Here is a 56,919-nt window from a genome sequence, read left to right as displayed (position 1 = left end):
CGAGGTCGACGCGGTCGTGAACTTTGCGGCCGAGAGCCATGTCGACCGCTCGATCGACGGCCCGGCGCAGTTCGTCCAGACCAACGTGGTCGGCACCTTCAACCTGCTGGACTGCTCCCGTGCCCATTGGGCCAAGCGCAGCGGCGCGGCCAAGGATGCCTTTCGCTTCCTGCATGTCTCGACCGACGAGGTCTATGGCTCGCTCGGGCCGACGGGCCTCTTTACCGAGTCGACTCCGTACGCGCCCAACTCGCCCTATTCCGCGTCCAAGGCCGCGTCCGACCATCTGGTGCGCGCCTGGTTTCACACCTACGGCCTGCCGGTGTTGACGACCAACTGCTCGAACAACTACGGGCCTTACCAGTTCCCGGAGAAGTTGATCCCCTTGATGATCCTGAAGGCCCAGCGCGGCGAGTCCTTGCCCATCTACGGCGACGGCGGGAACGTGCGCGACTGGTTGTACGTCATCGATCACTGCCGGGCGATCCTGCGCGTTCTCGAGGCCGGCAGACCCGGCGAGGTCTACAACGTCGGCGGCAACAGCGAGAAGACCAATCTCGAGGTCGTCGATACGCTCTGCGCCCTGCTCGACGAGCGCCTGCCCGATTCGCCCTATCGGCCGCACGTGGATCTGAAGACCTTCGTCAAAGACCGTCCCGGACACGATCGGCGCTACGCGATCGATGCCGGCAAGCTTAAACGCGAGCTGGGTTGGGAGCCGGCGGAGACCTTTGAATCCGGAATGCGACGCACGGTCGACTGGTTCTTGGACAACCCGGATTGGTGTCGGCGCGTCACCGACGGAAGCTATCTCGGCGAGCGTCTCGGCGGCGCCGGTTGAGGGATCGGATCATGAATCGAAAAGGCATCATCCTGGCCGGGGGCTCCGGCACGCGTCTCTACCCGCTGACGCGGGCGATCAGCAAGCAACTGCTGCCGATCTACGATAAACCGATGATCTATTACCCGCTCTCGACCCTGATGTTGGCGGGGATTCGCGAGATTCTGATCATCTCCACGCCGCATGATCTGCCGATGTTCCGATCCCTGCTCGGGGACGGATCTCAATGGGGGCTGCATCTCGAGTATGCCGAGCAGCCCCATCCGGGCGGGCTCGCGCAAGCCTTCCTGATCGGCAAGGACTTCGTCGGGACATCGCCCTCCTGTCTGATCTTGGGAGACAACATCTTCTACGGTCACGGCTTGGTCGATCAGCTGCGGGCCGCGGGTGCGCGCGAGCGCGGCGCCACCGTCTTCGGTTACTACGTCTCGGATCCGGAGCGCTACGGCGTGGCCGAGTTCGATGCGAGTGGGCATGTCCTGAGTCTCGAAGAGAAACCGAGCACGCCCAAGTCCAACTGGGCGGTGACCGGTATCTATTTCTACGACAATCAGGTCTGCGGGCTCGCCGAGGGTCTGCGCCCGTCGCCGCGCGGCGAGCTGGAGATCACGGATCTCAACATCCGCTATCTCGAGCAAGGCGAGCTTCACGTGACCCGCATCGGCCGCGGAACGGCCTGGCTCGATACCGGCACGCACGAGTCGCTGATGCAGGCCGGGCAGTTCATCGAGACGATCGAGCGTCGCCAAGGTCTCAAGATCTGCTGTCCGGAAGAGGTGGCCTACTTCAACGGCTGGATCGACGACGATCAGCTCCGCGCGATGGGCGAGGAGCTGAAGAAGAGCGGCTACGGCGAGTATCTGCTGAGTCTGCTGAGGCGGGGTGACGTATGAAGGTTATCGAAACGGCGATCCCGGGTGTCCTGATCCTCGAGCCAAAGGTGTTCGGCGACGAGCGCGGTTTCTTCATGGAGACCTACCGGACCAATCGCTATGCCGAGCTGGGCATCCCCGCACCCTTTGTTCAAGACAATCTGTCCTACTCGCGCCGGGGTGTCCTGCGCGGCCTGCACGTCCAGCACCCGCATGCCCAAGGTAAGTTGGTGCAGGTGATGGACGGCGAGGTCTTCGATGTCGCGGTCGATATCCGTCGCGGCTCGCCGACCTTCGGGCGTTGGGTGGGTGCCACGCTGTCGGGAGAGAATCGGCGCCAGTTCTGGATCCCGCCGGGGTTTGCACACGGCTTTCTGGTCACCGGCGACTCGGCCCTCTTCATCTACAAGAACACGGACTATTACAGTCCCGAGACCGAGCTCAGTCTGCGTTGGGACGACCCCGAGATCGGCATCGACTGGCAGCTGGAGGGGATGCCCGAGCTCTCTGCAAAGGATGCTGCCGCGGCCTTTTTGAGCGAGATCCCACCCGAACGCCTTCCCGAATACGAGGCCAGCCTATGACCACCAAGCGTACGGCCACCGAACGGCCCCGTATCCTCCTGATCGGCGCCAACGGGCAAGTCGGTTGGGAGTTGCGGCGCACACTCGCGACACTCGGGGATGTGATCCCGGCCTCCCTCGAAGGGGAATACGGACCGACGATCGATCTGCTGGATCCGGCATCTTTGGCGAGGCTTGTCCAGGACACCGCTCCGGACGCTGTTGTCAACGCCGCCGCCTATACCGCCGTGGACAAGGCCGAGACGGACCGCGATATCGCGCGGCGGATCAATGCCGATGCGGTCGGCGAGCTGGGCGCCATGCTGGCCGGGCGCGGGACGCCGATCATCCATTACTCGACCGACTTCGTGTTCTCCGGCAACCTGGATCGGCCCTACCGGGAAGACGACGCACCGGGTCCGCTCAATGTCTATGGCGAGACCAAGCTCGCCGGCGAGCAGGCGTTGCTGAGCTCCGGCGCCCGTGCCCTGATCTTTCGCACCAGCTGGGTCTATGGCATCCGCGGTGCCAATTTCCTGCTGACGATGCTGCGTCTGCTCAAAGAGCGCGATGAGCTGCGGATCGTCGACGACCAGATCGGCTCGCCGACCTGGAGCCGCATGTTGGCCTCGGCGACGGCACTGGTGCTCTACAGGGTCTTGCGCGGCGACCTGGATCTGGAGAAGGTCGGCGGGCTCTATCATCTGACCGGCTCGGGTCAGGTCAGCTGGTACGGGTTCGCGAGCGCGATCCTGGAGGACGCCGGCCTGGACGCGAGTCTGATCCCGATTCCCTCGTCTGAATATCCGGCGCCGGCGCGCCGCCCGCTCTACTCGGTCCTGGACAACGGCCTCTTCCAAGAGACCTTCGGGCTGGCGATGCCCGACTGGCGGTTGTCGTTAAAGCAGTGTCTGGACGAGAAGGCTTAAACCGCGCCCGGAGTGATATGCGATGTTTTTGGATGGGATCGGCCCCGGCAGACGTCACGACCGTTGGAGTTGGCGCGGTTTAAAATTTTGAAAAATATAAAAATTTAAACCGCGTCTCGTTGAGATCGAGGATATCTCCGAAGCCAAAGGCAACATTAAGGCGATCTCCGGAAATCAACATCCCAATTGCGCAGAGGATCGTCCGGCAGTGCCGCCTACGGTCGTCGCGAAGCGGCGAACCCCCCGGGATAGACGACTTGCAGTCGTCCTCTTCAGCCGGCCCGACGGCCCGCAAGTTCGCAGTCAACGCGACGCGCTCGAGAACCGCGCTGGACGCGGTTTAGGTTTATGCCTCGGACCGCGCGGGATCACGTCCTCGACGCATTCCCGAACAAGAGCGGCAAGACGTCGTGATAGCGCGAGGCGAAGTGCACCTTTAAGCCCTTGCGAACGTGCTCGGGCACCTCTTCGAACTCGCCTCGGTTGTCTTCGGGAAGGATGATCTCGCGGATGCCGGCGCGCCGTGCCGCGATCAGCTTCTCGCGAATCCCGCCGACCGGGAAGACCTCGCCGGTCAAGGTGATCTCGCCGGTCATGGCGAGCCGCCGGATCGGTTGGTTGCGGGCGAGGGAGAGGAGGGCCGATGTCATGGTGATGCCGGCCGAGGGGCCGTCCTTGGGGGTGGCGCCCGCGGGGACGTGGATATGGATGAAGGCGTTCTCGAAGAAGGCCGGATCGGCACCAAGCTCGGCGGCGTGGCCGACCAGGTAGCCGTAGGCGATCTCGGCGGATTCCTTCATGACGTCGCCGAGCTGGCCGGTGAGCTTGAAGCCGCGTGTGAAGCTGTGGGTCCGGGCGGCCTCGATGGAGAGCGTGGCGCCGCCCATCGCGGTCCAGGCCAGACCGGTGACGACGCCGGGGCCGGAGAGCTTGCGCTCGTCGCGAAACACCGGGCTGCCGAGATAGCCCTTCAGGTCGTCCGCGCCGACGCTGATCGGTGTCTCTTCGCCCTCGAGCATCCGCACGGCGACCTTGCGCACGATCTTGCCGAGCTGCTTTTCCAATCGCCGCACCCCGGCGTCGCGGGCATAGGCATCGATCAGGGCGCGCAGTGTCTTGGTGTCGAGCGTCACCGCACGTTTGGCAAGCCCTGCCCGGGCGATCTGGCGCGGCAGCAGATATTTCTTCGCGATCTGGAGCTTCTCCTCGGCGATATAGCCGGAGAGCTGAATGACCTCCATGCGGTCGAGCAAGGGGCCGGGGATGCTGTCGGTCTGGTTTGCCGTGCAGACGAACAGAACCTTCGAGAGGTCGAAACGCAGATCCAGATAATGATCGAGAAAGTCGCTGTTCTGCTCCGGGTCGAGGACCTCGAGCAGGGCCGAGGCGGGGTCGCCATGGTATGAGGCGCCGACCTTGTCGATCTCGTCGAGCATGATGACGGGATTGGCCGTGCCGGCGTCTTTGATCGCCTGGAGGAACTTGCCGGGCATGGCGCCGATGTAGGTGCGACGGTGGCCCTTGATCTCGGCCTCGTCGCGGATGCCGCCGACCGAGAAGCGATAGAAGCGTCGGCCGAGCGCGTCGGCGATGGAGTGCCCGATCGAGGTCTTGCCCACACCGGGAGGGCCGACCAGCAGGATGATGGAGCCGGCGATCTCGCCCTTGTGGATACCGACGGCGAGGAACTCCAGGATACGTTTCTTCACATCCTCCAGGCCGTAATGGTCTCGATCCAACACGCGGCGCGCCCGCTTGAGATCCAGCTTGTCGGCCGAGTGCTTGCCCCAAGGCAGGATCGTGATCCAGTCCAGATAGTTGCGGGTCACGGCGTATTCCGGAGAACCGGTCTCCAGCATGCGCAGCTTGTCCATCTCCTCTTCGATCCGCTTGCTCGCCTGCTCGGTCAGAACGAGCTTTTCGATCCGCTCGTTGAAGCGGTCGATCTCCGCCGTGCGGTCGTCCTTGGCGATGCCGAGCTCCTTCTGGATCGCCTTGAGCTGCTCGCGCAAAAAGAACTCGCGCTGCTGCTTGTGCATCTTCTCCTCGACCGTGCGCCGGATCTTCTGCTGTGCGCGGGCGAGCTCGAGCTCGTTGTTGAGCAAGACCAGCACCTTCTCCATGCGCGGCAAGAGCGGGAGGATCTCCAGGACATCCTGCAGCTGCTCCTTGGTGGAGGTCGTGAGGCTGGCCGCGAAATCGGACAGATGCGACGGATCGTCGGGGCCGAAGCGGTCGAGGAACATCCGCAGCTCTTCGACATAGAGCGGGTTGAGCGGCAGCAGCTCTTTGATGGTGTTGATCACGGCCATGGCGTAGGCCTTGATCTCCTCGTTCGGCGGACCGGCCGGCTCGGGGAGATAGGTCACCTGCGCGTCGAAGGGGACTTCGCGGCTGACCCAGTTGGCGATGCTGAAGCGCTGCAGGCACTCCACCAGGACTTGGAGGTGGCCGTCTTGCTGATGGACGCGGTGGACCCGGCAGGCCGTGCCGACCGGATAGAAATCGGTCGTCTGCGCCTCTTCGGAGGTCTCGCTGCGCACCAGCACGACGCCCAGGATCTTGTGCTCGCTCTCCCCGACCACCTTGAGTGTCGAGGACCAGCTCTCCGCATCCATCATCAGCGGAACGGCTTGGCCGGGAAAGAAGGGACGCGAGGCGACCGGCAGGATGGGGATGCGGGTCGGGAGGACATCGTTGGCCCGCGCGAGCGTGATTTCGGAACCCTCGTCGCCCCTGATATCGCTCGAATCCTCTCCTAAATCCTCGCCTGAATCCTCGACCGCCATTGCGCTGTCCTCCTTCGTCAATACCCCAATCGGATCGGTCAATTTCAGGGTACGACCGGCGATTTGCAAGCGGCATTCGCCAAGCGCGCATAGCTCGCGACATCGAGGTTTTCGGCCCTCAGCGTCGGATCGATCCCGGTTGCGATCAGCAGCTGTGCATCGACCAGTTTGGAGAGACTGTTGCGCAGGGTCTTGCGACGCTGCCCGAAGGCCGCGGCGACGATACGGGCGTGCAGTGCCGGGTCGTCGACGGGGTAGGGAAGCGGTCGATGGGGCCGTAACCTGAGGAAAGCGGACTCGACCTTCGGGGCCGGGGTGAAGGCGCCAGCACCGATGCGAAAGAGGCAGTCCGTCGAGCACAGCGTCTGAACCATCACCGAGAGTCGCCCGTAGGTCTTGTCGCCCGGGTCCGCGACGATGCGCTCCACGACCTCCTTTTGAAGCATCAGGTGCATGTCCTCGATGCAGTCGGCCTGCTCCAGGAATCGGAACAAGAGCGGTGTGGAGATGTTGTAGGGGAGATTCCCGACGAGACGCAGGCTCTCGCCCTCGTGCACGAGTCCGCAGAGGTCGAAGTTCAGGGCATCGGCCTGGTGGATCCGAAGCTCTCCGAGCGGGCCGAGCCGATCGGCGAGCGGGCCGACCAGGTCGCGATCCAGCTCGACGACATCGAGCGAGCCGACGGCGGTCAGGAGTCCTTGTGTGATGGCGCCCTGCCCGGGACCGATCTCGACGACGCGCTCGCCGGGTGTGGCGGCAATCGCCCCGTGGATACGGTCGATCACCTGGCGGTCGTGAAGGAAGTTCTGGCCGAAACGCTTGCGTGCGCGGTGGTCCATTAAACTGCGTCCGGCCTGATATGGATTGGTTGCGCCTCGATTCGGCCTCCGATCAATCCACGGCCGTCGGAGCCGACGCAGTTTAAGAGAGTATTTTTTTTCATTTAAACCACGTCGGCTCTAAGATGGTTGATATATTCGAGGGGTATTTTGCGCCTGGGCGTCCGGCGCCCGGTGAGTTGAGGCGATCTCCGGAAAAGGATCTACCCGCAGAGCCGGAACCAAGTGGTCGAAGGCTATACTCGTTGTCGTTGTCGTTGTCGTTGTCGTTGTCGTTGTCGTTGTCGTTGTCGTGTTCGTCGTCGTCCGGAATCCGATTACGACAACGACAACGATTGGATTCGGGGCTTAAACCGCGCCAGCTCCAACAAACGACGCATACCGCACCGGGCGCGTTTTAGCAGTTGTGGCAGACCTCGTGGGCGAACTGCTCGAGTTTACGCGTATCGGCGGCGAAGAGTCGGATACCCTCGGCGAGTTTTTCGGAGGCCATGGCGTCTTCGTTGAGTTCCCAGCGGAAGCCGGGCTCGTCGAACCCGACCTTCGGGATCTCCATGTCGAGCGCCCCTTCGGGGTCGAGTTTGCGCGGAACATCGCCTTCGGTCGAAGCAAGCTCGCCGAGCAGGGCGGGCGAGATGGTGAGGTAGTCGCAGCCGGCCAGCTCCAGGATCTCGTCGAGATTGCGGAAGCTCGCGCCCATGACGACGGTGTCGTAGCCGTGGCGTTTGTAGTAGTTGTAGATGCGGGTGACGGACTGCACACCCGGATCCTCGTCGGCCGGGTAGCCGGAGACGTTGTCGGTGTTCTTGTACCAGTCGAGGATACGTCCGACGAAGGGCGAGATGAGTGTGACGCCCGCGTCGGCGCAGGCGACGGCTTGGGCGAAGCTGAACAAGAGGGTCAAATTGCAGTGCAGCCCTTGGCGCTGCAGGATCTCGGCGGCTCGGATGCCTTCCCAGGTCGAGGCGATCTTGAAGAGGACTCGGGTGCTCGGGTCGATGCCGACGGCTTGGTACAGCTCCACCAGTGCCGCGGCGCGCTTAAGCGTCGCCTCGGTGTTGAAGGAGAGCCGCGCATCGATCTCGGTCGAGACCCGTCCGGGAACAATCTTCAGGATCTCCGTGCCGAAGTTCACGGCGAGCTTGTCCATGGCTGCCCGGGCTTGGCCCATCGGGTCGCTGCCGCCCTCGCGGGTGCCGAAGAGAACGGCGTCCTCCACCAGTTCGCGGTACTGCGGCATCTGGGCCGCTTTGAAGATCAGGGACGGGTTGGTGGTGGCATCTTGGGGCTGATACTCGGCGATGGACTCGAAATCGCCGGTGTCGGCGACGACCGTGGTCATGGTCTTGAGTTGGTCGAGCTTGCTCATGGTTCCACACCTTCTTCAAGGTTGAGACGCGTCGGCGTCGATGGGTTGACCTTAACGGAATCCGATGACGATTTCGAATCCGTCCGGGCGCTCGATGCGCCTCCAGAAAAGGGCCTGTCGCGCAGCCGCGCAAGAACCGCGCCGGCAGGGTGACCCGTCGAGGGCGTTTCGCCGGTGTCGATTCCGCGGGTGTCCTCTGCGCTCTTGTCGTTCATACTCAAGACCTATCGGGCCAAGGGTACGAGGTGTTTCGAACATCCTATGAGCCATTCGACAACGGAGCTTCGGGTGCCCGACGGCACGCCGTTCCAACAGGTCTCGGATCTGCTGACGGGATTCTATCGTCCTATCCTCGCGCCATCGGAGACGACGACGCGTGTGTTTTACGACACCTTCGATTGGGCGATCTTTCACGACGGCGGTGCTCTGGAATGCCGTACGCAGCGCTCGACGCGACGTCTGATCCGAAGCGATCTGGACGGCGCGTCGCCGTCTCTGTCTCAGACCCTTGCCGGTGATCCCGGTTTCGCCTCCGATCTTCCGCTCGGACCGGTGCGCGAGCGCATCCTGGAGATTTGCGGGATCCGACGGCTGCTCCCGCTTGTCGAGGTCGAGAGTCATATCACCGTCTTTCGGCTCGTCAACGACGATGCCGAGACCCTGTTGCGCGTCGAGATCGAGGCGCTGAGCGCACGCAACGCGGGCGGTGCTGTCTGCGGGCCGCTCGCGTCGCGTATCCGCCTCGTCGCGGAGCACTACCACGAGCAGATCGCGCAGGAGGTGACCGATCTCCTGACCGAACGACTCGGGCTCGAGGCCGTCGAGACACCGATCCTGTTGGAGGCGCTCTCGGCGTGCGGTCGATCCCCCGGAGACTATTCGTCCAAGATCGAGGATCGCCTCGATCCCGATCAGAGATCGGACGCGGCGCTCAAGACGCTCCTGCGGAGCCTGTTCACGACCCTGATCGCAAATCTGGACGGTGCGCGGGAGCATCTGGACAGTGAGTTCCTGCATGATCTGCGCGTCGCCACGCGCCGCACGCGCTCGGTCCTGGGCCAGGCGAAGGGCGTGTTTCCGGCCGATCTCCTCGAGGCTTACAAGGTCAGGTTCGCTTGGTTGCAGCAGGTCACCGGGCCGGTCCGTGATTTGGATGTCTATCTCCTGGATTTCGACCGTTATCGCGAGGCACTGCCGGTCCGGCTGCGTCCGAGTCTCGACCCGGTCCATGCCTTCTTGTCGGCCCGCCTGAGCGAGGAGCAGGGCCGCCTTTCCGTTGCCTTGAGCTCCCCCGCCTTCGCCGATTTGATGCGGGAGTGGAGGGTCTTCCTCGAGGCTCCGATCGCCGAGCATCTGGCCGAGCCCAATGCCCTGCGTCCGATCAAGGCGCTCGCCGACGAGCGCATTCGGCGCATGGCGAAACGCGTGCGTCGCGAGGGTCTCGCCATTCGGCCGGACTCCCCCGCCACCGAGCTGCATGAGCTGCGCAAGAGCTGCAAGAAGCTCCGATACCTGATGGAGCTTTTCCAGAGTCTCTATCCGCGGGGCAAGATGACCCGATTGATCAAGCTGCTCAAGACCCTGCTTGATCATCTTGGTCTGATTCAGGACTTGGCGGTACAGGCCGAGCACCTGCTCGACTGGGCCAAGCAGATGCAGGCCGAGGCTAGGGCCGATACCGAGACGCTGCTCGCGATGGGCGCGCTCGTCGGTCAGCTCTTGGGGCGCCAGGAGCAGGCCCGCGAGGCATTCGCCGAGGTCTTCGATCGGTATCTGCACGACGACCACCAAGCGTTGTTCCGTGCCCTGTTCGAGCGCGGCTGAGACACGATCGGTAAGGGGAGTGCGTTGGTCGTATCGAGAACCCCCGCCGCAGGCGGGGTTCGGAGGAGGTCAAGAGAGGTGTCGATGAGATTGACTCTGCCGTCAGGCCTGAGGACGTCGCTCGTGTTGCTTGCCGCTGTTGCGACCGGCGCCGGCGCGGCCAACCCGGAGGAGGGGCTCTTCGATCTGGACGATCTTCGGGTGAAAATCACCGAAACCCTTCCCTATGTTGAGGTCGAGCACGCGGGGAAACCGGTCATCTTGATGCGCCACCAGGAGCCGGATCACACCATCGTTGCGCCCTACGAGCAGACCGCCCGCGACTGCCCTCCCTACTGCATCCAACCGATGCAGCTGGCGCCCGGCGTGGAGACCATCGGCGAGCTCGAGCTGATCGCCTATCTCGTGCGCGCATCCAAGGGCGAGCCGATCCTGGTGATCGATTCACGCATCGAGCCATGGGTGTCGCAGGGGATGATCCCGGGTGCAATCCATCTCCCCTACACGCGACTGGATCCGGCGCACGCGCAGCCCGAGGCGGTGGCCGAGTTGTTGGAGTTCGAACTCGGTGCGATTCGCTTGAATGCGCTCTGGAACTTCAGCGCCGCCAAGACCTTGGTCTTTTACTGCAACGGACCTTGGTGCGGGCAATCCCCGACCAATATCCGCGCCTTGCTGGCGCTCGGCTATCCCGCGGATCGGATCAAGTGGTATCGCGGCGGGATGCAGATGTGGGAGCAGCTCGGCTTCACGACCGTGAAGCCGTCGGCGGCGAACGCCGACGAATAAGCTGCGGCATTGGTAATCGATGCCCACACGTCTGCGAGGGTGCTCGGCAAGTTGAGCATCGAATCTAAACCGCGCCGGCTCCGACAGTCATCGGAGCCGGCGCGGCCAAGCCATTCCAACAAATGACGCATACCGCTCCGGGCGCGGTTTAGGGAATCCGAAGCGGCGTTTCTGTCTCGCGCGGCGATGCGCCCGGCAGCTGATCCGATGCGAGAGGCTCGCTCGGGTCGATCAGGCGCCGCACCCAATCCAGCATCGGCTCGATCGCCGCTTCGGCGGTCGGCGTCAGCACGTAATTGGAATAGTCGAAGGAGGTCCCGCACGCCGAGACCAGGAAGGTCTCGGGGACCTTGTCGTAGAGTGTCTCGCACCAGGCGAGCAGCTCGCGTGGATCCAGAAAATGCGCCATGGTCGACATGGCGCTGGCGTCGGGGGCGAGCGACCGGCAGCGCACCTCGCCCGGTGCGCCGTCGACCGCGGCGTCGAGAAAGACGACGCGGTCGTGCTCCACCAAATCGGCGACCAGTTCGGCTGTGAGGATGTGGCGCGAGATCACCTCCACGCCTTCCGGCATGCCCTCGGCCTGTAGCCGATCCGCGACCAGCGGCCCAATCGCGTCATCGCCGCGGATCGGGCTGCCGTAGCCGATGATCAAGATCTTCCTGCCTCCCATGCTTGTGCGATCCATTCAGCCGCGCCTGAGCGTGTCGACAACCCGGCCGGTCGCATCCTTCAGCTCGATGGCGAGCGGCATCTCCCCGAAGGCATGCGAGGCGCAGGACAGACAGGGGTCGAAGCAGCGGATAACCGCCTCGACGCGATTGAGCATCCCCTCCTGAAGATTGTTGCCGTCGACATAGGCATCGGCGACCTGACGGATGCTCTGGTTCATGGCGAGGTTGTTGTGTCCGGTCGCGATGATGAGGTTCACCCAGGTGATGAGCCCCTCGTCGTCGATGCGGTAGTGATGCATCAGGATCCCGCGAGGGGCTTCGGTCACCCCGATGCCTTCGTAGCGGTTGCTGCGGGCACGGGCACGCACGCGCGCGTCGAGGATGGTCGGATCCTTGAGAAGGCGCTCCATCATCTCGAGCGCGTAGATGATCTCGACGAGGCGTGCATAGTGATAGTGGAAGCTGCTCGCGATCGGGCCGGATTCCTGAAGCATGTGAAATTCAGCGAGTGCGACGTCGGCATAGGGCGTGCCGCAGGCATCGACGTTGTTCAGTCGCGCAAGGGGTCCGACCCGATAGATCCCCTTGGGATAGCCCTGCGGTTTGTAGTAGGGGAACTTCATGTAGCTGAAGTCCTCGACGGCCTCGCCGATCAGACGCTCGTACTCGTGCGGCGGCACCATGTCTTCGAGGATTCGGCCCTGGGCGTCTTTGAGTCGCAGGAACCCGTCGTAGTGCTCCAAGTGACCTTTGGGGCTGACCAGGCTCAGAAACATGGTCGGTTGATTGCCGAAGTGACTGGCCTCGTCCTTGAACTTCGGCACCAGGGTCTTGAAGAAGGCGTAGGTCCGCTTGGCGATGTCCAGTCCCTCGGGCATCAGCTTGAGCATCGCATCGCGCTTCTCCTGCGTCAGCGGCTCGCTGACCCCGCCCGGGACGACCCAGGTCGGGTGGATCTTTTTGCCGCCCAAGGTCTCGATGATGGTCTGGCCGATCTGACGCAGTCGGATGCCGTCTTTGGCCAGCGCCGGGTCTTGGCGCATGACGCCGAAGATGTTGCGCGAGACCGGATCCGAGTCCCAGCCGAGCAAGAGGTCCGGCGAGGAGAGATGAAAAAACGATAGGGCGTGCGACTGGGTGATCTGCGCGAGGTTGATGATGCGGCGAAGCTTCTCGCCGGTCGGCGGGATGCTGACCGAGAGCAGGTGATCGCAGGCCTTGTTGGATGCCAGGACATGACTGACCGGGCAGATCCCGCAGGTTCGCGCCGTCAGCGCGGGCATCTCGCGATAGGGTCGGCCCTCGCAGAATTTCTCGAAGCCGCGGAACTGGGTGAGATGGAACTTGGCGTCTTCGACCTCTCCGGTGTCCCCGAGCTGCAGGGTGATGCGGGCATGGCCCTCGATGCGGGTGACGGGTTCGATGATGACGGTGCGGCTCATGGATGCGGCCCCTGGCGGTTGGGATTCGGTGTGGCGTTCGAGTCTTCGCCTTCGTTGCTCAAGGCGCGCTCGGTAATCTCGTGGTAGAGATGGGTCATCCTGGCGATGATGTCATCGAGCTCCGGGTGCTGCGTCCACTTGGACTGCTTGTCCTTGGCATCGGCGAAGACCTCGGTCAGGAACTCGATATCGAAGCTGTCAAGCCCCGCGCCGCGCTCGACCTTGGACTTGATGTCGAGCAGGCGCGGCAGGCGCTGGGTGCGCAGGCGCTCGAGAAGCGCGACGATGACGCCCGCATCGGAATCCTGTGCCGATGGACTTGGGGCAAAAGGCTTGGTCACGGGTTCAGGCCCCGAAACGTGTCACGGAGCTGGGGTCCGGTGTGCGTCCCGCGATCAGCTCGCTCAACACGTACCAAATGGCGTCGGCGCTCGGCGGGCAGCCGGGCACAAAGACATCGACCCCCACGACACCGTGGATGGGTTTCACGACGGACAGCAAGGCAGGAACCCCTCGAGTCGGGGTCTGCGGTTGGACCGCGACGGTGTCGCGGTAGGCGTGATTGACGACGTCGGCGAGCTTGAAGTGGTTGCGCATGGCCGGGACGTTTCCGTTGACGGCGCAATCGCCCAGGCTGACCAGGATCTTGCAGTGCTTGCGAAACGCATGTGCCTTTTCCAGATCGTCTTCCGAGCTGATCGAGCCTTCCAGGATGCCCACGTCCACATGGTCGGGCAGGGTTTTGGTATCGACCAACGGGCTGTAGACGATGTCGACCTGCTGGACCAGCTCGATCAGGCGCTCGTCCATGTCCAGGAAGGACATATGACAGCCCGAGCAGCCGTCCAGCCAGGTGGTCGCGACCGTGATCTTGGGCGATGTGCTCATTGGGCATGTCTCCGGCGTGCGAGAATCGGCAGGAAGTGTTGATCTTTGACCATCTCGCCGACCGAAGTGCCCTGTTTGACCAGCGCGCCGGTCGGACAGACCTGCACACACTTGCCGCAACTCGTGCAGGTGTCGCTCTCGCCCCAGGGTTGTGCCATGTCGGTGATCACGCGGCACTCGGTGCCGCGGCCCATGACGTCCCAGGTATGTGCGCCCTCGATCTCGTCGCAGACACGCACGCATCGGGTGCAGAGGATGCAGCGGTCGTGATCGAGGCGAAACATCTCGTGCGAGCTGTCGACCGGATAGCTCGCTTGCCTGTAGGGCACACGGACATGGTCGACACCGCACTTCTGCGCCATGTACTGAAGCTCGCAATGCCCGTTGGAGACGCAGACCGAGCAGACATGGTTGCGCTCGGCAAACAGCAGCTCGACGATGGTGCGGCGATAGCGCTGGAGCTTCTCGGTGTTCGTCTGGATCTGCATGCCTTCGGTGACGCGGGTCGAGCAGGCGGCCAGCAGACGACCTTGGCCGGCCAGCTCGACGAGACAGAGCCGACAGGCGCCCCAGACCGAGAGTCCTTCGAGATAACAGAGACTCGGAATCGGGATTTGGTTCTCGCGACAGACCTCGATGATGGTCTCGTCTTCGCGGGCGGAGAGATCCCGACCGTCGATGGTGAGCGTGACGACGCGGACATTCGGTTGCTTGGCGGGTGGGGGCATATCGGCTCCGTCAACCTCGTTCGTGCAGTTTGAACCGCAAAGGCGCGCAGGAAACAACGCAAGGTCCGTCGCTGCAGATATTCGCTTCCGGCGGCATCTACACCGCGCCCGGCGCGGTATGCGTCGTTCGTTGGATTTGGCTCGGCCGCACCGGCTCCGATCAGTGTCGGAGCCGGTGCGGTTTAAGCGTCGCCGAGCTTTGCTTCGTACTCGTCGCGGAAATACCGCATGGTGCTCAACACCGGATTCGGCGCCGTCTGCCCCAGTCCGCAGAGACTGGTGGCCTGCACCACCTCGCAGAGCTCTTCCAAAAGGGCTAGCTCGGCCCGGCTGGCCTGCGATTTGGCGAGCCGGTCCAGGATGCTGTGCATCTGCTGCGTGCCGGTGCGGCACGGGACGCACTTTCCGCACGACTCGGTCATGCAGAACTCCATGAAATAGCGCGCGACATCGACCATGCTGGAGGTCTCGTCCATCACGATCATGCCGCCCGAACCCATCATGGTTCCGAGTGTCTTGAGACTGTCGTAATCCACGGCAATGTCGAGGTGCTGCGCCGGGATACAACCGCCCGAGGGTCCGCCGGTCTGCACCGCCTTGAATGCCTTGCCGCCCGGGATGCCGCCACCGATGACCTCGATGATGTCGCGCAGCGAGGTGCCCATCGGGACTTCGATGAGGCCGGTGTTGGTGATGGTCCCGGCGAGTGCGAAGACCTTCGTCCCTTTTGATCGCTCGGTGCCGATCGAGGCGAACCACTCGCCCCCCTCGCGCACGATCGGGGCGATGTTGGCGAAGGTCTCGACGTTGTTGATGAGCGTGGGGTAGCCCCAGAGTCCCGACTCGGCGGGGTAGGGTGGACGCGGGCGTGGTTGGCCCCGTAGACCCTCGATCGAGGCCATCAGTGCCGTTTCCTCGCCGCAGACGAAGGCCCCGGCGCCGAGCCGGATCTCGACCTCCAGGCTGAACTGGGTGTCGCCGATCTTGTTGCCCAGGAAGCCCGAGCGTTTGGCTTTGCGAATGGCGGTCTGGAGTCGCTCGACCGCGAGCGGGTACTCGGCGCGGACATAGACATAAGCCTTGTTCGCCCCGATCGCGTAGGCGGCGATGGCCATGCCCTCGATCACGCGATGCGGGTCCGACTCCAGGATCGCTCGATCCATAAAGGCACCCGGGTCGCCCTCGTCCGCGTTGCAGATGACGTACTTCTGGGTTGCGGGCATCTTGGCGACGGTCGACCATTTCAGGCCCGTCGGGTAGCCGCCGCCGCCGCGTCCGCGCAGACCGCTGTCGGTCACTTCGCGCAGCACGTCGGCCGGGGTCATCTCGCTCAAGGCCCGGATCAGCGCGGAGTAACCGCCGACGGCCACATAGCCCTTGAAGCTGTCCGGATCGATGATGCCGGCATTCTCCAGCACGATCTTCTGCTGGCGCGCGAAGAAGGGCTGATCCGTCGGGCAGCGCAGACGCTCCACGGGAGGGCCGTCGAGGCTTGCGATGATGTCGGCGGCGTCATCCGCGGTGACGTCGCGATAGATCGTCGACTCTTCGAGCGAGCCGTCCCTGTGAGCGATCGATACCAAGGGGCCGGCCGAGCAGAGCCCCATACATCCAACCCCTTTGACCTTGCACGCGGGTTGACTCTCCCCGAGACCGGCGACGAGTGCGTCCAAGACGGGCGCGGCGCCGGATGACTGGCAACTGGCGGCCATGCAGACGCGGACCTCGCGCTCGACGTTCGCGTCGATGGCGCGGTATTGCTCGGCCAGATCGGCCAGATCGTCGAGGTTCATCAGGTCAGCTCCTCGAGCTTGGCAATGAGTGATTCGCTGTCGAGTTTTCCCAGTACATCGCCGTCGATCACGATCGCCGGGGCCAGACCACAGGCGCCGACACAGCGTGCCGTCAGCAGCGAAAGCCGGTCGTCTTCGGTCGTTTCGCCGGGATTGATGTCGTAGCGCTCCTGCAGGCGCTCGACGAGTCCCCCGGCGCCTTTGATGTAGCAGGCGGTGCCGGTGCACACGACGCACGCATGACGTCCCTTCGGCTTGAGCGTGAAGAGATGATAAAAAGTGGCGACACCGAAGACCTTGCTCAACGGAAGGTCGAGCGATGCGGCAACAAACCGCAAGGAGCCCTCGTCGAGAAACCCGAAGGCGTCCTGCACGCTGTGCAGGGTCTCGATCAAGGCGTGGTCGGCATAGCCGTTGCGGCGCATGGTGGCGTTGACGAGCTTCCAACGCTTGTCGTCACTGGGCAGTGGCGGCTTTGCTTGCTGCAGACTCATCTCCCCTCCGATTCAATGGGTCATGGTTGCCGAGCGATCGCGTCGCCGACGGCGATGCGACCGCACGATGCCACAAGTCTATGACAGATGGATAGCGTGTCGACGTTCTTCTTTTCGCGCACTTTCGGTGCGCTCGGTCTCGCCGCGCTTCCTTTCGGTGCCGGCCCGCTCCCGGCTATACTCGCGACCCGACCAGACGGCCGCCAACGAGATTGATCCCATGGACAACGCGCCAGCTTCCCGTAAGCGAAGACGCGGCATCTATTTGCTGCCCAATCTTTTCACCACAGCGGCGCTCTTCGCTGGGTTTTACGCCGTCCTCGCGGCCACGCAGGGTCGCTTCGAGGCGGCTGCGCTCGCCATCTTTGCGGCCCAGTTGCTTGACGGGATCGACGGGCGCGTGGCTCGCATCACACAAACGCAAAGCGATTTCGGTGCCGAGTACGACAGCCTCTCGGACATGGTGGCCTTCGGGGTCGCTCCGGCGCTCGTTGCCTATCACTGGGCCTTGGGTGGACTCGGCAAGGTCGGCTGGCTTGCTGCCTTCGTGTTCACCGCAGCTGCGGCATTGCGCCTGGCGCGGTTCAACACGCAGGTCGGGATCGCCGACAAGCGTTACTTCCAAGGTCTCGCCAGTCCGGCGGCAGCGGCCATCATCGCGAGCGGGGTCTGGCTCGGCGCGGATACGGGGGTCGCCGGGGCCGATGTCGCCTGGCTCGCGGCCATCCTGACTGCAGGGGCCGGTCTGCTGATGGTGAGCAATTTTCGGTATCTCAGCTTCAAACAGCTCAATTTCCAGGGCCGCGTCCCCTTTCTCTTGGCCGTCGCCGTCATGCTTGGCTTTGCCGTGGTCTTTGTCAATCCGCCGCTGATGCTCTTCTTGATGGCGACGACCTACGCGGTTTCGGGTCCCGTGTGGACCTTGATGCGATTGCGCAAGAGTCGTCTGCGCCATCGGCGCGATTAACCCCGAGGTCGGTCCCGCGATCGATTCGGTGATTTGCGCCTGCGGGCAGACACCGGTTTGGATGGTCGCGGCCACGGCGGGCGGTCGCCTCCCTGATCCATGGCGTGCTCGCTGGTTGGTGTGCAAGGCGCTTGTTTGGCGCTGTATCGACGGGGCACTTTCCCCGGGTCCCGAAACTGCTAGGATGCGATGTTCGAGGCCAAACCATGGGTTTAAACCGCGTCCTGAGCGAAATGCGTGATTTTCATGTTGTGTTTAGCGTCTGAGACTTCCTTGATCTCAGCGACACGCGGTTTAAAATTTAAATTTTTAATACTTTAAACCGCGCCAGCTCCGACAGTCGTCGGAGCTGGCGCGGCCAAGCCAGTCCAACACATGACGCATACCGCACCGGGCGCGGTTTAAGCTCGGACGGACCGACCGCGAGCGGATGGACCCGGATGACTGCCCGCGCCTGTGACGGCGCTGCGTCGGGCAACACCAGATCTCTCTGTTCGAGGGCCGAAATGAACGAGGCGTCCGAGAAGAAGCCGGGCTTTCTGCGCCGTATCGGATCGTCGCTTTCCCGTCGATGGGTCGCTCGGGTGCCGGACGAGGTCTCCTGTTGCGAATTTGATTGCCGCAAGACGGAATGCGCCCAGGGCGATTGGGAGACATGTCCCATGCGCCTGGACTATGCCCGGCGTCTTCGCGACGGGCATTGCTCGGAGCGGGAGCAGTCATAGCGTCATGACATCGGGTCCACGCGAGATCATCACCCCATTTCGGCCCATCCCGTTGGAGGTTCCGGCGGGTCTGACGCCGAACGAGTTCTTCAACAGCGCCGAGAACCTTCGGGATTTGGTGCAGAACAACGGCCTGCTGCGCAACCAAGAAGATCTGCTGCTTTACCGTAAGGCGCTGGGGCATTCCACCGAGCTGGATTGCTCGATCATCTACGACACCTCCAAACGCATCCTCAATCCGCTCGGCCGTCCGGTGCGCCGCACCCAGGTCTCGCCGTCGGTGAAGCGCGTCTGGAACCGGATGAATCGGATCATCATCGAGGAGATGCTCGGACGCTATCCGGATCCGGGCGAGGCACTGGTGATGGCCGGCGAGGCAAGCCTGGATGCCACCTGGCCGCTGACCTCGCCGGGCGTGCCGAGCATCCGCATGCTGCACAACCACTTTATCGTCTTCCCCACCGAGCAGCTACGCGCTGCCCCGCCGGCCGATCCGAGCCACCCCAATCTGACCGACGGCGGCCAGCACAGCCTCTTTCAGGCCCACATGCGCGATGTCTACCGTCGCTTTTTCGACGAGGCGCTGGACCTGCGCATCCTGCGAACGGTGCATACGGACGAGTCGCGCCTCGCGCTCACCGGCTATCCGGAGGGTTTGCCCTGCTGGGAGATCCAAGGCGGGGTCGCGGCCCTCGGCGACACCGTCTTCTGGGCGGAGTACGACGAGATCCTGCGCGGGTTTCTCGACTTCTACCGCACCTTCTTCTCGCAGGTGTCGAGCCGCAATGCCGAGATCCTGTCGGACGTCTACTTTCCCGATCAGATCGAATCGGTCCTGCTCTTCGACAACGCCTTCATGCAGACCGCCAAGCGGGTTCGCGAGCGCTGCCTCGGCGACCCGGCCTACGCCAGCTCCATCCGCTGGGAGCCGGCCTTCAAGCAGCTTATCTTTCGGCATGACTCCGGCCGGCTGATGTTGACCATCAGTCAGAACTCGATCGGCAATGCCATCACGGAGCTGCTCGGTGTCGTGGTCAAGCGCGTTCCCGATCGTGACGCCTACGCGGCGTGCGAGCCGGCGCTCATCGAGCGTCTGCTCGAGATCAGGCGTCTGCTCGTCGCCGCCGATCTCGGCGACGCGATCGGCACCCCGCATTGGGGCGCGGACTAAACCGCGCCCGGGGCGGTATGCGATGTTTCTAAACCGCGCCAGGTGCGGTATGCGTCATGTGTTGGAATGGCTTGGCCGCGCCAGCTCCGACGCTGCTTCCGGCTGAGCGGATGTGCAAGGAAGGATCGTTTCGTTCGGAATCCGACAACGACAACGACAACGACAACGACAACGACAATGATCTCGAACGGTCTCCGAATCTCTGCACTGCTCCACTAGGGGATTGCCCGGTGCTTTCCGGGGCGATCGGTTGCTCGGGTCGGCACGCCCGGGTGGATGGCCCCGGTTGAGTCGGCATTGCGCGCTGCCCCGAGATTTCATCGCATCTTCACGGTTCGTCAATATCCCGGCAATCGCGCGCGGAGATGATATCCCGACGTTGATAGCTCGAGGCCGGCGATACGATGACCGACATCAAGCGCATGAATCCATTGAAGTATCGGAGTATTTTTATCTCCGATGTCCATTTGGGCTTTCGAGGGTGCCAAGCCTCTCTCGTGCTCGATTTCCTGCAATCGACCGAGTGCAAGCAGTTATACCTGGTCGGCGACATCGTCGACATCTGGGCGATGAAGAACGGTGTCTATTGGCCCGAGGCCCACAATCAGGTGGTCCGCGAGGTGCTCGACAAGGCCAAGCGAGGGACGGAGGTCATCTATACACCAGGGAATCACGACGAGCTGTTCCGTACGCATCTGGGCGCCGATTTCGGCAATGTGGCGGTGCGCGAAGAGGTGATTCACACGACAGCCGACGGTCGCCGTTTTCTGGTGATGCACGGGGATGCGTTCGACGCGGTGGTTCAGAACGGCAAGTGGCTCGCCGTGATCGGCTCGCGCGCCTATGACGGTTTGTTGATGCTCAACGGACTCGTCAGCCGGATTCGCCGTATGCTCGGCCTCGAGTACTGGTCGTTGGCCGGGTATCTCAAGCACAAGGTCAAGAATGCCGTGAGCTATATCGGCAACTTCGAGGCCGCGGTCGCGGGCGAGGCGGAGCGCCGTCGGGTCGACGGGATGATTTGCGGACATATCCACCACGCGGAGATGCGCGAGATCGCCGGGGTGGCCTACTGCAACTGCGGCGACTGGGTGGAGAGCTGCACCGCCCTCGTGGAGCACCACGACGGTCGGCTCGAGCTGTTGCGCTGGACCGACGCCTATCCGCAGAGCGCGGGCGTCGCGCAGGAGCGCTTGGCTCTGGCGCGGGTCGGCTAGCGGGGTGGTCGCCGGGTCATTCTGCGGCTGATCGAGCCGGTCATTCTTGCAGCGGGTCGAGAGCAACCGCTCGACCTTCAGCGCGCATCGATCTTCGATAGCGATTCCAATCGAACGCCGGCCCCGGGTCCGTCTTGCGACCCGGGGCGATCTCGGCGTGTCCCGCGATCCGATCCTCGGTGATTCCGGGGTAGCGACGGAGGATCTGCCGTGTGCACTGGACAAGGCGCGCGTATTGCGCGTCGGTGAAGGGGATATCGTCGGTCCCCTCGAGCTCGATCCCGATTGAAAAATCGTTGCAGCGCTCTCGTTCCGCGAATCGCGAGACGCCCGCGTGCCAGGCGCGTTGCTCGAAAGGGACATACTGCAGGAGTCGGCCGTTGCGCCGGATCAAGAGATGTGCAGAGACGCGCAGACCGGCGATCTCGCGGAAGTAGGGGTGTGCGGCGGGATCGAGCCGATCGAGAAAGAGATCGTCGATCCAGTCGCCCGAGAATTCGCCCGGCGGCAAGCTGATGTTGTGGATCACCAACAGATCGATCTGCGTGCCCGGCGGTCGGGCGTCCTGGCTCGGCGAGGGCCGGCGCTCCGCGCCTGCTAACCAGCCTTCTTCGTCGATATCCGCGTTGACATCGGCGAGTTCGCCAACGACCGCACGGGCGTTCGTACGCGCGTGCTCGACTGCATCGATCCGCGCGGGCGAGGATCGCGCCATCGCCGATGCGACCGCGCAGGGATCGATGGCGGCATCCTCGTCGGGGTTCATCAGGCGCAGCGCGGGCGGGCAGAGGGGGGCAGTCGGCCGAGAGCCCGCCGATCGAAGGTGACACCGTTCATTGCATTGCTTACCATCGCGGCAACATATTCCATCGGTTCCTCGAGGTTTGCCGGCCGCCCCGTACCTCGGGCCATGATGGTGACATGACCGGCAATCGGCGTCGAGATTCACGTGATCAAGTCCCCCCGAGTCCATCCAGCATCCGGTCCCGGCGGCGATGCGATGATCGTGCGCGGGCGATTCGTGGTCGACTGCGCGCGTCTGCTCGGCGAACGCCTGCCGTCACTCTGGGGCGCGATGTTCGGCAAGCTCGACGACGCCCTGCACGATCTTGCGGATAAATCGACCAACGATTCGAGCTACCGCGTCTATTTCGATGCTCGCGAGATCCTCGTCAAACAGCGCCGACGTCTTCAGAGCGATTTTTTGCGGCGCGTCGAGCAAGGGGCAGGCGATCTTGTCGGTCGGGATCGCGAGCCCGAGCGCGTGCGCGGCACGGGCAAGGAGCCGGGGTTCGGTGATCTGGCCTTGCTTGCGCAGTCCGAGCTCGAGGAGATTCTCGCCGCCGAAAACCTGGTGTCGAAGGCGGAATCGCGCTACCGCAGCGATCTGATGGAGCTGGATCGCCGATTTGCCGCCCTGATGGGCTGGGGCGAGATCGGGCTCGAGGAGAATCCCTTCGGTCCGTCCGCCCTGTGCCATGCCTTTCGCGACACCCTCACTGCGCTGCCCCCGTTCGAGCCGTCCGTCAAGCTTGTCGTCTACAAGCTCTTCGATCGTCATGTCATGGACCAGTTGGGCGACTTCTATCGCCGTTGTCTGAGCCATGTCGAGCCCGCGGCGTCCGAGATCGCCATCCCTGCTGCAAGGCCAAACCCCGCTCCGCCGTCCGTGTCGTCTTTCGGTACGCCGAGCACGCCGGAGATGCCAGAGCCGCCCCCGGACACCCTCTCGATCCCGTTCGATGCCTTGCGGACCTTGCTGGCACGCCAACGTTCGGACAGCGCTCCGCGTATCGAGGGCGCTCGGGTGGAGGTCGCGACGGGCGAGCTTCTGTCCTTGTTGGACAATCTGGATGTCGCTCCCGACCCGGCGATCGGCTATCCGGCGTCGGAGGCGTTCCTGCGTGCGCAACTCTCCGCGGCGCTTTGCCGCGAGGATCGTCCGAGACGTGTCTTGGCGGAGCGCGACGAGGATACACTCGATCTGGTTTTTCTCTTCTTCGAGCATCTGTTGGCCGGCGGCGCGATTCCCGACCCCATCAAGATCCTGATCGCGAGGATGCAGATCCCGGTCGCGAAGATGGCTCTGTTGGACATGGAGTTTTTCTCCGACGATGCGCACCCTGCGCGGGTGTTGATCAACAATATCGGCAGGGCCGCGATCGGTTGGAGCGATGCTGACGGGCGTAGCCCCGACAGCCTCTACGGGATGATCGATCGGGTGATCGAGCGCCTGGTGCTGGATTTCGACGGGGATCCCAAACTGTTTGCCCGAATGGATCGGTATTTCAGGGCCTTCCTCGCCCGCGAGGATGCCCGAGCCGCTGCCGCGGCCGGGGAGCCGCCCGCCGAGCCGCCCGCCGAGCCGCAAGGGTCGAAGTCGTTTGGCCTTTTCGGCCCGGCCGTGGCGATCTTCGACGCCGATCCCAACGGTGCAACCGCCGATCCCGCACGGGAGGCGGTCGCGGCTGCTCTTGCCGATCGCTTGGCGCCTTATGCACGGATCCCGAGCACGGTCGATGTCTTGCTGCGCGAGGGCTGGTCTTTGGTGCTGCTTGAGATCCATCGCTCACAGGGCTCGGATAGCCCGGACTGGCAAGCCGCGCTTGAGTTGATCGATCGAATGCTCTGGAGCGTGAGCGCGAAGCGTACCGCCGAGGAGCGTCGTCAGTTGCTCAATCGGATCCCGCGCTTGCTCGAGACCTTGCGGCGGGGGCTCTCCGAGGTCGGCTGCGATCCACGTCTGACGGCACGCTGGCTCGGGGAGCTGCAGACCCTGCATTTGGACGTGCTTCAGGGGTCCGCGCGCGGCGCCGTGCTTGGCGGCTCCGATGTCGAGTCAGGCGATTCGGTCTCGGCTCGGATCCCGGCTCCGATCCCGATTCCGTGCGGATGCGCGATCGGCGATTGGATCGATTGGGCGCGCGAGGATGTCGGGCGGGTCCGTCTCAAGTTGGTCGCTTGGAATCCCGCGCGCGAGGAGTTGTTGTTCTTCGACCGACAGGGGCGGTCCCCCACGCGTTTTTCCGCTCGGGGTCTGGCCGAGGCGATCGCGGCGGGACGGGTCACGATTCTGGGCAACGGCGAGACGCCGCTGGCGGATCATGCCTTGCGTGCGATGTTGACGAGTCTAAAAAAGGCCCCTTCCAATGGCTGAAACAACCCAAGAGATGAATCCCTTGCGCCCGGCGGTGCGTCCGGTGCGCCTTCCGGACCCGCGTCTCATCGAGGCCCAAGTCCGAGCGGCGCTCGAGGAGGATGTCGGTGCCGGCGACCTCACCGCGGCTTTGGTGCCGCGCGATCAGCGCGCCCGCGCCGAGCTGATCACGCGCGAGCCCGCGGTCATCTGTGGATGCGCCTGGTTCGAGACGGTGTTTAGGCTGCTTGATCCGGAGATCGCCGTCCGTTGGGAGGTCGCCGACGGCGATCGGATCCACCCGGGTCAGCGTCTGGCGCTGATCGAAGGTCCGTCGGCCGGTCTGCTGACCGGCGAGCGCACGGCCATGAATTACCTTCAGACCCTTTCAGGGACAGCGACCCGCGCGGCTGAGTTTGCCGCCGCGGTCGCCGGTCTCCCCGTCGCGGTGTTGGACACCCGCAAGACGTTGCCCGGTCTGCGCGTCCAACAGAAATATGCGGTCCTCTGCGGGGGCTGCCACAACCACCGCATGGGTCTGTTCGACGCGATCCTCATCAAGGAAAACCACATCCTCGCTGCGGGCTCGATCCCGGCCGCGCTCTCCGCCGCGGCCGAAGCGGCCGGTGCCGGCGTTGAGATTCAGATCGAGGTGGAGAGTCTCGACGAGCTGCGGACCGCCTTGGACGGCGGGGCGGAGTCGGTCCTTCTCGATAACTTCGCGCTCGGGGACTTGCGTTTGGCGGTCGCCATGAGCGCGGGGCGCGCCAGGCTGGAGGCATCGGGCGGTGTGGGTCTTGCGACCATTCGGGCCATCGCGGAAACCGGCGTCGACCGCATTTCGGTTGGCGCGCTGACGAAGGACGTGACCGCAGTCGATCTCTCGATGCGCTTCATGGGTTAAACCGCGTCCAGAGCGACATGCGTCGTTTTCGTTTTGCGTTTGGCTTCGGAGATGTCCTCGACCTCGGTGAGACGCGGTTTAAAATGATATATCTTTTAATATCTTAAACCGCGCTCGATCCAGCGCTCGTCAAGTCTGCCGGAGCTGATCCCATCCAAAGACATGGCATGTCGCGCCGGGCGCGGTTTAACCGAGCTCGCGCGTGCGCCGTTGTCCGAGTTGGTGCTCAAGCGCGCGTAATCGATCGCGCAGTCGCTCCAGCTCATCGAGCAGATCGAGCGCGAGTGCGGTGCCGGGGAGGTTGAGGTCGAGGTCGCGCTGCAGGCGCACGGCGCGACGTGCTCGACGTACCTCGAAGCCGTCGAACCGCCAATCGTCCGGGGCTTGACCCTCTGGGTGCAGGAGCCCTTCGGTCACCATCAGCCTCACCACGCGGCCGCTGGAGCCGCAGAGCTGGGTCAGTTCGGTGAGGGTGACCGTCAGCCCCTCGTCGAGCACGATCCCTTCAATGCGTGTCTCGGTCTGCGTCATGCGTCAGACTCCCATCTCGGCCCTTGGGTTGAAGTGTAGACGCTCGGCCATGTCGCGATAGGCTGCCTTGGCGGCATCCGTGGTTGCGGGCGGGGTAACGATCTCGAGCATGATCATCGCGTCCCCGGCCGGCTCGCCGGGCAGCCCCCGCCCCTTCAAGCGCAGGCGTTGCCCGGACTGAGATCCCGGCGGGACCTTAAGGTTCACTGTTCCGCCGAGTGTGGGGACCGAGACGGACGCACCGAGTGCCGCCTCCCAGGGTGCGATGGGCAGGCGTAGATGGATGTCCTTGCCGTCCGTTGTAAAGAAACGGTGCGGATTGATATCGATCTCCAAGTAGAGATCGCCGGCATGACCGCCGTTGATCCCCGGCCCGCCCTGGCCGGCCAAGCGGATCTGGCGACCTTGCGTGACACCGGGCGGGATGCGCACGTTCAGGGTGCGGGTGCGTGAGGTGACGCGCCCGTCCGGGCCGACCTCGGGGATGTCGAGGCGCAGCTGCCGTGTTGCCCCGCGATAGGCGTCCTCCAGGTCGATTGCGATCCGAGCGGTCTGATCTTGACCGCGCCGCCGGCGTTGCCCCTGTGCTCCGGGATGAAACTCGCGTCCGAAGATGCTGGAAAAAAAGTCGCTGAACTCGGCGGCCTCGTCGGCGCCGAAATGGAAGTCGTGATGAACACCGCCGGGCGGCGGGCGAAAATCCTGGCCGGCATGCCAGCTGCTGCCGAGCGCGTCGTAAGCGGCACGCTTCTCCGGGTCATGCAGGACCTCGTTGGCCTCGTTGATCTCTTTGAACCGGGCCTCGGCGTCGGGCTCTTTGCTGACGTCGGGGTGGAATTTGCGCGCAAGCTTTCGATAGGCCCGCTTGATTTCGGGTTGGGTGGCGTCCCGCGTCACGCCCAACGTCTTATAGTAGTCCTTGTATTCCATCGCAGCGCCTCGAAGGTTTGGCCGACACGAACTCGTGAACCTCGTGTTGTGAGGGGAGGTATGGGCTGGCGACGGTCATTGCACGGGTCGCGTTAGAGTGAATGGGTTTAGTCGGAGCGTCCGGGGGGCTGCGCGTCGAGCGCCTCCCCGGCGGGCTCCATGGGGGCCGAGGCCATCGCGGCGGCGACGTCGCGTCCAAGCACGGCCGCGTCGTCTTGTTCTTCGGGTGCGTGCGCCTGAACCGTTCGGCCCGATGCCCAGGCGCGCAGCGCTTGAAGCTGGCCGTGCATGACGACGGACAAGGGCTGAGTGTCGGCGATCTCGCGCAGGAGATCGGCCGTGGTCAGGCCATCCCCGGCGGTCTCGTCGGCGTAGAGCGCGGAGACGACGGCCTGTTCGATGCCGGCGCCGGTGAAGCCCTCGCTCGCCTCGGCGAGCCGAGCGAGGTCGAAGCGCTCGGGATCGAGCCCCCGCCTGCGCAGATGGATCGCAAAGATCTCGTGTCGCACGGGCGCACCGGGGAGATCCACGAAGAAGAGTTCGTCGATCCGCCCTTTGCGGATGAGTTCGGGCGAGAGTCGGGAGATGTCGTTCGCGGTCGCAGTGAGAAAGACGCGTGTGTTGCGCTCGGCCATCCAGGTCAGCAGGGTGCCGAGGATGCGCCGGCCGACCCCGTCGTCCTCCGCGCCGGTTGCGACGCCTTTTTCGATCTCGTCGATCCACAGAACACAAGGCGACATGACATCGGCCGTCGCCAATGCCTTGCGGAGGTTCTTTTCGGTTTCGCCGATATATTTGTCGTAGAGGGCACCGAAGTCCAGGCGCAGCAGCGGGACGCCGAAACGTCCGGCAACCGCCTTCGCGGCCAAGCTCTTGCCGCCGCCCTGAACGCCCAAGAGCAGAACCCCGCGCGGGTGATCCCGGGTGCGGGCGGGATCCAGAAAGGCACCGCGGCGGCGGTCGATCCATGCCTTGAGGTTGCCCAAACCGGCGACCTCGGCGAAGGATCGAGTGTCGTACTCGAAGCTGATGGCGCCATCGGGACTGAGCAGATCGTATTTGGCGCGCTTGACCGTCTCGACGTCTTCCCGGGTGATGGCGCCGTCGTGACGGATGGCGTTGCGGATCAGGCGGCGCGCGTCGGACTCGGTGACGCCGAGTAGATTGCGGGCGAGTTGCTCCACCGCGTCGCGACCGGTCCGGAAGCTGCGCCCGCCGGAGGAATCCTGCCAGCGCTTGGCCTCCTCGCGAATCAGGCCCATGATGCGCTGACGGTCAGGCAGGCGCAGGCCGAACCGCACGCTCAGATGGTGCAGCTCGGGCGGAACCTCGAGCGCATGACTGACCAAGACCAGGGTACGGGGTAGGTCCGCGTAGCCTTGTGCGATCTCCTTGAGCAGGCGCACGTGCAGCGGGTTGTCGAGATAGGGATGAAAGTCGAGCAGCAGATAGATGCCGCGTTGCTGTGTGGAGCGGATATTGCGCAGCGCCTCGGTCGGATCGGCCAGGCGACTTTGCGGCTCGGTATCGAGCTCGATGCGCCGCAGCCCCTCGGTGACCGACCATCGAAAGGCCGGCTCGGCGAGACGCACGGCAAGGCCGGCAAACAGCTCGACGACCCGCGGCTCCTCGATCGACTCGATGAGCACGATCGGGGTGTCCGAACGCAGTAGAATCTCCAGGTCGTGCAGGTCCGGCATCATCGCGTGCGTGGCCTCCTCGGGATCCGTGGGGCGTCGAGTCGTTCGGTTGCCGGCCGTTCGGGGCCGCAACCTCGAGGTCCGCGGTCCGATCACCGCCGACGGCAGCTTATACAGGAACCGATGCGGGTCACAAGATCCCGAATCGTCTTAAACCGCGCCCCGTGCGGTATGCCTCATGCGTTGGAATGGCTCGGCCGCGCCAGCTCCGCCGACTGTCGGAGCTGGCGCGGTTTAAAGCGGCTGCGATGCGTCGCGAGGTCGCCTCGAACTCGATCAGGGGGCAACGCTCCCGCGCGGATCGCCTACAATAGCCTCCCGAAGACGAAGTTCCTTCCTAATCAGACGGCCGCGCGACTCAGAGACCCTCCATGACCGCAAAAGACCACTTGATCATTTTCGACACGACCCTGCGCGACGGCGAGCAGAGTCCCGGCGCATCCATGACCCGCGACGAGAAGGTGCGCATCGCCAAGGCGTTGGAGCGGATGCGTGTCGACGTGATCGAGGCGGGCTTCCCGATTGCCAGTCCGGGCGATTTCGAGGCCGTCAAGGCGGTGGCCGAGACGGTCAAGGAAAGCCGTGTCTGCGGCCTGGCCCGTGCGCTCGACAAGGACATCGACCGGGCCGGCGAGGCTCTGGCCGGTGCCAACGCCGGACGGATCCATACCTTCATCGCCACCTCGCCCATCCACATGCAGCGCAAGCTGAACATGACCCCGGATCAGGTGCTCGCCCAAGCGGTGCATGCCGTCCAGCGGGCGCGGCGTTACACCGACGATGTGGAGTTCTCCCCCGAGGATGCCGGACGCTCCGAGATCGATTTTCTCTGTCGGGTCCTCGAAGCGGTCATCGATGCCGGCGCCGGCACCGTGAATATTCCGGATACCGTCGGGTACAACATTCCCGATCAGTTCGGAAGCCTGATCAGGACGTTGCGCGAGCGGATCCCGAATGCCGACAAGGTGGTCTTCTCGGTGCATTGTCACAACGACCTGGGGCTTGCGGTGGCCAACTCGCTTGCCGCGGTACGCAACGGCGCGCGCCAGGTGGAATGCACCATCAACGGTCTGGGCGAGCGCGCCGGCAACGCCGCGCTCGAGGAGATCGTGATGACGGTCCGGACCCGTCAGGATCTGTTTGACTGTCAAACCCGGCTCGATACGACCCAGATCATGAACTGCTCGCGCCTGGTCTCGGGCATCACGGGTTTCGCGGTGCAGCCGAACAAGGCGGTGGTCGGCGCCAACGCCTTCGCGCACGAGTCGGGCATCCATCAGGACGGGGTGCTCAAGCATCGCGAGACCTACGAGATCATGCGCGCGGAGGACGTTGGCTGGAACGCCAATCGGATGGTGATGGGCAAACATTCGGGTCGCAATGCCTTTCGCACGCGGCTGCAGGAGCTCGGCATCGTCATGGGTTCGGAGGAGGAGCTCAATGCCGCCTTCTCGCGCTTCAAGGATCTCGCCGACAAGAAACACGAGATCTTCGACGAGGACCTGCAGACGCTGGTGACGGATGCGACCCTGGACGCGGCCAACGAACGGGTGAAGCTGGTCTCGCTTCGGGTCTGCTCCGAGACCGGCGAGACGCCCTGTGCAAACCTGGTACTGGCGTTCGACGGCGAGGAGCTGACCGGGACCGCCAGCGGCGGCGGGCCCGTGGATGCGACCTTCAAGGCGATCGAGTCGATCGTCGACAGCGGAACCATTCTCAAACTTTACTCGGTCAACGCCATCACCAGCGGCACCGACGCACAAGGCGAGGTCACGGTCCGGCTCGAGCGCGGCGGGCGCATCGTCAACGGGCAGGGCGCGGATACCGACATCGTGATCGCCTCCGCCAAGGCCTACATCAACGCCTGCAACAAGATCCTCCAGCCGGCCCAGCGCGCCCATCCTCAGACCGGCGACGTCTGAGCCGCATGGCGATGGACGAGCGCCGACGCCTGGGCTATTTGAGTGCGATGGGGGTCGATGTTTGGATGCCGCGTCATGTCGATGCGGGTGCGGGTGCGGGTGCGGTTGAGAGGTCCGACGAGATTGCCCTCGTCGAGCCCGAGCCCGAGCGCGTCGCGCCCGCGCTTGAGTGTGTCTCCCCGAGTCCCGTTCCGCCGTCCGTGCCGCCGGTGCTCCAAACCCTGCCGGTGCGGGCCGCGGATCCCGAGGTCGCTCCGGGCCCCGTCGCGTCCGGACCGATCGAGCCCGATGTGCTGGAGATCGGTCTGGTCGAACACGATTTGCCCGAAGCCACGTCGACGCATGATCCGGCGCGCATGGATTGGGATGCGCTCGCGACGGCGGTGTCCGGATGCCGTGCCTGCGGGCTCTGCGAGACCCGCACCAATACCGTCTTCGGGGTGGGAAACCGCAACGCGGATCTCCTGATCATCGGCGAGGCCCCGGGCGCGGACGAGGATCGCGCCGGCGAGCCCTTCGTCGGGCGAGCGGGCCAGTTGCTCAACCGCATGCTCGCGGCGATCGGCCTCGCGCGCGAGCAGGTCTACATCGCCAACGTGCTCAAGTGCCGCCCGCCGGGGAATCGCGATCCACGCCCCGAGGAGGCCAAACAGTGCGAGGCTTATCTCTTGCGGCAGATCGAGCTGCTCGGCCCGCGCGCGATCCTCTGTGTCGGACGCGTGGCGGCCCAGCATGTTCTGCAGACGGACGCGCCGCTGGGGAGTCTAAGAGGGCGCTGGCTCGCGTTTCGGACGGGGGCGATTCCGCTGCGCGTGACCTATCATCCGGCCTATCTGCTGCGCTCGCCCGATCAGAAGGTGAAAGCCTGGGAGGATCTGGTGGAGGTTGCACGGGGCCTGCGCGAGGGGCGAGGCGCGGTAATCGGCAGCGGCAATGATAAAGATCAATCCGATTGATATTACTTATTTCATATTTAATCATTTGCTAATATAATGCGTTCCGTGGGTGCTGATCAGGCATCCACGCTTGCTGCCAACAACATAAATCGATTCGGAGAATAGAATGAACAAGCTTGCTACTGCTGCTGCCGTCGCTGCCCTCCTCGGTGCCTCCGCTTCCGCGTCCGCTTGGTGGGGTCCGGGCTACGGCGGTTACGGCCCCGGCTACGGCTCGGGTCTCGGCGATGCCTTCGGCGACATGTTCGGCGACGGCTATGGTGATTTCAACTTCGGCATGAGCGGCGGCGGCAGCGGGCGCGGCTACGGTCGCGGTCTGGGTCGCGGCTACGGTCACGGCTACGGCTACAACAACCCCTACTACGGCTACGGCGCTCCGTACTACGGTGGCGGTTACCCTTACGCCTACCCCTATGCAGCACCGGTTGCCCCGATGGCGCCTGTTGCTCCGGCTCAGCCTGAAGCCAAGTAAGACCGCTCCGATGGTTCGGCGCACCGCGAGTGCGCCGCCGCAAAAAGGCCGGGCAATTGCCCGGCCTTTTTGTGTTTGTCGCGGCCGCATTTCGTCGCTGATCGGGACCGATCGGGACCGAAGGGTGGACAAGCGCCGTAGGATAGACAAGCGCAGCGCAGTCCACCGGCGCCGGCGCAGTACCGGGTGGAACGCGCAATCGCTCCTCCATCCGACCTGCGTCCCTTGACTCAACTGCCGACGTTGAGTTTCAAGCCAACATCAGGATGCCGGTAAAGGCCAGTGCAAGTCCGATCAAGGTTGCGACCAGCACATCGCTGGGATAGTGCAAGCCGAGGATAATCCGCGAGCTGGCGACCAGCATGGTGAAGGGCACGAGAATCCAGGCGAGCTCGGGAATATAGTAGATGGCAACGGTCGAGAAGCTCACGGCATGCAGCGTATGGCCGGATGGAAAGCTGTAGCGGTCGAGCGGAGGGACCAGGGCGATGATCTCGGAGGCATAGTGGCAGGGCCGTTCGCGGCGCGTGTAGATCTTGAGCGACTTGTAGAGCGCGAGCGCGACGCCGCCCGTGGCGAGCATGTGCAGACTGGCTTTGAGGCCGAGGAGCCCATGGGTCATCGGCAGGATGGCGATCAAGCTGTACCAGAAGACACCGTCGCCGAGCCGACTGATGATCGCGAAAGGGTGTTTAACCCACAGGCGCCGACCGCCTCGGCTCCAAGCACGGCAGAGCGACACCTCGATCTCATTCAGATGTTGTAGCCACAGTCGCACGGTAAGCCTCCGTTCCACGTTGTCGGTGGATAACTTGAAAGAGACGCTCCTCGACGCCCCGGATGACGCGATCCCAACTGATCTCCTCCGCTGCGCAGCGGGCCTGTGCGCCGAGCCGTCGGACGCGTTCCAAGTCCCGGCCCAGCTCGCATCCGGCAGCAATGAACGCTTCACGATCGTCTAACGGTAATGTAACCCCGTTCCGCCAGGGATCAATCAGGGATCGAGCCGCCGCATAATCGAAAGCGACGACTGGTAGAGCGCTGGCCATCGCCTCGAGCACGACGTTTCCGAAGGTCTCGGTCAGGCTCGGAAAGAGGAAAAGATCGCCCGAGGCGTAATATTTCGAGAGTTCGACGCCGATTTTGGACCCTGGACAGATGAAATCGGGGTTCTCGCGTTGCATGTGCTCGCGCGCGGGACCCTCGCCGACCAGGATGAAGCGCGCCTTCGGTCGAGCGGATTGGATTGCCTGAAAGGCGTCCCGTGCGAGGTCGAGATTCTTCTCCGGTGCAATCCGCCCGACGTAGAGCACAGCCAAGGTCTCCTCGTCGCAGCCCCAGCTGCGTCTCAATGCCTCGTCGCGCCACTCGGGCGAGAAGAGGTCCACGTCCACACCGCGGCCGAAGACGTGGACATCATGGAATCCCTCGCCCGAGAGTTCGGCTTTCAGCTCGGCGGTGGGTACCAGGGTTGCATCCGATCGGTTGTGGAAATGGCGCAGCGTCTCGGCGATCTGATGGGTGAAAAGGCCGAGACCGTAATGTTGGCTGTACTGCTGAAACTGGGTATGGAATCCGGTCACCGTCGCGATCCCGAGCCTGTGCGCGGCGGAGAGCGCGGCGTGGCCGAGTGGGCCCTGGGTTGCGATGTAGACGAGATCCGGCGCGGCGCGGCCCCAGAGACGACGCAGCCGCCAATAGACCGGAAGTCCGAATCGCAGACCGCGGTACCCTGGGATCGGCAGGCCGGGGACGAGGTGTACACCGATTCGGCCGAGCGTCGGTGCAGCCGGGTCGCGTTGCTCGCCGTGCTGTCGAGGGCGGATCAGTTCAATGGCGTGTCCGCGCTCGGCCAAACCCTCGGCGAGATGCCGCATGGTGTGGGCAACGCCGTTGATCTCGGGAGGATAGGTTTCGGTGACGATCGCGATGCGCAGACGCCCGGGAGGCATATCGGTGTCTCGCGGCATGATGTCAGGCGACATGAGCGATTCCGCCGGTCGGGATGGATTCGGGTCGAGCCGGGGGCGGACCTGGAATGGCATCCGGGGTTCTGGCGGGATTCGCAAGGCTCGGGCGTCGCGGCACGGTGTCGGGGCGCATGCCGAGTGCTTCGACGATCGCGCCGCGCGTGCGCTCGGCGAGCAGGCGCCGGGTGTTGTTGTCTTCGCCGATCATCATCGGCGCGAGGAAATGGACCTCTGCCGTGAGCCCGGGATGGCGAATCACCCGCAGCAGATGGGCCAGGAGTGTGTCGTCGCCGATGAAGGGGGCGACGGGGTCGGGCTTCTCGTCTGCGTGGCCACGGTAGGCGATGGCTACCGGCTGGATCATCAGCCCGGTCTCCTGAGCGAGCGCAAACAAGCGAGGGTGGAAACGCAGCACGCCTGAGCCGTCGCTCGTCGTCCCCTCGGGAAACAGCATCAAGGAGCGATCTCGGCCGATCTTGCGCAGCGTCCCGGCAAGCGCGTCGATGCGGATGGCGCCGCGCTCGACGAACAGCGTCCCCGCGGTCTCGGCGAGCCAGCCGATCAGCGGCCAATCGCGAACCTCGGCCTTGGAAAGGAACGCGATCTCGCTCTGTGCGCCAACCACGGGGATGTCGAGCCAAGAGATATGGTTGCCGATCAGGAGGCACCCGGGTTGCGCGCTGCCGACGACGCGAATCCGGATGCCGAGGATCGCGCAGAGGCTTCGGTGCCAGCGCCGGGTCATGTCCGGGATCCGTGTCGGTCGCCGGCCGAATCGCGAAAGCAGACCGATGTAGAGGGCGAGCGTCGCACCCTTGCCCAGGTGAGCGAGGATGCGTGCAAGCCGCCGAGCCGAACGCGCGTGCCCCATCGCGTCACAGACTCGCGGTGCGATCGAAAAAGTGCCGCGAATAGGTCGGATTCAGCGCGTCCACATCCAGCAGCATGAGCACATCCGCCACGCCGAAATCGGGATCGCGGCAGGGCTCTCCGCAGACCTTTGCGCCGAGTCTCACGTAAGTGCGCAGCAAGGCCGGCAGGGGTGCATCCAGGACATCGTCGGGCACCTGTGCGGTGCGCAGCGGCACCCGCGGGACCACGCGCAGCTCGGGCGAAACCATGGCGTGTCGGCGCAAGCGGTTCATGATGGCTGCGGCCTGGAGGTCGTCTTCGCCGAGCGGCATGCTGGCGCAGCCAAACAGATAGTCGAAGCCGTGGAGCTGGATGAACCCGGCCAGCCCGGACCAGAGCACGGCGATCGCCGTGCCTTGCCGAAACTCCGCCGAGATGCAGGTCCGGCCGACCTCCAGGAGACGGCCCTTAAGGCGGGGGATCGCCCCCAAGTCGAATTCGCTCTCGGAATAGAACCGACCGATGCGCGCGGCGTTGCGGTCGGTCAGGATCCGGGTACAGCCGACGACCTCGCCGCTGCGCGTGTCGCGAACCAAGAGGTGCTGGCAGTAGGCATCGAAATCGTCCACGTCCAGTCCGTTCGGGCCCGTCTTCAGCTTTGCGCCCAACTCCTCGCCGAACACCCGATACCTGAGGGCTTGTGCCTCGCGGATCTCCGGCTCGGACGCGGCGAGCTCGACAAACAGGCGTTCCCCGCGCTTGGCGGTCAACGCAGACGCAGTCGCAACCATTGCATGCCCTCGGAAAAAGAACCATTGCGTGGAGGGCCATCATAGATTCGGAGTGTTGCGGGCGTATGTGGGCTGCGTGACGCCGCTGTGAACGTCGACGTGAGGGGCGCCGAGATGCGAGCCGGGATGCGAGCCGGGATGCGAGCAAGCGACGTTGCTCCCCGGGGTTCAGGGCCTCAACGAGATGACGGGCCACCCGCGCGACAGGGCCGTTGCGCGCAGTTGCGGATCGGGGTCGACCGCGACCGGCCGATCGACGCGTTCAAGGAGGGGGAGGTCGTTGTGCGAGTCGCTGTAGAAGCTGCTCCCGCCGAGGGTCTCCCGATGCTCGCCCAGCCAGGTCTGCAGACGCTCGACCTTGCCCTCCCGGAACGCCGGTTGGCCGGCAGGCTCGCCGGTGAAACGCCCGTTCTCCTCCGCCGGCAGCGTCGCGATCAGATGCGCAATTCCGAAGCGCTGCGCGATCGGGGCCGTGACGAAGGCATTGGTCGCCGTGATGATCATGAGGGTGTCTCCGGCCTCGCGGTGCGACTCGACGAGGTCTTTGGCGGCCGGGAGCATGATGGGCGCGATCAGCTCGGCGACAAAGCGCTCGCGCAGCGCCTCGAGATGCGTGCGCGGGTGATCGCGCAGCGGGCGCAGGGAGAACCGTAGGAACTCCGCGATATCCAGGGTCCCGTCCTTGTACTCGCGATAGAAGCGCTCGTTTTCGCGCTCGTAGTGATCTGCATCGACGATCCCCTCGGCGGCGAGGAAGCGACCCCAGAGATAATCGGAGTCGCCTGCCAAGAGGGTGTTGTCCAGATCGAAGATCGCCAGCGCCATGTCCTTCATCCTTCTTCGGTTGATGTCGTGCGGTGCGAGGTGCATCGGCGTCCTGCTCGTGCGCCGGTGTGTTGTCTCGCTTCACAGGATGGTCGCGGAATCATGCCGGGGTTTCAAGCCGGGGCGGGCGACTTCGCCCGATGGCCCGTCATGGGGCGCGAGGCGGTTTCAGAGGGCATGCGAAAGCCATTGAATGGCAATCGCTTATATTAGGTGTCTGCTTGCCGGTCATGCGCCGGATGTGGAAGAATGAGGCATCATGGCCTCACGGACTCGGTTCCTTGATCGATCACGACGGTTTCAGACCCAACGTCGGCATTATCCTGAGCAATCGGGACCGGCGACTATTTTGGGGTCGTCGCGTCGGACAGAATGCCTGGCAGTTTCCGCAGGGCGGGATCCATTCCGACGAGACGCCCGAGCAGGCCATGTATCGCGAGCTCGAGGAGGAGGTCGGACTTCAGTCCAGGCAGGTCACCATTCTCGGATGCACCCGCGGTTGGCTCAGATATCATCTCCCCAAGCGCTATATTCGTCGGCATTGCGGTCCAACCTGCATCGGTCAGAAGCAGGTCTGGTTCATGTTGCGTGTGGATTGCGGCGAGGACGCCTTCTGTCTGGACAAGACCGACAAGCCCGAGTTCGATGCCTGGCGCTGGGTCCGCTACTGGCAGCCGCTGCATGAAGTGGTCTACTTCAAGCGGCGTGTCTACATGCAGGCGCTCGAAGAGCTCGCCCCGAGCCTCTACCCCGAGGGTCCGCCCGCCCGCGAGGACAACCAGTCCCGGGTGGTCGGCTTGATGCACCAGCGCGGACGATGACAGGTCTCGCCGCGGATCACCTCGAGCGAGGGTCGGTGGGGCTCGAAAGCGGCGCGTCGGTCGTCGGATCCTCGGCGGCTCCGGGCCAGCGCTTGCCGATGCTCGAATCGCTGCGCCGCATCGTGCAGGAGGTCAACAACGCACCCGACCTCGAGCGCGCGCTCACCATCATCGTTCAGCGGGTCAAACACGCCGTCGGGGCCGACGTCTGCTCGGTCTATCTCAACGACTTCGACAACCGTCGGCATGTCCTGCATGCCACCGACGGGCTGCGCGCCAGGGCGGTCGGTCGGGTGCGGTTGGAGCTTGGGCGGGGGCTGATCGGTTTGGTCAGCGAGCGCGCCGAGCCGATCAACCTCGACGACGCGGTCAGCCATCCGCGCTACCAGCGCATCACGGATACCGGCGAAGAGCACTATCACGGATTCCTCGGTGCGCCGATCATCCAGAATCGCAAGGTCTTGGGCGTGCTGGTCCTGCGACAACGCGAAAAGCGCCATTTCGGCGACGACGAGGTGACCTTCGTCGTCACTCTGGCGTCCCAGCTCGCCGGCGCCATCACCTTCGCACGCACCAACGGCGAGCTGGCGCGTCTGCAGGATGACGGGATCCCGCAGCGCTTTCTGCCCGGCTTGCCCGCCTCGCCCGGCATCGGCATCGGGACCGCCGTGGTGGTTTATCCACCGGCCGATCTCAACGCCGTTCCGGATCGGCGCGCGGAGAATGCGGACAACGAGGCCAAGGATTTTCTCGGTGCCGTGGAGCATGTGGCCGAGGACCTGGATCGCTTCGCGGCTCGGACCCAGGCGCATCTCAGTGCCGAAGACATGGCCCTATTCGACGCCTGGCGTCTGATGCTCGAGAGCGACACCCTGATCGACGGGACACTCTCGCGCATCCGCGCGGGCAATTGGGCGCCCGGGGCGCTGCGCGAGACGATCGCCGAGCACGCCAAGGTGTTCGACGACATGGACGATGCCTATCTGCGCGAACGCGCCTCGGACGTGCGTGATCTCGGTCGCTGCATCCTGACCCATCTGCAGAAGTTGGCCGCGGCGCCGATTCAGTACGTCCCCAACACCATCCTGGTCGGCGACGAGATCAGCGCGATGCAGATCGCCGACGTCCCGCGCGAGATGCTCGCCGGGATCGTCTCGACCACCGGCTCGGGCTCCTCGCATGTCGGCATCCTGGCCCGCGGGATGGGTGTGCCGGCGGCGATGGCCGTCGCCGACCTGCCGGTCGGGCGTGTGGAGGGACGCGAGCTGGTGGTGGACGGTTATCGCGGGCGGGTCTACGTCGCACCCGGTCCGGCCGTGCGCGCCGAGTATCAGCGTCTCGCCGAAGACGACGCGGCCCTGACCAACGAGCTGCAGGCGTTGCGCCATCTCCCGGCCGAGACCACCGACGGCTATCTGGTGCCCCTTTATCTGAACACGGGTCTGGTCTCCGAGGCGCGTCCGCTCGGCATCGAGGAATCCGCGGGTGTCGGACTCTACCGCACCGAGCTGCCTTTCATCGTGCGCGATACCTTTCCGGGCGAGGCGGCGCAGATGTCGAACTATCGGCGGGTGCTCGAGCTGTTTGCTCCGCGACCCGTGACGATCCGGACCTTGGATATCGGCGGGGACAAGCCGTTGCCCTATTTTCCGATGCACGAGGCCAATCCCTTCTTGGGCTGGCGCGGCATCCGGATCACGCTAGACCAGCCCGAGATCTTCTTGACCCAGGTTCGCGCCATCCTGCGTGCGTCCATCGGGTTGGATAATCTGCAGATCCTCCTGCCCATGATCAGCACGGTCGGCGAGGTCGACGAGGCACTGCTGCTCATCCATCGTGCCAACGAGGAGCTGCTCGAAGAGGGCTATCAGGTCAAACTGCCGCCGATCGGCGTGATGATCGAGGTCCCGGCCGCCGTCTACCAGTGTGAAGCGCTTGCGCGACGGGTCGATTTTCTTTCCGTCGGGACCAACGACCTCACCCAGTACCTACTCGCGGTCGATCGCAACAACGCCCACGTCGCGAAGCTTTACGACGAGTTTCATCCGGCGGTCTTGCGTGCGCTGCTGCAGATCCTCGCAGGTGCGCGCGTGCATGGTCGCGAGGTGAGCGTTTGCGGGGAGATGGCCGGGGATCCGCTCGCGACCTTCCTCCTGCTCGGGATGGGTGTGCATAGTCTGAGTATGGGGGCCGGAAGCCTGCTGCGCGTGAAGCGCGTCATCCGCAGCATCAGTCGGGCACGCGCCCGCGAGGTGCTCAAGGTGGCGTTGCAATGCGAGGATGCGGCGTCCGTGCGGCGCCTGCTCCTGGATGCGCTCGAAGCGGTCGGGCTCGGGGGCTTGGTGCGTCCGGGTAAGTAGCCGGTGCCGGGATACTGGGTTTCGGTTCAGCGATTGGTTGCAGTGGGCTCGGCGGTCTCCGGAAAGCCCTTCCCGGGATTGAGGATCCCGGCCGGATCGAATTGGCGCTTGATGTCGCGCATGAGTGCGAGCACGGGTGCCTCGATCTCGCGGTCGACGAAGTCGCGCTTGGCGATCCCGATCCCGTGCTCGCCCGAGAGCGTGCCGCCGAGCTGCAGTACGAGCGAGAACATCGCGTCCAGGCACGCATGTGCGCTCTCCACCGCCGCCGGGTCGTCCGGGTCGATCAAAAGATTCACATGGATGTTGCCGTTGCCCGCATGACCGAAGTTCACGATCTGCACGCCGCTCTCATGCGAGAGCCGCTCGAGGCCCTCGATGAGTTCGCCCATGCGCGAGACCGGGACGACAATGTCCTCGTTGATCTTTTTCGGCGCGATATGGCGCAAGGCCGGGGAAAGTGCCTTGCGGGTCTTCCAGAGCGCGGCGACCTCCGCGGCCGACTCGGCGCAACGCAGCTCGATCAGGCCGGCATGGTGGGCGGCTGCGGCGACCGCGGCGACGGACTGATCGATACAGGCGGCGGGTCCGTCGACCTCGATCATCAACAGGGCGCCGACGCCCTCGGGCAGGTCGAGCCCCGCATGGCGCCGGACGGCGCGGATTGCCGCGGCGTCCATGATCTCCAAGGCACAGGGGATTACGGGCTGCGCCATGATCGCAGAGACGGCAGCCGCGGCCGCGTGGATATCCGCATAGGCCGCGCGCAGCGTGCGCTTGGCCTCGGGCCGCGGGGTGAGCTTCAGCGTCGCTTCGGTAATCAGGGCAAGCGTGCCCTCCGAGCCGATGATGAGACGTGTCAGGTCGTAGCCGACCACGCCTTTGGTCGTGAGGACGCCCGTGCGCAGTCGCTCGCCGCGACCGCTGATCGCCGTCAGTCCAAGCGTGTTTTCGCGCGGTGTCCCGTACTTGACCGCCCTCGGCCCCGCCGAGTTGTAGGCGAGATTCCCGCCGACGGTGCAGCTCGCCGCACTGGTGGGATCCGGCGGCCAGAAGAAACCGAAGGCGCCGACGGCCTGTTGAAGCTGCTCGTTGAGCACCCCGGGCTGCACGACGGCCAGGCGATCCTCCGGTGCGATGCGCAGGATGGTATCCATGCGCTCGAAGGAGAGCACGATGCCGCCGTGGTCCGGAACCGTCGCCCCGGTGGTGCCGGTCCCGCGCCCACGTGCGACGAGCGGAATGCCGGCGTCGCGGCAGAGCACGACCAGGGCCATGATCTGCGCCTCGTCGGCGGCGAACACGACCCCTCGGGGCAGTGCGTGGAGTCTGCTGTTGTCGTATCCATAGGGCCAGCAATCGGCCGGATCCGTGAGCAGGTGCCCGACCCCGGCGATCCGTGCAAGACTCTTCAGAAACCCCGGCGACAGCTCAGGTGTTGGTATCGTCGACATACTCGAAGAGCTTCACCACACGTTTGACGCCCGGGACGTAACTGGCCTTTTCCGCCGCGGCTTCGGCTTCCGCGGGGCTGACCAGACCCATCAGAAAGACCTCACCGTCGTTCGTGACCACCTTGACCCGGGTCGGGTCGAATCCGGGCAGCCGCACGCCGATCAGGTCGGTGTTGACGCGGCCGGTAATGAAGGTGTCTTCGGCCTGACGTCTCATGTCGAGCCGTGGGCCGACTCTGACCTCGTCGACGACCCGTTGCACCTTGCCGATGCGGCTCACCAGCGCTGCGGCCTCTTGGCCCACCTCGGTCGTGTCGGCGTTGCCGGTGAGCAGAAGGGTGCGGTTGTAGCTGGTCGCCGAGATCTGCGAGCGGTCCCTGACACCGCTGTTGCGCAGCAAGGCGGTCATCGCCTCCAGCTCGATCTGCTGATCGTCGAAGATCACGCTGGCGGGGCGTCTGTCGTGAACCGTCGCGGCGGTACCGACGGCAGCCGCCCCGATAAGCATCGGCGCGCACCCTGAGAGGAGCGTCGCGCCGAGCAGCAGCAGGGCCGCTGCGGAGCGTCGCGGTTGCGTCATCGACCGCGCGACCGCGCCGGCTTGACCGAGCTGCGTGCGCGTGAGGAGGCCGAAGAGCGGTTTATGATTCAACGGTAAAGGCATTTTTGATCCATTCGATTCGGTCTTCGCTACTGATCGCGACCACGTCGAATCGACAGGGTAACATGGTCGGGTGAGCTTGAAGATAATGGCTCGCGGCCGCCGTCAAACGCTGTTGCTTGCGTCGGTCGACCGTCTCGGCGGGCGTTCCGAAGCGCTCCGAGCGTCGGTATCGAACCTCCACGAAGACCAGCGCTTCGCCGTCGCGCATCACCAGGTCGATCTCCCCGAAGCGGCAGCGGTGATTGCGTGCGATGGGTTGCAGATGCCGGCGTTTCAGATAGTCCTCGGCGAGCCGCTCCTTGGCGTCGCCGACACCCCGGGTTCCGGCTGCTTTGCCGGTTGTCCCCGAGGACGCGCGACGGGGGTCGCCGCTCAAGGGTTCTCCGAGGCCGGCGTGTCGGATGACTCCCCGGCCTCGAGCACGCCCGTCTCGCCGAAACGTCCGAGCGCGAGCTGGCGCTGGATGCGGCCCAGCGCGTCGACCGAGAGACCGCCGGTCTGTCCCGGATAAAAGGCGCCCGGGCTTTTAGCCAGCGCGGGCAGTCGCGGAGCGATTCGGTAGGCGTCGATCCCCATCGCGTACAGACGGGCCAACGGATTGGCGACCTCGAAGGAGGATCCGCTCAGGCGTCGCCGCGACAGGGCACCCTCTGCGCGATTGTTCAGCATCCAAGGGATATCGACGAAATACAGCCCCGCCAGCACCCGGTCGCGGGCCGGATCGAAGACGCCGGAGTAAACGTGCGAGGTAGACATCACCGTCACCGACGATCTGCTCAGCCGGATCTGCGGATACAGCTTGTGCGCGAGCTCGTTGGTCGCGACCAGGAAGACGACATCCGCCTGCGAGTCGCCGAGCAGGCTGGTCACCGTCTTCTCGAAGCTTCGCGCCGTCGGGCTGTAGACGGCTTCAGCCTCCAGCGTTCCGCCCAGTCGGCGCCATTGGTTGCGGAATGCACTGGCCAGACGCGCTCCCCAAGGCCCCTCGGGATACAGCACCGCAGCGCGCTTCAGACCCATCGCGGCGGCCTTGTTGGCGACCTCCGCCGCCTCGTTCTCGGGCGAGAGCGAGAACTGAAAGAGATTCGCTGCGGGCTGGCTGTCGCGGGTCGTCTGGTTCAGGGCCAGCGTCGGCACCGCGAGTGCGGGGCCGGCCGCGAGGCTGTCCACGGATTCCTTTTCGAGCGGGCCGATGACATAGTCCGCGCCGGCTCCGACGGCCTGCGCGTGAATGGCGCGCGCGCGCGCGGTCTGGCCGCTGTCGATGAAATCCAGTGCCGGTCGGTTGCCGCTGCTGTCTGCTCGGCTGGCGGCCTCGATGCCCTCCTTCACCGATGTGGCCGCGCCGGCGAAGCGTCCCCCGCGCGGGAGCATGACCGTCACGCTGTCGCCCGAGGCGTATCCCCCGGACAGGAACTTGACATACGCCTCGGCCAGCCTCGGATGGGCGGGATGGCCGAGTCGTTTGGCGTGCTCTTGACGATAGCGGGTCTGGAACGTCGCAGGATCCGCGCCCGCGTCGTGCGCCAGGAGTGCGATCTCCGCCCAGCCTCTCAGTGTTCCGCTTCCGCTGCGCGCGAGTTTGCGCAGTTCTTCGCTGCTCAGTGCGCTCAAGGTCGTGATCAGCGAGACTTGATTCAGTAGACGCGCGTCCTCGTTGTCGAGCAGCCGATCGAGCGCGATCAGCGACTCGGCCGAGGCGACGGGGTCGTTGGCGAGACGCTGGGCGGCGGCGAGCGTGCCGAGCCGTTGAATCCTCAAATCCCTCGGCAAGGTTTGGACCTGCATGGCCTGGAGTCGCGCGATCGCATCCTTGGGGCGTCCGTCCAAGAGCGCGAGATCCGCCTCGATCAGCAGGAGCTGCTCGCGTTGCCCGATCGTGAGTGCCGGGCGCGAGACCTCGCCGATGGTCTGCTGTGCTTGCCGGGTGTCGCCCGCGGAAAGAAAGGCGCGAGCCGCCTTCAACTGGAGTTGCTCGCGTGCGGGCGGCGTTGCTCCCTTTGCGATGTCCAGATAGGCCTTGGCCGCCGCGTCCGCCTGTCCTTGGGCGGCGAGTGCATCGGCTTGTTTCAGCGGCTCTCCTGCGACCGGCGCCAGCAGGCGCGCCTCGTCCCGGACCGGATCGATCGCGCATCCGGCCAGTGAAAGGGCAACGAGTGAAACGGCAGCGAGTAGAGCGATGACTGTGATCGGAGTGGACAGGGGACGGTGGTCAACGCGATTCTTGGGCATGATCCGTTCCGGTTCGAGACGTTGGGAGGCTAAGGTGCAGCAGTCAGCGGGGGTACTATACGTGGTCGCCACGCCGATCGGCAATCTCGGGGACATGACCGATCGGGCACGTAAGGTGTTGAGCGAGGTCGATTTGATCGCGGCGGAGGATACCCGTCAGACGCTTCGGTTGCTGACCCATTTCGGCATCTCGTCCAAGCTGGTGGCCTATCACGACCACAACGAGGCCAGCGTTGCGCCTCGGCTCCTCGCCGAGATCGAGACCGGCCGGAGCGTCGCGCTCGTCTCCGATGCGGGTACGCCGCTGATCAGCGATCCCGGCTTCAGCCTCGTGGCTGCGGCGCGCGAGCGTGGTATGAGCGTTGTCCCGGTGCCGGGCGCGAATGCCGCCATCTGTGCACTCTCGGCGGCGGGTTTACCGAGCGATCGCTTCCTGTTCGTCGGATTTCCCCCGCGCACCCGATCGCATCGCCTGGCCTGGCTCGGCGAGCTCAAGGGGGAGCGGGGTACGCTGATCCTCTACGAGAGCGGCAAACGGATCCTCGCCACCCTGCATGATCTCGGTGAAGCCTTGGGCGAGACACGGCGTCTGGTCCTCGCGCGCGAGCTGACCAAGCACTTCGAGACCTTCCTCGTCGGCACCGCGTCGGAGTTGGCGCAGCGCGTCGAGGGCGACGCCGAGCAGCGCCTCGGCGAGCTGGTCGTGCTGGTCGAGGGAAACGCCGATACGACAGATCCGGATCGCGCGGAGGCGGAGCGGGTCCTGCGCATCCTCGGCGAGACCTTGCCGCTGGCTCAGGCCGTGGCGATCGCGGCGCGCCTGACCGGCATCAAGAAGAATGCGCTCTACCGATTGGGCCTCGAGTTGGATTTGGGTCAAGCTGCCCGGGATGTCGCCGCGACGGACACGCAGATGTGAGGCGTGACGGTGCGGCACGCGTTCGCGATATCGACCGAGACCGGAAGCCCCGGTTGGCGCTATACTTGGCGGCTGGGAGTCGGCCGGACAGCCGCGCTCGCACTTCGTGGCGAGGGAGGAAAGTCCGGGCTCCGTAGGGCAGGGTGCCAGGTAACGCCTGGGGGGCGCAAGTCCACGGAAAGTGCCACAGAAAAGATACCGCCGATCCCGTCTACATGACGAGAGGTAAGGGTGAAATGGTGCGGTAAGAGCGCACCGCGCTGGTGGCAACAGCAGCGGCAGGGTAAACCCCACCCGGAGCAAGACCAAATAGGGGGGCATGCAGCCCTGTGCTGCAGCGCGCGGCCCGCGCGTGCTCCCGGGTAGGTCGCTCGAGGCGTACGGTGACGTACGTCCCAGATGAATGGCTGTCCTCGACAGAACCCGGCTTATAGGCCGGCTCCCAGATCCTTCCCTCGACCCGTCACGGGGACCCTGCCGCGGATCCGACCGACGGCAGCCGGGCTGGCGCGTCCCCGTTGTTTGATTCTCTCCTGTAAACCCCTTCAGCTTTATCCTTTAGTCGCATGAAAACAAATGTTTTCCGCGAGGTTATGCTGTACTCGGGGCGTCGCATCTAAGTTGCTGTCTGTCAAGAATTAAAGGTATGCATTACCTTGACGATCCCGTTGGGCAGCTCTAAGATGAAGCTCAAGTGGGGGAAAGTGGGGAGTTGGGGAAGGAGTCGCCTGGCGCAAGTCACCACAGGGGGCTGCCGTGTTTCGGGGGGTCTTTATCGTCAACCTCGACGTCAAAGGGCGTCTTGCGGTTCCTGCAAAATACCGCGAGCGGCTGCAGTCGTCGTGCAACTCTCAGCTCGTCGTTACCGTCGATCGCGATCGCTGTCTCTTGCTGTACCCCGAGCCCGAGTGGGAGCTGATCGAGGCAAAGCTCGCCGCGCTTCCCGCGTTCGACAACACGGCCCGTGCGATCCAGCGCCTCTATATCGGCAACGCACAGGAGGTCGAGATGGACGCCCAGGGCCGAATCCTGCTGCCGCAGTACCTGCGTGATTTCGCCTCGCTTGATAAACGTGTCGCCTTCGTCGGTCAGGGCTCGAAATTCGAGCTCTGGGACGAGCCCGCATGGAACGCGCGCAACGAAGCGGCCCTCAGCGATGCGGGTATCGGAGAGTTGGCGACGGCGGCCGGGCTCGGTTCCTTGACGCTTTAGAGTATCCCTTTGATTGAACAACAACATCTGCCGGTTTTGCTGGAGGAGAGTGTGCACGCCTTGGTCGTCGATCCGAACGGCATCTATGTCGACGGCACCTTCGGGCGTGGCGGGCACAGTCGTGCCGTTTTGGCGCGCCTCGGCGGGGCGGGTCGACTGATCGCGATCGATCGCGATCCCGAGGCGGTCTCCGCGGGGCACGCGCTTGCGCGTATCGACGGGCGCTTCACGATGGTGGCCGGTCGGTTCGGCTCGATCACCGAGCTGCTCGCGCACATCGGCGTCCAGGGCAACCTCTGCGGTTTGCTGTTGGATTTCGGGGTGTCCTCGCCTCAGCTCGACACGGCGGAGCGCGGCTTCAGTTTTTCGTCCGAGGGTCCGTTGGATCTGAGGATGGACCCCACCCGCGGCGAGTCGGGGGCGCAATGGCTGGCCCATGCCTCCGAAGCCGAGATCGTCAAGGTCCTGTTCGACTTCGGCGAGGAGCGTTTCGCCAAACGCATCGCGCGCAATATCGTTGCGCAGCGCAGCGAGAGCCCCTTGACGACGACGACCCAGCTCGCGGCCTTGGTTGCGCGGTCGGTGCCGACACGCGAGCCCGGCAAGCACCCGGCAACTCGGACCTTCCAGGCCCTGCGCATCCGGATCAACGACGAACTCGATGAGATTCAGGATTGCCTGCGCCAATCCTGCGACCTTTTGGCACATGCCGGACGGCTGGTCGTCATCAGTTTTCATTCCCTGGAGGACCGTATCGTCAAGCGTTTCATGCGCACGCAGTCGCGCGGTCCCGTCCTGCCCAAAGGTCTTCCGGTCACCGCGGAGGAATCGCTCGGGCGCTTGCGCATCCTCGGCAAGCCGGTGCGTCCTTCGCCCGACGAGGTCGCGTCCAATCCACGTGCACGCAGCGCCATCATGCGTGTCGCGGAGCGCCTCTCATGAGTGCGCGACCGCTCTGGATTCTGATCGGGTTGGCCTTGGCCGTGACCCTCTCGGCGGTCGCCGTGGTGTACACCAAGTACCAGACGCGGATCCATTTCGGTCAATTGCAGGAGCTGCGCGCCCAGCGCGACGCCGTCGACGTGGAGTGGAATCGGCTCCGTCTCGAGGAGGCTGCCCTCTCGACGCACGTTCGGGTCGAGCGTAAAGCCAGGGCCCAGTTGGGCATGTTCAATCCAAGGTTCGAGGATGTCTTGATGATCGAGGAGGTCGGCCGTGCCTACCCGTAACCGCCGTGCCCGACGTCCGGAGCGGCGGCGAGCCAGGCCGAATCTCGCGTTGCGTCGCCGCCTGTTGGTCGGTGTCCTGTCGAGCGCCTTCGTCATCCTCTCGGTGGCGGTCTTCTATCGGCAAGTCGTCGAGACCGATTATCTGCGCAGCGAAGGCGAGCGCCGTTATCTGCGCGTCGGCGAGATTGCCGCGCGTCGCGGCATGATCACCGACCGCAACGGCGAGCCGCTGGCGGTGAGCACGCCGGTGGAAACCGTTTGGGGCGAGCCGCGCAAGCTGGTGGAGCGACGCGATGCGATCCCGCCGTTGGCCGTTGCGTTGGGGCTTGATCCGAAGGCGCTGCAGGAGCGCCTCGACGCCACCTCCCAACGCGGGTTTCTCTATCTCAAGCGGCGCGTCAGCTTCGAGGAAGCGCGCGCGGTGCGACAGGTCATCGCCGATCACAATCTCGGCGGCGTGGACTTCGAGACCGAGTACCGTCGCTTCTATCCGGGTGTCGAGGTCTTCGGGCACGTCCTCGGGTTTACCGACATCGACGACAAGGGCCAGGAGGGTATCGAGCTCACGTACGACTCTTGGCTGAAGTCGGAGCCCGGTCTGCGTCGCGTCATTCGCGACGGTCGACAGCAGATCGTGCAGGAGATCGAGCAGGTCCGTGCGCCGCGACAGGGCGCGGATCTCGCGCTCAGCCTCGACCGACGCCTGCAGTTTCTTGCCTACCGCGAGCTCAAGGCCGCCGTTGCCGAGCACAAGGCGGTCGGCGGAACGCTGGTGGCCTTGGATGTCGAGACCGGCGAGATCCTCGCGATGGTCAACCAGCCGGGCTACAACCCGAACGCCGCGCGCGGCGGCAGCAGCGAGCGTCGCCGCAACCGTGCCGTAACCGACGTCATGGAGCCGGGCTCGACGATCAAGCCGTTCGTCGTGGCCGCCGCACTGGAGCGGGGTTTGATCAAGCCGACCACGACGATCGCGACACGGGGCGGATCGATGGCGGTCGGACGCAACACCGTGAAGGACGTGCGCAACTACGGCAACCTCGATGCGACCGGCGTCATCACCAAATCGAGCAACGTCGGCGTCGTGAAGATCGCCCAGATGATGAGCTACGGCGATCTTTGGGGTCTTTACGATCAGCTCGGCTTCGGCCATGCGACCGCTGTCGGTGTCCCGGGCGAGAGCCGGGGCGTGCTGCGACATCATTCAACCTGGCGCGTCTTCGAGCATGCCACCCAGGCCTTCGGATACGGCCTGTCGGTGACGGCACTGCAGCTGGCGCAAGCCTATGGCGTGTTGGCTGCCGACGGGATCAAGCGCCCGGTCTCCCTGTTGAGGCAGGATCCCGCGTCGCCTGCGCATGGGCCCGAGGAGACGCGCGTGCTCAGCGCCGACACGGCGCGCAAGGTGCGGGCGATGATGGAGACGGTGGTCTCCGACCAAGGCACCGCGAGACGTGCCGCCATCACCGGTTATCGGGTCGCCGGAAAGACAGGAACGGCGAAAAAATCCGCAGGGCGTGCCGGCTATGGCGGCGGGCTCTATCAGGCGGTCTTCGCGGGCTTTGCTCCGGCGGGTTCGCCGCGCCTGGTGATCGCCGTGATGATCGACGAGCCGAAGGGTAAGGCCTACTACGGCGGATTGGTCGCCGCGCCTGTGTTCCAGAAGGTCATGGAAGGCGCCCTGCGTCTGTTCAACGTGCCGCCGGACGATCCGCAGCCCTCGATGCTGCTGGCGCGACGCGAGGTCAAGCCATGATGGCGGACCGCGTCCTCGGCTTCAGCGACCGCGCCCACGTTGTCGAAGCCTTGCGGGAATGGCAGGAGGGGCGCCGGTGATGTGGTCTCTCTCCGAAGCCGTTGCTCGCGCCGGTGGCCGTTTCGAAGGCGAAGATCGCCGCTTCGTCTCGGTCGGCACCGACAGCCGTGCCGATTGCAGCGGCCAGCTCTTCGTCGCCCTGCGCGGCGAGCGCTTCGACGGGCATGACCATGTCGCTGCCGCGCGCGCCGCGGGTGCCGTCGCCGCGATGGTCGACCATCCGCTTCCGGTGGACCTGCCTCAGTGGATCGTCGAGGACACCCGCTCCGGGCTCGGGGCCCTCGCCGCGGCTTGGCGCGATGTCTTCCCCGGTCGGGTCGTCGCCATCACGGGGAGCAACGGCAAGACCACGGTGAAGGAGATGGTTGCCGCCATCCTCGATCAGGTCGGCAGCGTCCGCGCGACCCGCGGCAATCTGAACAACGATATCGGGATGCCCTTGACCCTGTTGAGCGCTCGGGACGAAGACTTTCTCGTCCTGGAAATGGGCGCCAATCACCACGGCGAGATCGGCTATATGACCGACATCGCCCGTCCGGATGTCGCCCTCATCACCAATGCCGGCCGCGCTCACCTGGAGGGCTTCGGCAGCGTCGACGGCGTTGCCCGTGCCAAAGGTGAAATCGCCCGCGGTTTGTCGGGCGACGGGGTGTTCGTCTTCGCCGGCGATTCCCCGTACGCGGGTCTCTGGCGCGAGCTGGCCGCGGGCCGCCGCGCCCTGACGTTCGGACTGGATGGCCCTGCGGATCTCCGGGCCGACCTCCGGGCGGATCGCTCGGCGATCCGGGTCGAGTGGACCGAGGCGGGTTTTGCCACGCACGTCGTCGCGCATCACGAGGGCAAGGCGATCCCGATCGCCCTGCGTCTGGCCGGCGAACACAACGCCCGCAACGCCTTGGCCGCCGCGGCGATGGCGCTGGCGCTCGGGATCGAGCCGGGCGCGATCCAGGCGGGTCTTGCGACGCTGACGCCCGTGAAGGGCCGTCTCTGTCCCCGTCGGTGTGGCGAGTTAGGCGTCATCGACGACACCTACAACGCCAACCCGGACTCGATCGCCGCTGCGATCCAGGTCCTTGCGGGCCTGTCGGGCCGTCGCTGGCTGGTGTTGGGGGACCTCGCCGAGCTGGGCTCGGAGGCCGAGGCCCTGCACCGCGAGGTCGGCGAGATCGCGCGCGAGGCCGGCATCGACCGTCTTTTCAGCGTGGGCGTCCTGAGCACGGCGGCGACCTCTGCCTTCGGTCACGGCGCACGCCACTTTACCGATCAGGGGGAGCTCGTGCGTGCGCTTCGGACCGAGATGTCCGCAAACGACCGTATCCTGGTCAAAGGTTCGCGCTCCGCTCGGATGGAGCAGGTTGTCGAGGCGCTGTGCGCCGGAGGAGAGAGTTAGGTGTTGCTTTACCTTGTCGAATGGCTGTCGCAGTATCAGACCGGATTCAATGTCTTCCGGTATCTGACCCTGCGCGCCATCATGGGCGTGCTCACGGCGCTCGCCATCGCTCTGCTCGTCGGTCGGCCGATGATCACCCGTCTGCGCGCCTACAAGGTCGGTCAGATGGTGCGCGACGATGGCCCGCAGAGTCATCTTTCCAAGGCCGGTACTCCGACCATGGGCGGTGCGCTCATCCTCGTGGCCGTCGCGATCAGCACGCTGTTGTGGGCCGATCTGGACAACCGCTATGTCTGGATCGTGCTCTTGACCACGCTTGCGTTCGGCCTTGTCGGTTTGGTGGACGACTACAAGAAGTTGGTGCTGCGCAACCCGCGCGGTTTGGCGGCGCGCTGGAAGTATCTCTGGCAGACCGTCGCGGGTTTTTCCGCGGCAATCGCACTCTATGTGACGGCCGGCTCGCCGGCGGAGACCGAGCTGCTGATTCCGTATCTGAAGAACGTCTCGATCCAACTCGGACCCTGGTTCATTCTGCTGACCTATTTCGTGATCGTCGGGGCCAGCAACGCGGTGAACCTGACCGATGGTCTGGACGGTCTCGCCGTCATGCCGACGGTCTTGGTCGCCGGCGCACTCGCGGTCTTCGTCTATGCCGCGAGCCATGGACCGATCTCCGGATACCTGCTGATCCCGCACATCCCGGAGGTCGGCGAGCTGGTCGTCTTCTGCGGTGCCCTGGTCGGCGCGGGGCTGGGTTTTCTCTGGTTCAACGCCTATCCGGCGCAGGTCTTCATGGGCGACGTCGGCGCCTTGGCTCTGGGCGCCGCGCTCGGGGTGGTTGCAGTGGCGGCACGCCAGGAGCTGGTCCTCTTCATCATGGGCGGCGTCTTCGTGGTGGAGACCATCTCGGTGATGATGCAGGTGATGTCCTTCAAGCTCACGGGCAAACGCATCTTCCGCATGGCGCCGATCCATCATCATTTCGAGCTCAAGGGCTGGCCCGAGCCGCGCGTCATCGTCCGCTTCTGGATCGTGACCGTGGTTCTGGTGCTGGTCGGATTGGCGAGCTTGAAGATCCGGTAGGCGCAGCGAAGGTTTTGGGTTCGTGTAGGGTTTGATTCGACGGGGGGGGAATGAAAGCGATCGAGACGGACAATCGCGGCACGGGTCCGCGGATGTCTTGCGAGCAGGTGCGATGAGTCCGCTGTCCGATACCGCGAAGACCCTGGTGGTCGGGCTCGGCAAGACAGGACTCTCGTGTGCCCGCTATTTGCGCTCGCAAGGCATCGCGACGGCCGTGACCGATTCGCGCGAGAATCCCCCCGGCCTGCAGCAATTGCGTGACGAGATGCCGGAGGTCGCGGTCTTCGTCGGCGGCTTCGCGCCCGAAGCCTTTTCAGCCGCGGCGCGTCTGGTCGTCAGTCCGGGTGTTCCCGTTTCCGACCCCTTGATTCGGGATGCGTCGGCACGCGGTGTCGAGGTCGTCGGCGACGTCGAGCTCTTCGCCCGTGCCGCGCAGGCCCCGATCTGCGCCATCACCGGCTCGAACGGCAAGAGCACGGTCACGACCCTGGTCGGGCAGATGGCGGCCGCCGCCGGGCAGCGCGTCTGCGTCGGCGGTAATTTGGGCGAGCCCGCCTTGGATCTGCTCGATGCCTCGACCCAGCGCTATGTGCTGGAGCTTTCGAGCTTCCAGTTGGAGACGACCTTCAGTCTGCACGCCGATGTGGCGGTTGTACTCAATGTCTCGGCCGACCACATGGACCGCTACCCCGATCTGGACGCCTATGCGCAGACCAAGGGACGCATCTACCGGGGCGCGCGCGTCGCCGTCGTGAATCGCGATGATCCGATCGTCGTGGCCATGCCGCGGGATGCAGCACTCAAGATCGGATTTACACTCGGCGAGCCAACGGACAGCGACTTCGGGCTGCGCATCCACGACGGTGCGCGTTGGCTCTGCCGAGGGACGCAGCCCCTGATGCCGGCCTCCGAGGTCCGCATTGCGGGTCTGCACAACCTGGCGAATGCCCTTGCGGCCTTGGCGCTGGCCAGCGGATGCGGCCTGCCGATGGAGCAGTCCTGTGCGGTTTTGCGTCGCTTCTCGGGCCTTCCGCACCGTAGCGAGCTGGTCGCCGAGCGCGACGGCGTGCTCTGGTACGACGATTCCAAAGGGACGAATCCGGGGGCAACAGTGGCGGCGCTCGAAGGGTTGATTCCTCCGGGGAGCACCGGCCGTGCCGTCCTGATTGCCGGCGGCGAGGGCAAGGGTGCCGATTTCTCACCTCTGCGCTCGGCGGTCAAGCGTACGACGCGCGCAGTCGTCCTGATCGGACGGGATGCCGGGCTGATTGCGCAGGCGCTGGACGGCGAGGTCCCGCTGTTGGAGGCCGCGAATATGCAGGATGCGGTCGCTCGGGCGGCGGAGATCGCCCGACCCGGCGATACGGTTCTCCTCTCGCCGGCCTGTGCCAGTTTCGATATGTTCGAAAGCTACGAGCATCGCGGGCGGGTCTTCGCCGAGGCAGTGCGGGGGCTCGGAACATGAGCGTCGCCGCCCGCCAGCTGCGTGGAAATCCAGCGCGCAGAACACAGCGCAGGCGTGAGCGCTCGGTCGCCGGCGTGGACTACCCCTTGCTCGTTTGCGCACTTGGGTTGGTGGCGTTCGGCTTTGTGATGGTGGCCTCGGCATCGATGTCGATCGCGTCCAACTGCTGCGGCGATCCTTTCTATTACGTGACGCGCCACGGCTTTGCGCTGGGCCTTGCCTTGACCGCGGCTGTCCTGGCCTACAGCGTGCCGGTTGATTGGTGGGAGCGCGGCGGGGTTTGGCTTTTCCTCCTCGGTCTCCTGTCGCTCGTCGTGGTTCTGGTGCCGGGCGTGGGCCGCGAGGTCAACGGCGCGACGCGATGGATCCCGCTCGGTCCGCTGAATCTTCAGCCCTCCGAGCTGGTGAAGCTGTTCGCCGTCATCTATGTCTCCGGATACCTGGTACGCCATGCCGACGACGTGGTCAACCGGATCTCGGGATTCATCCGGCCCATGATTTTGATCGGCATCGCCGGTGCATTGATCCTCCAGCAGCCGGACTTCGGGACCACGGCGGTCATGCTCGCGACCGTCATGGGCATGCTGTTTTTGGGCGGTGTCAGCCTCATGCCCTTCGTGGTCTTGTTCTTGGTCGTCGCCGCCGGGCTCTTGGTGCTGATCATCATCTCGCCCTATCGATTACAGCGCGTGACCTCGTTTCTTGATCCCTTTCAGGACCCTTTCAATACGGGCTATCAGTTGAGCCAGGCCTTGATCGCTTTCGGACGGGGTGAATGGCTCGGTGTGGGCCTGGGCAACGGGATCCAGAAGCAGTTCTTTCTTCCGGAGGCCCATACCGACTTTATTGCATCGGTCATCGGCGAGGAGCTCGGTCTGGTCGGGATGCTGGTGCTGATCGCGGCATTCGCGTTCCTGACGTGGCGGGCCTTCTCGATCGGGGCGCGTGCGGAGGCCGCCGGCGAACGGTTTTCCGCCTATGTCGCCCAGGGTGTCGGCCTCGGTCTCGGTCTGCAGGCGTTCGTGAATATCGGCGTGAACGTCGGAATGTTGCCGACCAAGGGCTTGACGCTGCCCTTCCTGAGCTACGGGAGCAACAGCCTGATCGCCGCTTGTATGTCGATCGCGATCCTGCTGCGGATCGACGCGACGGTGCGTCGCATCGAGGCCGAGAAGGGACCCGCACGGGGGCTGCCATGGGTACGCGCGTAGCCGTCATGGCCGGGGGCACCGGCGGGCATGTCTTTCCCGCGCTTGCGGTCGCCGAGCGTCTGCGCGAGCAAGGTGTGGGCGTCTTCTGGATCGGGACGCGTCGCGGGATGGAGTCGCGTCTGGTGCCCGAGCACGGCTTGGAGATGGAGTGGATCCGCATCGAGGGCCTGCGCGGCAAGGGGGTCGCTCAGATCCTCGGTGCCCCCTTCAAGATCGCGGTTGCACTCTGGCAGGCTGCACGGATCCTGCGTCGGCGTCGCCCGACAGTGGTGCTGGGGATGGGTGGATTCGCCTCCGGGCCCGGCGGCTTGGCCGCGCGTGTGTTGGGGTTTCCGTTGGTGATCCATGAGCAGAACTTCGTGCCGGGAATGACCAATCAGTGGTTGGCGCGGATCGCCACGCGGGTGTTCGAGGCATTTCCAGGGAGCTTTCCGGGTGCGCGTGGTGCGCAGGCTTGCGGAAATCCCGTGCGTCGCGCGATCGTGGATCTGCCGGCACCGCGCGAGCGTCTGGCGCGGCGGCACGCCGAGGGGTCGGCCGAGCCGGCTCGGTTGCTGATTCTGGGCGGCTCGCTCGGGGCTCAGGTCCTCAACGAAATGGTCCCCGCCGCGCTGGCGGCGCTGCCGGCGGAGCTGCGTCCGCGCGTTCGCCATCAGGCCGGCGAGCGCACGCTCGAGACCGCGCAGGCGGCCTATCGGACGGTCGGTGTCGAGGCGGAGGTTGCGCCCTTTATCAACGACATGGCCGAAGCCTATGGTTGGGCCGACCTGGTCGTCTGCCGGGCCGGCGCGCTGACGGTCTCGGAGCTGGCCGCGGCCGGCGTCGCCTCGGTGTTGGTGCCGTATCCATTCGCGGTCGACGACCATCAGGTCGGCAACGCCCGCTATCTCGCCGATGTCGGCGCGGCCCGACTCGTGATTCAACGCGATCTGACCGTTGCCGGTTTGACCGCGCTGCTGACTGAATTGCTGGGCGATCGCGAGACCCTGTCGACGATGGCCGATGCGGCCCGCGAGCGCGCGCAGCCGGATGCCGCTGGACGGATCGCGGCTGCTTGCTTGGAGGTTGCCGGTCGATGAGCGCACATCTTCAACATACCGCCGCCCGGATGGGTCGGGTGCGCCGACTCCACTTCGTGGGGATCGGTGGCTCCGGGATGAGCGGCATCGCCGAGCTGATGGCCAATCTGGGCTACGAGGTCGCGGGGTCGGATCTGCGCGAGAGCGATGCGACGCGTCGCCTCAAAGGGTTGGGTGTCGAGATCTTCATCGGTCACCGGGCCGAGCAGGTCGCGGATGCAGACGCCGTCGTCGTGTCGAGCGCGATCGACGAGGCCAATCCCGAGATCCAGAGCGCGCGTGCCGGACGTATCCCGATCGTGCGTCGTGCCGAAATGCTCGCCGAGCTGATGCGCTTCTATTACGGCGTCGCGGTGGCCGGCACGCACGGCAAAACGACAACCACCAGTCTGGTGGCCAGCATCCTGGCCGAGGGCGGACTCGATCCGACCTTCGTGATCGGCGGTCGGCTCAACAGTGCGGGCGCCAATGCCAAGCTGGGGACCACCAAGTATCTGGTCGCCGAGGCCGACGAGAGCGATGCCTCCTTCCTCTATCTGCAGCCCATGATCTCGATCGTCACCAACATCGATGCCGATCACATGCATACCTACGGCAACGACTTCAATCGGTTGCGTGCCACCTTCATGGAGTTTCTGCACCATCTGCCTTTCTACGGCCTCGCGGTGCTCTGTATCGACGACGACGAGATTCGCGCCCTGGTCGACTCGATGCCGCGTCCGGCGCGCACCTACGGCACGCGCCCGGAGGCCGATGTGCGCGCGGTCGAGATCCGACAGGACGGCATGCGCACCCGTTTTCGCGTCGAGGCGCGTGATCTCGATTCCCCGTTGGAGATCGATCTCAACCTGCCCGGCCGGCACAACGTGCTGAACGCGCTGGCTGCAATCACCGTCGCGCTTGAGCTGGGTGTCGAGGACGATGCGATCGTGCGGGCCCTGTCCCGTTTCGAAGGGGTCGGGCGTCGCTTCATGATCAGCGCGCTGACCGACATGCGCGATCGCCGATGGCTCTTGGTCGACGACTACGGGCACCACCCGCGCGAGATCGCAGCCACCTTGGCGGCCGCGCGCGCCGGATGGCCCGGACGCCGGCTGGTCTTGGTGTTCCAGCCCCATCGGTTTACGCGGACCCAGGAGCAGTTCGAGGACTTCGTGGCGGTGCTGTCCAGCCCGGATGCACTCGTCTTGTGCGAGGTCTACCCGGCCGGCGAGGCACCGATCCCGGGTGCCGACGGGCGTGCATTGAGCCGTGCGATCCGCACGCGCGGCGAGCTGGATCCGGTGTTCGCGCAGACGATCGACGAGGTGCCGGGTCTTTTGGACAACCTGGTGCTCGACGGCGACATGGTGCTGATGATGGGAGCCGGCGACATCGGTGGCTTAGCGGCGCGTCTGCCGAGCCAGATGGGGCGGTCGGGGGCATGATGGGCGAGCTGCGCGAGCGCGAGCCACTCTCCCGCCACACCAGCTGGCGGGTCGGCGGTCCCGCGCGTCGCTTCTATCGGCCGACGGATGCGGCGGATCTGGCTGCCTTCCTGGCGCGCCTCGACCCGCAGGAGCCACTCTTATGGCTCGGGCTCGGGAGCAATCTGCTGGTGGACGACGCCGGTTTTCCCGGCACCGTGATCCAGACCCGGGACTGTCTGACACGGTTGGAACGACGGGGTGCGACCGGTATCCATGCCGAGTCCGGTGTCTCCTGTGCCAAGGTGGCCCGATTCGCGTCGCGGCACGATCTGGTCGGGTGCGAGTTCCTTGCCGGCATCCCGGGCACCATGGGGGGGGCGCTGGCGATGAATGCGGGCGCCTGGGGCGGCGAGACCTGGGAGCATGTCGTCTCGGTGCGGACCATCGATCGGTTCGGTCGGATTCGCGAGCGGGGGCCGGGCGATTTCTCGATCGGCTACCGCGAGGTGATCGGGCCGCCCGGCGAGTGGTTCCTGGACGTCGCGCTCGAGCTTGCCCCCGGCGACGGCAAAGCGGGGATGGCCCGGATTCGCGAGCTGCTCGACCGGCGTGCGCAGACACAGCCCGTGGGGCTCCCGAGCTGCGGATCGGTGTTCCGCAATCCGCCCGGCG

52 protein-coding genes and 1 other RNA gene (2 of these 53 only partly in view) are annotated in these 56,919 nt (G+C 64.9%); 29 read left to right on the top strand and 24 right to left on the bottom strand.

Features of this window, described 5'->3' with window-relative positions; translation table 11 throughout:
• The 4 genes in view from rfbB to rfbD are tightly spaced (at most 11 nt apart) and all read left to right on the top strand, a layout consistent with a single transcriptional unit that may run on beyond the window.
• Positions 1–841: the 3' portion of a dTDP-glucose 4,6-dehydratase gene (rfbB, locus tag BDD21_RS04245; protein WP_120796080.1), read on the top strand. Its footprint begins 218 nt before the window's first position; only the last 841 of its 1,059 coding nucleotides appear in the window; the start codon falls outside the window, past its left edge; the stop codon is at positions 839–841.
• Between the two features lie 11 nt (positions 842–852).
• Entirely contained in the window at positions 853–1,734 is an 882-nt protein-coding gene (gene rfbA / locus BDD21_RS04240) for a glucose-1-phosphate thymidylyltransferase RfbA (RefSeq protein ID WP_120796079.1), read from the top strand.
• Positions 1,731–2,297: a dTDP-4-dehydrorhamnose 3,5-epimerase gene (gene rfbC / locus BDD21_RS04235; protein ID WP_120796078.1), complete on the top strand. Its 567-nt coding sequence runs from the start codon at positions 1,731–1,733 to the stop codon at positions 2,295–2,297. The genes rfbA and rfbC overlap by 4 nt, the downstream gene beginning before the upstream one ends.
• On the top strand, positions 2,294–3,205 hold the full coding sequence (gene rfbD, locus BDD21_RS04230) for a dTDP-4-dehydrorhamnose reductase (protein ID WP_120796077.1): 912 nt from the start codon (positions 2,294–2,296) through the stop codon (positions 3,203–3,205). Before rfbC ends, rfbD begins: the two co-directional genes overlap by 4 nt.
• A gap of 368 nt (positions 3,206–3,573) precedes the next feature.
• On the opposite strand, the gene lon is transcribed toward rfbD, so the two are convergent.
• The 4 genes from lon to BDD21_RS27365 all read right to left on the bottom strand — a co-directional run bounded on the left by lon (position 3,574) and on the right by BDD21_RS27365 (position 8,417).
• On the bottom strand, positions 3,574–5,994 hold the full coding sequence (gene lon, locus BDD21_RS04220; protein ID WP_120796075.1) for an endopeptidase La: 2,421 nt from the start codon (positions 5,992–5,994) through the stop codon (positions 3,574–3,576).
• A 44-nt stretch (positions 5,995–6,038) separates the two neighbouring features.
• A complete protein-coding gene (gene rsmA / locus BDD21_RS04215) occupies positions 6,039–6,833 on the bottom strand; it encodes a 16S rRNA (adenine(1518)-N(6)/adenine(1519)-N(6))-dimethyltransferase RsmA (protein WP_120796074.1) in 795 nt (264 codons plus the stop codon).
• Positions 6,834–7,230: 397 nt separating this feature from the next.
• The gene (tal, locus tag BDD21_RS04205) at positions 7,231–8,202 is read right to left on the bottom strand and encodes a transaldolase (RefSeq protein WP_120796073.1); all 972 of its coding nucleotides are present in this window, start codon (positions 8,200–8,202) and stop codon (positions 7,231–7,233) included.
• Positions 8,199–8,417 (bottom strand): hypothetical protein, encoded by a 219-nt coding sequence (locus BDD21_RS27365; protein WP_147430988.1) that lies wholly within the window; start codon positions 8,415–8,417, stop codon positions 8,199–8,201. The genes tal and BDD21_RS27365 overlap by 4 nt, the downstream gene beginning before the upstream one ends.
• 46 nt (positions 8,418–8,463) lie before the next feature.
• On the opposite strand from BDD21_RS27365, the gene BDD21_RS04200 reads away from it, so the two are divergent.
• Positions 8,464–10,026, top strand: coding sequence for a CHAD domain-containing protein (locus tag BDD21_RS04200; RefSeq protein WP_120796072.1), 1,563 nt, complete (start codon positions 8,464–8,466; stop codon positions 10,024–10,026).
• Between the two features lie 84 nt (positions 10,027–10,110).
• Positions 10,111–10,815: a rhodanese-like domain-containing protein gene (locus tag BDD21_RS04195; protein WP_120796071.1), complete on the top strand. Its 705-nt coding sequence runs from the start codon at positions 10,111–10,113 to the stop codon at positions 10,813–10,815.
• 148 nt (positions 10,816–10,963) lie between these two features.
• Here the strand turns inward: BDD21_RS04195 and BDD21_RS04190 are convergent, their stop codons facing one another.
• From BDD21_RS04190 to hoxE, 7 genes are all read right to left on the bottom strand, one after another.
• The gene (locus tag BDD21_RS04190; RefSeq protein WP_245969394.1) at positions 10,964–11,503 is read right to left on the bottom strand and encodes a hydrogenase maturation protease; all 540 of its coding nucleotides are present in this window, start codon (positions 11,501–11,503) and stop codon (positions 10,964–10,966) included.
• Positions 11,504–12,931: a Ni/Fe hydrogenase subunit alpha gene (locus BDD21_RS04185; protein ID WP_120796069.1), complete on the bottom strand. Its 1,428-nt coding sequence runs from the start codon at positions 12,929–12,931 to the stop codon at positions 11,504–11,506.
• Complete coding sequence (locus BDD21_RS04180) at positions 12,928–13,272, bottom strand: hypothetical protein (protein ID WP_120796068.1); 345 nt, start codon at positions 13,270–13,272, stop codon at positions 12,928–12,930. The genes BDD21_RS04185 and BDD21_RS04180 overlap by 4 nt, the downstream gene beginning before the upstream one ends.
• 4 nt (positions 13,273–13,276) lie before the next feature.
• Complete coding sequence (locus tag BDD21_RS04175; RefSeq protein ID WP_120796067.1) at positions 13,277–13,819, bottom strand: NADH-quinone oxidoreductase subunit B family protein; 543 nt, start codon at positions 13,817–13,819, stop codon at positions 13,277–13,279.
• Entirely contained in the window at positions 13,816–14,547 is a 732-nt protein-coding gene (gene hoxU / locus BDD21_RS04170; protein WP_120796066.1) for a bidirectional hydrogenase complex protein HoxU, read from the bottom strand. Before hoxU ends, BDD21_RS04175 begins: the two co-directional genes overlap by 4 nt.
• Before the next feature lie 182 nt (positions 14,548–14,729).
• Entirely contained in the window at positions 14,730–16,340 is a 1,611-nt protein-coding gene (gene nuoF / locus BDD21_RS04165; protein ID WP_120796065.1) for an NADH-quinone oxidoreductase subunit NuoF, read from the bottom strand.
• Positions 16,340–16,834 (bottom strand): bidirectional hydrogenase complex protein HoxE, encoded by a 495-nt coding sequence (gene hoxE, locus BDD21_RS04160; protein ID WP_120796064.1) that lies wholly within the window; start codon positions 16,832–16,834, stop codon positions 16,340–16,342. Before hoxE ends, nuoF begins: the two co-directional genes overlap by 1 nt.
• Before the next feature lie 220 nt (positions 16,835–17,054).
• Between hoxE and pssA the strand changes: the two genes are divergently transcribed.
• From pssA to BDD21_RS04140, 3 genes are all read left to right on the top strand, one after another.
• Positions 17,055–17,801: a CDP-diacylglycerol--serine O-phosphatidyltransferase gene (gene pssA / locus BDD21_RS04155; RefSeq protein ID WP_120796063.1), complete on the top strand. Its 747-nt coding sequence runs from the start codon at positions 17,055–17,057 to the stop codon at positions 17,799–17,801.
• Between the two features lie 729 nt (positions 17,802–18,530).
• Positions 18,531–19,697 (top strand): hypothetical protein, encoded by a 1,167-nt coding sequence (locus BDD21_RS04145; RefSeq protein ID WP_120796062.1) that lies wholly within the window; start codon positions 18,531–18,533, stop codon positions 19,695–19,697.
• 404 nt (positions 19,698–20,101) lie between these two features.
• Positions 20,102–20,914, top strand: coding sequence for a UDP-2,3-diacylglucosamine diphosphatase (locus BDD21_RS04140; protein WP_120796061.1), 813 nt, complete (start codon positions 20,102–20,104; stop codon positions 20,912–20,914).
• 40 nt (positions 20,915–20,954) lie between these two features.
• Here BDD21_RS04140 and ampD read toward each other — a convergent pair whose 3' ends face one another.
• Positions 20,955–21,533, bottom strand: coding sequence for a 1,6-anhydro-N-acetylmuramyl-L-alanine amidase AmpD (ampD, locus tag BDD21_RS04135; RefSeq protein ID WP_245969882.1), 579 nt, complete (start codon positions 21,531–21,533; stop codon positions 20,955–20,957).
• Between the two features lie 330 nt (positions 21,534–21,863).
• On the opposite strand from ampD, the gene BDD21_RS04130 reads away from it, so the two are divergent.
• On the top strand, positions 21,864–24,071 hold the full coding sequence (locus tag BDD21_RS04130; RefSeq protein ID WP_147430987.1) for a DUF1631 family protein: 2,208 nt from the start codon (positions 21,864–21,866) through the stop codon (positions 24,069–24,071).
• Positions 24,064–24,954 carry a carboxylating nicotinate-nucleotide diphosphorylase gene (gene nadC, locus BDD21_RS04125; RefSeq protein WP_120796059.1) on the top strand — a complete coding sequence of 297 codons (891 nt, stop codon included), beginning with the start codon at positions 24,064–24,066 and terminating at the stop codon, positions 24,952–24,954. The genes BDD21_RS04130 and nadC overlap by 8 nt, the downstream gene beginning before the upstream one ends.
• A 186-nt stretch (positions 24,955–25,140) precedes the next feature.
• On the opposite strand, the gene BDD21_RS04120 is transcribed toward nadC, so the two are convergent.
• The 3 genes from BDD21_RS04120 to BDD21_RS04110 form a co-directional block, all read right to left on the bottom strand.
• Positions 25,141–25,485: a chaperone modulator CbpM gene (locus tag BDD21_RS04120; protein ID WP_120796058.1), complete on the bottom strand. Its 345-nt coding sequence runs from the start codon at positions 25,483–25,485 to the stop codon at positions 25,141–25,143.
• 3 nt (positions 25,486–25,488) lie between these two features.
• Positions 25,489–26,415 (bottom strand): DnaJ C-terminal domain-containing protein, encoded by a 927-nt coding sequence (locus BDD21_RS04115; RefSeq protein WP_120796057.1) that lies wholly within the window; start codon positions 26,413–26,415, stop codon positions 25,489–25,491.
• A gap of 107 nt (positions 26,416–26,522) precedes the next feature.
• Positions 26,523–28,115 carry an AAA family ATPase gene (locus tag BDD21_RS04110; RefSeq protein ID WP_170164920.1) on the bottom strand — a complete coding sequence of 531 codons (1,593 nt, stop codon included), beginning with the start codon at positions 28,113–28,115 and terminating at the stop codon, positions 26,523–26,525.
• A 371-nt stretch (positions 28,116–28,486) separates the two neighbouring features.
• Here BDD21_RS04110 and BDD21_RS04105 point away from each other — a divergent pair, with 371 nt between their 5' ends.
• From BDD21_RS04105 to BDD21_RS04095, 3 genes are all read left to right on the top strand, one after another.
• Positions 28,487–30,037: a 2-isopropylmalate synthase gene (locus BDD21_RS04105; protein ID WP_120796055.1), complete on the top strand. Its 1,551-nt coding sequence runs from the start codon at positions 28,487–28,489 to the stop codon at positions 30,035–30,037.
• Between the two features lie 11 nt (positions 30,038–30,048).
• Complete coding sequence (locus BDD21_RS04100; RefSeq protein WP_211334973.1) at positions 30,049–30,993, top strand: uracil-DNA glycosylase; 945 nt, start codon at positions 30,049–30,051, stop codon at positions 30,991–30,993.
• Between the two features lie 106 nt (positions 30,994–31,099).
• Positions 31,100–31,465, top strand: coding sequence for a sulfur globule family protein (locus BDD21_RS04095; protein ID WP_120796053.1), 366 nt, complete (start codon positions 31,100–31,102; stop codon positions 31,463–31,465).
• A 250-nt stretch (positions 31,466–31,715) separates the two neighbouring features.
• Here BDD21_RS04095 and BDD21_RS04090 read toward each other — a convergent pair whose 3' ends face one another.
• From BDD21_RS04090 to BDD21_RS04070, 5 genes are all read right to left on the bottom strand, one after another.
• Entirely contained in the window at positions 31,716–32,243 is a 528-nt protein-coding gene (locus tag BDD21_RS04090) for a phosphatase PAP2 family protein (RefSeq protein ID WP_120799742.1), read from the bottom strand.
• Positions 32,215–33,450, bottom strand: coding sequence for a glycosyltransferase family 4 protein (locus BDD21_RS04085; RefSeq protein ID WP_120796052.1), 1,236 nt, complete (start codon positions 33,448–33,450; stop codon positions 32,215–32,217). Before BDD21_RS04085 ends, BDD21_RS04090 begins: the two co-directional genes overlap by 29 nt.
• Entirely contained in the window at positions 33,440–34,306 is an 867-nt protein-coding gene (locus BDD21_RS04080) for a lysophospholipid acyltransferase family protein (RefSeq protein ID WP_120796051.1), read from the bottom strand. Before BDD21_RS04080 ends, BDD21_RS04085 begins: the two co-directional genes overlap by 11 nt.
• 4 nt (positions 34,307–34,310) lie before the next feature.
• Positions 34,311–35,078: a GNAT family N-acetyltransferase gene (locus BDD21_RS04075; protein WP_120796050.1), complete on the bottom strand. Its 768-nt coding sequence runs from the start codon at positions 35,076–35,078 to the stop codon at positions 34,311–34,313.
• Between the two features lie 168 nt (positions 35,079–35,246).
• Entirely contained in the window at positions 35,247–35,903 is a 657-nt protein-coding gene (locus tag BDD21_RS04070) for a histidinol-phosphatase (protein ID WP_120799741.1), read from the bottom strand.
• A 281-nt stretch (positions 35,904–36,184) separates the two neighbouring features.
• Between BDD21_RS04070 and BDD21_RS04065 the strand changes: the two genes are divergently transcribed.
• Positions 36,185–36,724, top strand: coding sequence for an RNA pyrophosphohydrolase (locus BDD21_RS04065; RefSeq protein WP_211334972.1), 540 nt, complete (start codon positions 36,185–36,187; stop codon positions 36,722–36,724).
• A gap of 98 nt (positions 36,725–36,822) precedes the next feature.
• Complete coding sequence (gene ptsP, locus BDD21_RS04060) at positions 36,823–39,084, top strand: phosphoenolpyruvate--protein phosphotransferase (RefSeq protein ID WP_120799739.1); 2,262 nt, start codon at positions 36,823–36,825, stop codon at positions 39,082–39,084.
• A gap of 26 nt (positions 39,085–39,110) precedes the next feature.
• Here the strand turns inward: ptsP and BDD21_RS04055 are convergent, their stop codons facing one another.
• From BDD21_RS04055 to BDD21_RS04040, 4 genes are read right to left on the bottom strand one after another with little or no spacing between them, the layout of a single operon-like run.
• Complete coding sequence (locus tag BDD21_RS04055) at positions 39,111–40,538, bottom strand: FAD-binding oxidoreductase (protein ID WP_211334971.1); 1,428 nt, start codon at positions 40,536–40,538, stop codon at positions 39,111–39,113.
• Positions 40,516–41,190 carry a BON domain-containing protein gene (locus tag BDD21_RS04050; protein WP_245969393.1) on the bottom strand — a complete coding sequence of 225 codons (675 nt, stop codon included), beginning with the start codon at positions 41,188–41,190 and terminating at the stop codon, positions 40,516–40,518. Before BDD21_RS04050 ends, BDD21_RS04055 begins: the two co-directional genes overlap by 23 nt.
• Complete coding sequence (locus BDD21_RS04045) at positions 41,180–41,578, bottom strand: YraN family protein (protein ID WP_120796048.1); 399 nt, start codon at positions 41,576–41,578, stop codon at positions 41,180–41,182. Before BDD21_RS04045 ends, BDD21_RS04050 begins: the two co-directional genes overlap by 11 nt.
• Positions 41,575–43,434 carry a penicillin-binding protein activator gene (locus BDD21_RS04040; RefSeq protein ID WP_120796047.1) on the bottom strand — a complete coding sequence of 620 codons (1,860 nt, stop codon included), beginning with the start codon at positions 43,432–43,434 and terminating at the stop codon, positions 41,575–41,577. The genes BDD21_RS04045 and BDD21_RS04040 overlap by 4 nt, the downstream gene beginning before the upstream one ends.
• A 34-nt stretch (positions 43,435–43,468) precedes the next feature.
• Between BDD21_RS04040 and rsmI the strand changes: the two genes are divergently transcribed.
• The 13 genes from rsmI to murB form a co-directional block, all read left to right on the top strand.
• Positions 43,469–44,353, top strand: a complete 885-nt coding sequence (gene rsmI / locus BDD21_RS04035) for a 16S rRNA (cytidine(1402)-2'-O)-methyltransferase (protein ID WP_120796046.1) — start codon at positions 43,469–43,471, stop codon at positions 44,351–44,353.
• Positions 44,354–44,428: 75 nt separating this feature from the next.
• Positions 44,429–44,800: RNase P RNA component class A (gene rnpB / locus BDD21_RS04030), an RNA gene on the top strand.
• Positions 44,801–45,109: 309 nt separating this feature from the next.
• On the top strand, positions 45,110–45,565 hold the full coding sequence (gene mraZ, locus BDD21_RS04025; RefSeq protein ID WP_120796045.1) for a division/cell wall cluster transcriptional repressor MraZ: 456 nt from the start codon (positions 45,110–45,112) through the stop codon (positions 45,563–45,565).
• A 9-nt stretch (positions 45,566–45,574) separates the two neighbouring features.
• Positions 45,575–46,507, top strand: coding sequence for a 16S rRNA (cytosine(1402)-N(4))-methyltransferase RsmH (gene rsmH, locus BDD21_RS04020; protein WP_120796044.1), 933 nt, complete (start codon positions 45,575–45,577; stop codon positions 46,505–46,507).
• On the top strand, positions 46,504–46,794 hold the full coding sequence (gene ftsL / locus BDD21_RS04015) for a cell division protein FtsL (RefSeq protein WP_120796043.1): 291 nt from the start codon (positions 46,504–46,506) through the stop codon (positions 46,792–46,794). The genes rsmH and ftsL overlap by 4 nt, the downstream gene beginning before the upstream one ends.
• On the top strand, positions 46,781–48,550 hold the full coding sequence (locus BDD21_RS04010) for a peptidoglycan D,D-transpeptidase FtsI family protein (RefSeq protein ID WP_120796042.1): 1,770 nt from the start codon (positions 46,781–46,783) through the stop codon (positions 48,548–48,550). The genes ftsL and BDD21_RS04010 overlap by 14 nt, the downstream gene beginning before the upstream one ends.
• 79 nt (positions 48,551–48,629) lie before the next feature.
• Complete coding sequence (locus tag BDD21_RS04005; protein ID WP_120796041.1) at positions 48,630–50,000, top strand: UDP-N-acetylmuramoyl-tripeptide--D-alanyl-D-alanine ligase; 1,371 nt, start codon at positions 48,630–48,632, stop codon at positions 49,998–50,000.
• Entirely contained in the window at positions 50,001–51,083 is a 1,083-nt protein-coding gene (gene mraY, locus BDD21_RS04000; protein ID WP_120796040.1) for a phospho-N-acetylmuramoyl-pentapeptide-transferase, read from the top strand. It abuts the gene before it with no gap.
• Between the two features lie 112 nt (positions 51,084–51,195).
• Positions 51,196–52,548 (top strand): UDP-N-acetylmuramoyl-L-alanine--D-glutamate ligase, encoded by a 1,353-nt coding sequence (gene murD / locus BDD21_RS03995; RefSeq protein WP_120796039.1) that lies wholly within the window; start codon positions 51,196–51,198, stop codon positions 52,546–52,548.
• On the top strand, positions 52,545–53,759 hold the full coding sequence (gene ftsW / locus BDD21_RS03990) for a putative lipid II flippase FtsW (protein ID WP_120796038.1): 1,215 nt from the start codon (positions 52,545–52,547) through the stop codon (positions 53,757–53,759). The genes murD and ftsW overlap by 4 nt, the downstream gene beginning before the upstream one ends.
• A complete protein-coding gene (gene murG, locus BDD21_RS03985; RefSeq protein WP_120796037.1) occupies positions 53,744–54,838 on the top strand; it encodes an undecaprenyldiphospho-muramoylpentapeptide beta-N-acetylglucosaminyltransferase in 1,095 nt (364 codons plus the stop codon). The genes ftsW and murG overlap by 16 nt, the downstream gene beginning before the upstream one ends.
• A complete protein-coding gene (murC, locus tag BDD21_RS03980) occupies positions 54,835–56,265 on the top strand; it encodes a UDP-N-acetylmuramate--L-alanine ligase (RefSeq protein ID WP_120796036.1) in 1,431 nt (476 codons plus the stop codon). Before murG ends, murC begins: the two co-directional genes overlap by 4 nt.
• Positions 56,262–56,919, top strand: partial view of a UDP-N-acetylmuramate dehydrogenase gene (gene murB / locus BDD21_RS03975; protein ID WP_120796035.1) — the 5' portion only. 218 nt of this gene lie beyond the right edge of the window; the window shows 658 of its 876 coding nt (coding positions 1–658); its start codon is at positions 56,262–56,264; the stop codon falls past the right edge of the window. Before murC ends, murB begins: the two co-directional genes overlap by 4 nt.

Source organism: Thiocapsa rosea (assembly GCF_003634315.1).
Taxonomy (GTDB): domain Bacteria; phylum Pseudomonadota; class Gammaproteobacteria; order Chromatiales; family Chromatiaceae; genus Thiocapsa; species Thiocapsa rosea.
Note: the sequence above shows the minus strand (reverse complement) of the source record. Positions and strands in the feature narration are given on the sequence as shown.

Bases quoted from the DNA above. Each gene is read 5' to 3' on its own strand.
- rfbA (WP_120796079.1), top strand. From the start codon at position 853: ATGAATCGAAAAGGCATCATCCTGGCCGGGGGCTCCGGCACGCGTCTC.
- rfbC (WP_120796078.1), top strand. From the start codon at position 1,731: ATGAAGGTTATCGAAACGGCGATCCCGGGTGTCCTGATCCTCGAGCCA.
- rfbD (WP_120796077.1), top strand. From the start codon at position 2,294: ATGACCACCAAGCGTACGGCCACCGAACGGCCCCGTATCCTCCTGATC.
- lon (WP_120796075.1), bottom strand. From the start codon at position 5,994: ATGGCGGTCGAGGATTCAGGCGAGGATTTAGGAGAGGATTCGAGCGAT.
- rsmA (WP_120796074.1), bottom strand. From the start codon at position 6,833: ATGGACCACCGCGCACGCAAGCGTTTCGGCCAGAACTTCCTTCACGAC.
- tal (WP_120796073.1), bottom strand. From the start codon at position 8,202: ATGAGCAAGCTCGACCAACTCAAGACCATGACCACGGTCGTCGCCGAC.
- BDD21_RS27365 (WP_147430988.1), bottom strand. From the start codon at position 8,417: ATGAACGACAAGAGCGCAGAGGACACCCGCGGAATCGACACCGGCGAA.
- BDD21_RS04200 (WP_120796072.1), top strand. From the start codon at position 8,464: ATGAGCCATTCGACAACGGAGCTTCGGGTGCCCGACGGCACGCCGTTC.
- BDD21_RS04195 (WP_120796071.1), top strand. From the start codon at position 10,111: ATGAGATTGACTCTGCCGTCAGGCCTGAGGACGTCGCTCGTGTTGCTT.
- BDD21_RS04190 (WP_245969394.1), bottom strand. From the start codon at position 11,503: ATGGATCGCACAAGCATGGGAGGCAGGAAGATCTTGATCATCGGCTAC.
- BDD21_RS04185 (WP_120796069.1), bottom strand. From the start codon at position 12,931: ATGAGCCGCACCGTCATCATCGAACCCGTCACCCGCATCGAGGGCCAT.
- BDD21_RS04175 (WP_120796067.1), bottom strand. From the start codon at position 13,819: ATGAGCACATCGCCCAAGATCACGGTCGCGACCACCTGGCTGGACGGC.
- hoxU (WP_120796066.1), bottom strand. From the start codon at position 14,547: ATGCCCCCACCCGCCAAGCAACCGAATGTCCGCGTCGTCACGCTCACC.
- nuoF (WP_120796065.1), bottom strand. From the start codon at position 16,340: ATGAACCTCGACGATCTGGCCGATCTGGCCGAGCAATACCGCGCCATC.
- hoxE (WP_120796064.1), bottom strand. From the start codon at position 16,834: ATGAGTCTGCAGCAAGCAAAGCCGCCACTGCCCAGTGACGACAAGCGT.
- pssA (WP_120796063.1), top strand. From the start codon at position 17,055: ATGGACAACGCGCCAGCTTCCCGTAAGCGAAGACGCGGCATCTATTTG.
- BDD21_RS04145 (WP_120796062.1), top strand. From the start codon at position 18,531: ATGACATCGGGTCCACGCGAGATCATCACCCCATTTCGGCCCATCCCG.
- BDD21_RS04140 (WP_120796061.1), top strand. From the start codon at position 20,102: ATGACCGACATCAAGCGCATGAATCCATTGAAGTATCGGAGTATTTTT.
- nadC (WP_120796059.1), top strand. From the start codon at position 24,064: ATGGCTGAAACAACCCAAGAGATGAATCCCTTGCGCCCGGCGGTGCGT.
- BDD21_RS04120 (WP_120796058.1), bottom strand. From the start codon at position 25,485: ATGACGCAGACCGAGACACGCATTGAAGGGATCGTGCTCGACGAGGGG.
- BDD21_RS04115 (WP_120796057.1), bottom strand. From the start codon at position 26,415: ATGGAATACAAGGACTACTATAAGACGTTGGGCGTGACGCGGGACGCC.
- BDD21_RS04110 (WP_170164920.1), bottom strand. From the start codon at position 28,115: ATGCCGGACCTGCACGACCTGGAGATTCTACTGCGTTCGGACACCCCG.
- BDD21_RS04105 (WP_120796055.1), top strand. From the start codon at position 28,487: ATGACCGCAAAAGACCACTTGATCATTTTCGACACGACCCTGCGCGAC.
- BDD21_RS04100 (WP_211334973.1), top strand. From the start codon at position 30,049: ATGGACGAGCGCCGACGCCTGGGCTATTTGAGTGCGATGGGGGTCGAT.
- BDD21_RS04095 (WP_120796053.1), top strand. From the start codon at position 31,100: ATGAACAAGCTTGCTACTGCTGCTGCCGTCGCTGCCCTCCTCGGTGCC.
- BDD21_RS04085 (WP_120796052.1), bottom strand. From the start codon at position 33,450: ATGTCGCCTGACATCATGCCGCGAGACACCGATATGCCTCCCGGGCGT.
- BDD21_RS04080 (WP_120796051.1), bottom strand. From the start codon at position 34,306: ATGGGGCACGCGCGTTCGGCTCGGCGGCTTGCACGCATCCTCGCTCAC.
- BDD21_RS04075 (WP_120796050.1), bottom strand. From the start codon at position 35,078: ATGGTTGCGACTGCGTCTGCGTTGACCGCCAAGCGCGGGGAACGCCTG.
- BDD21_RS04070 (WP_120799741.1), bottom strand. From the start codon at position 35,903: ATGGCGCTGGCGATCTTCGATCTGGACAACACCCTCTTGGCAGGCGAC.
- ptsP (WP_120799739.1), top strand. From the start codon at position 36,823: ATGCTCGAATCGCTGCGCCGCATCGTGCAGGAGGTCAACAACGCACCC.
- BDD21_RS04055 (WP_211334971.1), bottom strand. From the start codon at position 40,538: ATGTCGACGATACCAACACCTGAGCTGTCGCCGGGGTTTCTGAAGAGT.
- BDD21_RS04040 (WP_120796047.1), bottom strand. From the start codon at position 43,434: ATGCCCAAGAATCGCGTTGACCACCGTCCCCTGTCCACTCCGATCACA.
- ftsL (WP_120796043.1), top strand. From the start codon at position 46,504: ATGAGTGCGCGACCGCTCTGGATTCTGATCGGGTTGGCCTTGGCCGTG.
- BDD21_RS04005 (WP_120796041.1), top strand. From the start codon at position 48,630: ATGTGGTCTCTCTCCGAAGCCGTTGCTCGCGCCGGTGGCCGTTTCGAA.
- murD (WP_120796039.1), top strand. From the start codon at position 51,196: ATGAGTCCGCTGTCCGATACCGCGAAGACCCTGGTGGTCGGGCTCGGC.
- ftsW (WP_120796038.1), top strand. From the start codon at position 52,545: ATGAGCGTCGCCGCCCGCCAGCTGCGTGGAAATCCAGCGCGCAGAACA.
- murG (WP_120796037.1), top strand. From the start codon at position 53,744: ATGGGTACGCGCGTAGCCGTCATGGCCGGGGGCACCGGCGGGCATGTC.
- murC (WP_120796036.1), top strand. From the start codon at position 54,835: ATGAGCGCACATCTTCAACATACCGCCGCCCGGATGGGTCGGGTGCGC.